This is a genomic window from Streptomyces sp. NPDC024698 (assembly GCF_055559015.1).
Genome location: NZ_JBVHLK010000008.1, coordinates 167,717 through 225,387 on the forward strand (window position 1 = coordinate 167,717; position 57,671 = coordinate 225,387).

48 protein-coding genes and 2 tRNA genes (2 of these 50 running past the window's edge) are annotated in these 57,671 nt (G+C 68.9%); 29 read left to right on the forward strand and 21 right to left on the reverse strand.

Annotation, left to right across the window (positions count from 1 at the left end; all coding sequences use genetic code 11):
- Nucleotides 1-708 carry the 5' portion of a replicative DNA helicase gene (gene dnaB / locus ACZ4AA_RS20505; protein ID WP_467603834.1) on the reverse strand. It extends 762 nt beyond the left edge of the window, so 708 of the gene's 1,470 nt are visible here — the first part of the coding sequence; its start codon is at nt 706-708; the stop codon falls past the left edge of the window.
- Between the two features lie 459 nt (nt 709-1,167).
- Between dnaB and ACZ4AA_RS20510 the strand changes: the two genes are divergently transcribed.
- Nucleotides 1,168-2,505: an MATE family efflux transporter gene (locus tag ACZ4AA_RS20510; RefSeq protein WP_467603840.1), complete on the forward strand. Its 1,338-nt coding sequence runs from the start codon at nt 1,168-1,170 to the stop codon at nt 2,503-2,505.
- Nucleotides 2,506-2,734: 229 nt separating this feature from the next.
- On the opposite strand, the gene rplI is transcribed toward ACZ4AA_RS20510, so the two are convergent.
- The 4 genes from rplI to rpsF form a co-directional block, all read right to left on the reverse strand.
- Nucleotides 2,735-3,181: a 50S ribosomal protein L9 gene (gene rplI, locus ACZ4AA_RS20515; protein WP_328450525.1), complete on the reverse strand. Its 447-nt coding sequence runs from the start codon at nt 3,179-3,181 to the stop codon at nt 2,735-2,737.
- A gap of 18 nt (nt 3,182-3,199) precedes the next feature.
- Nucleotides 3,200-3,436: a 30S ribosomal protein S18 gene (rpsR, locus tag ACZ4AA_RS20520; protein WP_003949403.1), complete on the reverse strand. Its 237-nt coding sequence runs from the start codon at nt 3,434-3,436 to the stop codon at nt 3,200-3,202.
- 58 nt (nt 3,437-3,494) lie between these two features.
- Nucleotides 3,495-4,100, reverse strand: a complete 606-nt coding sequence (locus ACZ4AA_RS20525) for a single-stranded DNA-binding protein (RefSeq protein WP_467603848.1) — start codon at nt 4,098-4,100, stop codon at nt 3,495-3,497.
- A 74-nt stretch (nt 4,101-4,174) separates the two neighbouring features.
- Nucleotides 4,175-4,465 (reverse strand): 30S ribosomal protein S6, encoded by a 291-nt coding sequence (gene rpsF / locus ACZ4AA_RS20530; protein ID WP_037615007.1) that lies wholly within the window; start codon nt 4,463-4,465, stop codon nt 4,175-4,177.
- A 287-nt stretch (nt 4,466-4,752) separates the two neighbouring features.
- Between rpsF and ACZ4AA_RS20535 the strand changes: the two genes are divergently transcribed.
- The 3 genes from ACZ4AA_RS20535 (at nt 4,753) to ACZ4AA_RS20545 (ending at nt 7,539) form a co-directional block, all read left to right on the forward strand.
- Nucleotides 4,753-5,064: a hypothetical protein gene (locus ACZ4AA_RS20535; RefSeq protein ID WP_467603857.1), complete on the forward strand. Its 312-nt coding sequence runs from the start codon at nt 4,753-4,755 to the stop codon at nt 5,062-5,064.
- 163 nt (nt 5,065-5,227) lie between these two features.
- Nucleotides 5,228-6,349 (forward strand): lipid II:glycine glycyltransferase FemX, encoded by a 1,122-nt coding sequence (locus ACZ4AA_RS20540; RefSeq protein WP_467603862.1) that lies wholly within the window; start codon nt 5,228-5,230, stop codon nt 6,347-6,349.
- 158 nt (nt 6,350-6,507) lie between these two features.
- A complete protein-coding gene (locus ACZ4AA_RS20545; protein WP_467603867.1) occupies nt 6,508-7,539 on the forward strand; it encodes an alanine racemase in 1,032 nt (343 codons plus the stop codon).
- Between the two features lie 90 nt (nt 7,540-7,629).
- On the opposite strand, the gene ACZ4AA_RS20550 is transcribed toward ACZ4AA_RS20545, so the two are convergent.
- Both ACZ4AA_RS20550 and ACZ4AA_RS20555 read right to left on the reverse strand, forming a co-directional pair.
- Nucleotides 7,630-9,144, reverse strand: coding sequence for a glycosyltransferase family 87 protein (locus tag ACZ4AA_RS20550; RefSeq protein ID WP_467603871.1), 1,515 nt, complete (start codon nt 9,142-9,144; stop codon nt 7,630-7,632).
- Between the two features lie 99 nt (nt 9,145-9,243).
- Nucleotides 9,244-11,997 (reverse strand): transglycosylase domain-containing protein, encoded by a 2,754-nt coding sequence (locus tag ACZ4AA_RS20555; RefSeq protein WP_467603874.1) that lies wholly within the window; start codon nt 11,995-11,997, stop codon nt 9,244-9,246.
- Nucleotides 11,998-12,372: 375 nt separating this feature from the next.
- On the opposite strand from ACZ4AA_RS20555, the gene ACZ4AA_RS20560 reads away from it, so the two are divergent.
- From ACZ4AA_RS20560 to ACZ4AA_RS20575, 4 genes are all read left to right on the forward strand, one after another.
- Nucleotides 12,373-13,056: a PadR family transcriptional regulator gene (locus ACZ4AA_RS20560; RefSeq protein WP_467603879.1), complete on the forward strand. Its 684-nt coding sequence runs from the start codon at nt 12,373-12,375 to the stop codon at nt 13,054-13,056.
- 43 nt (nt 13,057-13,099) lie between these two features.
- A complete protein-coding gene (locus tag ACZ4AA_RS20565; RefSeq protein WP_467603882.1) occupies nt 13,100-14,182 on the forward strand; it encodes an inositol-3-phosphate synthase in 1,083 nt (360 codons plus the stop codon).
- Nucleotides 14,183-14,262: 80 nt separating this feature from the next.
- Complete coding sequence (locus ACZ4AA_RS20570) at nt 14,263-15,525, forward strand: MFS transporter (RefSeq protein ID WP_467603886.1); 1,263 nt, start codon at nt 14,263-14,265, stop codon at nt 15,523-15,525.
- Nucleotides 15,526-15,638: 113 nt separating this feature from the next.
- The gene (locus ACZ4AA_RS20575) at nt 15,639-16,136 is read left to right on the forward strand and encodes an LppU/SCO3897 family protein (protein ID WP_467603888.1); all 498 of its coding nucleotides are present in this window, start codon (nt 15,639-15,641) and stop codon (nt 16,134-16,136) included.
- 102 nt (nt 16,137-16,238) lie between these two features.
- Here the strand turns inward: ACZ4AA_RS20575 and ACZ4AA_RS20580 are convergent, their stop codons facing one another.
- On the reverse strand, nt 16,239-17,705 hold the full coding sequence (locus ACZ4AA_RS20580) for a CCA tRNA nucleotidyltransferase (RefSeq protein WP_467603894.1): 1,467 nt from the start codon (nt 17,703-17,705) through the stop codon (nt 16,239-16,241).
- A gap of 223 nt (nt 17,706-17,928) precedes the next feature.
- Between ACZ4AA_RS20580 and ACZ4AA_RS20585 the strand changes: the two genes are divergently transcribed.
- The 7 genes from ACZ4AA_RS20585 (at nt 17,929) to trxA (ending at nt 27,744) form a co-directional block, all read left to right on the forward strand.
- Nucleotides 17,929-20,349 (forward strand): DUF6049 family protein, encoded by a 2,421-nt coding sequence (locus ACZ4AA_RS20585; RefSeq protein ID WP_467603899.1) that lies wholly within the window; start codon nt 17,929-17,931, stop codon nt 20,347-20,349.
- Nucleotides 20,350-20,395: 46 nt separating this feature from the next.
- Nucleotides 20,396-22,636, forward strand: a complete 2,241-nt coding sequence (gene murJ / locus ACZ4AA_RS20590) for a murein biosynthesis integral membrane protein MurJ (RefSeq protein WP_467603903.1) — start codon at nt 20,396-20,398, stop codon at nt 22,634-22,636.
- Nucleotides 22,637-22,754: 118 nt separating this feature from the next.
- The gene (locus tag ACZ4AA_RS20595) at nt 22,755-24,473 is read left to right on the forward strand and encodes a protein kinase family protein (RefSeq protein WP_467603907.1); all 1,719 of its coding nucleotides are present in this window, start codon (nt 22,755-22,757) and stop codon (nt 24,471-24,473) included.
- Between the two features lie 28 nt (nt 24,474-24,501).
- The gene (sigM, locus tag ACZ4AA_RS20600; RefSeq protein WP_467603912.1) at nt 24,502-25,233 is read left to right on the forward strand and encodes an RNA polymerase sigma factor SigM; all 732 of its coding nucleotides are present in this window, start codon (nt 24,502-24,504) and stop codon (nt 25,231-25,233) included.
- Nucleotides 25,230-26,162: an anti-sigma factor family protein gene (locus tag ACZ4AA_RS20605; protein WP_467603915.1), complete on the forward strand. Its 933-nt coding sequence runs from the start codon at nt 25,230-25,232 to the stop codon at nt 26,160-26,162. The genes sigM and ACZ4AA_RS20605 overlap by 4 nt, the downstream gene beginning before the upstream one ends.
- A 249-nt stretch (nt 26,163-26,411) precedes the next feature.
- Nucleotides 26,412-27,371, forward strand: coding sequence for a thioredoxin-disulfide reductase (trxB, locus tag ACZ4AA_RS20610; protein WP_467603918.1), 960 nt, complete (start codon nt 26,412-26,414; stop codon nt 27,369-27,371).
- Between the two features lie 43 nt (nt 27,372-27,414).
- The gene (trxA, locus tag ACZ4AA_RS20615) at nt 27,415-27,744 is read left to right on the forward strand and encodes a thioredoxin (protein WP_467603921.1); all 330 of its coding nucleotides are present in this window, start codon (nt 27,415-27,417) and stop codon (nt 27,742-27,744) included.
- Between the two features lie 87 nt (nt 27,745-27,831).
- On the opposite strand, the gene ACZ4AA_RS20620 is transcribed toward trxA, so the two are convergent.
- The 9 genes from ACZ4AA_RS20620 to rpmH form a co-directional block, all read right to left on the reverse strand.
- Nucleotides 27,832-28,449, reverse strand: a complete 618-nt coding sequence (locus ACZ4AA_RS20620; protein WP_467603923.1) for a GNAT family N-acetyltransferase — start codon at nt 28,447-28,449, stop codon at nt 27,832-27,834.
- Nucleotides 28,450-28,775: 326 nt separating this feature from the next.
- Nucleotides 28,776-29,870, reverse strand: coding sequence for a ParB/RepB/Spo0J family partition protein (locus tag ACZ4AA_RS20625; RefSeq protein WP_467603926.1), 1,095 nt, complete (start codon nt 29,868-29,870; stop codon nt 28,776-28,778).
- Entirely contained in the window at nt 29,867-30,940 is a 1,074-nt protein-coding gene (locus ACZ4AA_RS20630) for a ParA family protein (RefSeq protein ID WP_339135598.1), read from the reverse strand. Before ACZ4AA_RS20630 ends, ACZ4AA_RS20625 begins: the two co-directional genes overlap by 4 nt.
- 360 nt (nt 30,941-31,300) lie before the next feature.
- Complete coding sequence (gene rsmG, locus ACZ4AA_RS20635) at nt 31,301-32,017, reverse strand: 16S rRNA (guanine(527)-N(7))-methyltransferase RsmG (RefSeq protein ID WP_467603929.1); 717 nt, start codon at nt 32,015-32,017, stop codon at nt 31,301-31,303.
- Nucleotides 32,018-32,135: 118 nt separating this feature from the next.
- Nucleotides 32,136-32,645 (reverse strand): Jag family protein, encoded by a 510-nt coding sequence (locus ACZ4AA_RS20640; protein WP_467603932.1) that lies wholly within the window; start codon nt 32,643-32,645, stop codon nt 32,136-32,138.
- 15 nt (nt 32,646-32,660) lie between these two features.
- On the reverse strand, nt 32,661-33,959 hold the full coding sequence (gene yidC, locus ACZ4AA_RS20645; protein ID WP_467603935.1) for a membrane protein insertase YidC: 1,299 nt from the start codon (nt 33,957-33,959) through the stop codon (nt 32,661-32,663).
- 3 nt (nt 33,960-33,962) lie between these two features.
- A complete protein-coding gene (gene yidD, locus ACZ4AA_RS20650; RefSeq protein WP_261703725.1) occupies nt 33,963-34,316 on the reverse strand; it encodes a membrane protein insertion efficiency factor YidD in 354 nt (117 codons plus the stop codon).
- The gene (gene rnpA / locus ACZ4AA_RS20655; RefSeq protein ID WP_467603940.1) at nt 34,313-34,684 is read right to left on the reverse strand and encodes a ribonuclease P protein component; all 372 of its coding nucleotides are present in this window, start codon (nt 34,682-34,684) and stop codon (nt 34,313-34,315) included. The genes yidD and rnpA overlap by 4 nt, the downstream gene beginning before the upstream one ends.
- Nucleotides 34,685-34,705: 21 nt before the next feature.
- Nucleotides 34,706-34,843 carry a 50S ribosomal protein L34 gene (gene rpmH, locus ACZ4AA_RS20660; protein WP_008741645.1) on the reverse strand — a complete coding sequence of 46 codons (138 nt, stop codon included), beginning with the start codon at nt 34,841-34,843 and terminating at the stop codon, nt 34,706-34,708.
- Nucleotides 34,844-35,241: 398 nt separating this feature from the next.
- On the opposite strand from rpmH, the gene dnaA reads away from it, so the two are divergent.
- The 9 genes from dnaA (at nt 35,242) to ACZ4AA_RS20705 (ending at nt 48,742) form a co-directional block, all read left to right on the forward strand.
- Complete coding sequence (dnaA, locus tag ACZ4AA_RS20665) at nt 35,242-37,248, forward strand: chromosomal replication initiator protein DnaA (protein WP_467603944.1); 2,007 nt, start codon at nt 35,242-35,244, stop codon at nt 37,246-37,248.
- A 1,095-nt stretch (nt 37,249-38,343) separates the two neighbouring features.
- Complete coding sequence (dnaN, locus tag ACZ4AA_RS20670) at nt 38,344-39,474, forward strand: DNA polymerase III subunit beta (protein WP_326786746.1); 1,131 nt, start codon at nt 38,344-38,346, stop codon at nt 39,472-39,474.
- 189 nt (nt 39,475-39,663) lie between these two features.
- Nucleotides 39,664-40,539 carry a phosphogluconate dehydrogenase (NAD(+)-dependent, decarboxylating) gene (gene gnd / locus ACZ4AA_RS20675; RefSeq protein WP_467603947.1) on the forward strand — a complete coding sequence of 292 codons (876 nt, stop codon included), beginning with the start codon at nt 39,664-39,666 and terminating at the stop codon, nt 40,537-40,539.
- A 142-nt stretch (nt 40,540-40,681) separates the two neighbouring features.
- A complete protein-coding gene (recF, locus tag ACZ4AA_RS20680) occupies nt 40,682-41,806 on the forward strand; it encodes a DNA replication/repair protein RecF (RefSeq protein WP_467603950.1) in 1,125 nt (374 codons plus the stop codon).
- Nucleotides 41,803-42,369 carry a DciA family protein gene (locus tag ACZ4AA_RS20685; protein ID WP_467603951.1) on the forward strand — a complete coding sequence of 189 codons (567 nt, stop codon included), beginning with the start codon at nt 41,803-41,805 and terminating at the stop codon, nt 42,367-42,369. Before recF ends, ACZ4AA_RS20685 begins: the two co-directional genes overlap by 4 nt.
- Nucleotides 42,370-43,140: 771 nt before the next feature.
- Entirely contained in the window at nt 43,141-45,204 is a 2,064-nt protein-coding gene (gene gyrB / locus ACZ4AA_RS20690) for a DNA topoisomerase (ATP-hydrolyzing) subunit B (RefSeq protein ID WP_467603955.1), read from the forward strand.
- 42 nt (nt 45,205-45,246) lie between these two features.
- Nucleotides 45,247-47,838 carry a DNA gyrase subunit A gene (gene gyrA, locus ACZ4AA_RS20695; RefSeq protein ID WP_467603958.1) on the forward strand — a complete coding sequence of 864 codons (2,592 nt, stop codon included), beginning with the start codon at nt 45,247-45,249 and terminating at the stop codon, nt 47,836-47,838.
- Nucleotides 47,839-47,856: 18 nt separating this feature from the next.
- Entirely contained in the window at nt 47,857-48,567 is a 711-nt protein-coding gene (locus ACZ4AA_RS20700) for a DUF3566 domain-containing protein (protein ID WP_467603961.1), read from the forward strand.
- 101 nt (nt 48,568-48,668) lie between these two features.
- Nucleotides 48,669-48,742: transfer RNA gene (locus ACZ4AA_RS20705), tRNA-Ile, on the forward strand.
- A gap of 683 nt (nt 48,743-49,425) precedes the next feature.
- Here the strand turns inward: ACZ4AA_RS20705 and ACZ4AA_RS20710 are convergent.
- Complete coding sequence (locus tag ACZ4AA_RS20710) at nt 49,426-49,848, reverse strand: DUF6344 domain-containing protein (protein WP_467603966.1); 423 nt, start codon at nt 49,846-49,848, stop codon at nt 49,426-49,428.
- A 327-nt stretch (nt 49,849-50,175) separates the two neighbouring features.
- Here ACZ4AA_RS20710 and ACZ4AA_RS20715 point away from each other — a divergent pair, with 327 nt between their 5' ends.
- Nucleotides 50,176-50,304 carry a DLW-39 family protein gene (locus ACZ4AA_RS20715; RefSeq protein ID WP_003999697.1) on the forward strand — a complete coding sequence of 43 codons (129 nt, stop codon included), beginning with the start codon at nt 50,176-50,178 and terminating at the stop codon, nt 50,302-50,304.
- A 216-nt stretch (nt 50,305-50,520) separates the two neighbouring features.
- On the forward strand, nt 50,521-52,089 hold the full coding sequence (locus ACZ4AA_RS20720; protein WP_467603969.1) for a hypothetical protein: 1,569 nt from the start codon (nt 50,521-50,523) through the stop codon (nt 52,087-52,089).
- Between the two features lie 25 nt (nt 52,090-52,114).
- Here ACZ4AA_RS20720 and ACZ4AA_RS20725 read toward each other — a convergent pair whose 3' ends face one another.
- Entirely contained in the window at nt 52,115-54,190 is a 2,076-nt protein-coding gene (locus ACZ4AA_RS20725) for a serine/threonine-protein kinase (RefSeq protein ID WP_467603972.1), read from the reverse strand.
- Between the two features lie 126 nt (nt 54,191-54,316).
- The gene (locus ACZ4AA_RS20730) at nt 54,317-54,865 is read right to left on the reverse strand and encodes a helix-turn-helix domain-containing protein (RefSeq protein WP_358816853.1); all 549 of its coding nucleotides are present in this window, start codon (nt 54,863-54,865) and stop codon (nt 54,317-54,319) included.
- 181 nt (nt 54,866-55,046) lie between these two features.
- Here ACZ4AA_RS20730 and ACZ4AA_RS20735 point away from each other — a divergent pair.
- A tRNA-Ala gene (locus tag ACZ4AA_RS20735) sits at nt 55,047-55,119 on the forward strand.
- Between the two features lie 494 nt (nt 55,120-55,613).
- On the opposite strand, the gene ACZ4AA_RS20740 is transcribed toward ACZ4AA_RS20735, so the two are convergent.
- The gene (locus tag ACZ4AA_RS20740) at nt 55,614-56,315 is read right to left on the reverse strand and encodes a DUF5324 family protein (RefSeq protein WP_467603979.1); all 702 of its coding nucleotides are present in this window, start codon (nt 56,313-56,315) and stop codon (nt 55,614-55,616) included.
- 473 nt (nt 56,316-56,788) lie between these two features.
- Here ACZ4AA_RS20740 and ACZ4AA_RS20745 point away from each other — a divergent pair, with 473 nt between their 5' ends.
- The gene (locus ACZ4AA_RS20745) at nt 56,789-57,322 is read left to right on the forward strand and encodes a peptidylprolyl isomerase (protein ID WP_467603981.1); all 534 of its coding nucleotides are present in this window, start codon (nt 56,789-56,791) and stop codon (nt 57,320-57,322) included.
- A gap of 161 nt (nt 57,323-57,483) precedes the next feature.
- Nucleotides 57,484-57,671, forward strand: the 5' portion of a protein-coding gene (locus tag ACZ4AA_RS20750) for a rhomboid family intramembrane serine protease (protein ID WP_467603985.1). The gene runs 724 nt beyond the window's last position; 188 of the gene's 912 nt are visible here — the first part of the coding sequence; it begins with the start codon at nt 57,484-57,486; its stop codon lies off the right edge, out of view.

Genomic DNA, 57,671 nt, shown 5'->3' on the forward strand with positions numbered 1-57,671 from the left:
GGTGAAGCCGGTCGGTACGCCGGTCATCTCCCCCGAACGCGATCCGATCGCCTCGATCTCGTCGAGCGCGCCCTCCATGATGTCGCCGAGCGGCAGATAGTCCTCGGTGGTGCGCTGCTCGGTGACCGCGTAGATCTCGGCCTGGGCGCTGTTGACGATCTCGTCGACGTCGCCGTCGGCCGCGTATCCCATCTGGGTGATGCGTGTGCCGGCCTCGACCAGGCGGCGCAAGACCGCGCGCTCGTGCACGATCTCCGCGTAGTACTCGGCGTTCGCCGCGGTCGGGACCGTCTGGACCAGGGTGTGCAGATACGGCGCGCCACCGACCTTGGTGATCTCGCCGCGCTTGGTGAGCTCGGCCGCGACCGTGATGGGGTCGGCCGGCTCGCCCTTCGCGTACAGGTCGAGGATCGCTCCGTAGATGGTCTCGTGCGCGGGCCGGTAGAAGTCGTGACCCTTGAGCACCTCGACGACATCGGCGATGGCGTCCTTCGACAGGAGCATGCCACCGAGGACGGACTGCTCGGCGTCGAGGTCCTGCGGCGGCACCCGCTCGAACGACGAACCGCCGCTCTCCCAGGAATCGTTGTCCCGGTCGTGCTGCTCGTCGCGGCCGCGGCCTCCGTTCCCACGCCGGCGGGACGGGGGCAGACGATCGCTGGGGCCACTGTCCGCCCAGGGGTCGTCCAAGGGCTCGGAAATAGTCACCGAGCCACCTCCTCCCGTCCGCGGAGCGGACCTAGCAGTGCCTTTAATTTCTACGGCACGGCACTGACAAGTGAGCGGCCCGACTCCGCATCCCACGCGTCGGTTTTGCCTGCTTTCCGAGGCCGGAGAAGAGAACGGGCGCCGCACCACGTTAGGCCCGCGGGCACCGTCAGCCAATCTGGTTATCCACAGGCCATGTGGACGACGGCCCCGATGCTGTGGAGAACTCCTCGAAACCTGTGCACGACCCGGTGGACAGCCCTGTGAACAAGCCCTCAGGCCTTCTGAAGAACAGGCCCTGACCTGGCATTTTCCCATCCACCGGCTGTGCAGAAGAAAAACTTCCGCAACCGGCCCAAGATCGCCTCGAACAGTGCGCCAGAACACACCCCGCACGCGCGAAAGTAAGGGTCCTTCGCACTTTGCATCTCTTACCTGTGGAAGATTAGATTGATGCCCATGACACAGGCTCCCGCGGCACCCAGGGCCGCCCGACAGCGCCACGACCGAGAGATCGTCGCACTGGCCGTTCCGGCGTTCGGCGCGCTCGTGGCCGAGCCTCTCTTCGTGCTGGCCGACAGTGCCATCGTCGGCCATCTCGGCACCGCCCAACTGGCCGGTCTCGGTGTCGCCTCGGCTCTCCTCATGACGGCCGTGGGAGTCTTCGTCTTCCTCGCCTACGCCACGACGGCAGCGGTCGCCCGCAGGGTCGGCGCCGGAGATCTGCGGGCCGCGATCCGCCAGGGCATGGACGGAGTCTGGCTCGCCCTGCTCATCGGCGTGGTCGTGATCCTCCTCGCGCTGCCGACCGCGCCCTCTCTCATGGAGTTGTTCGGCGCCTCCGACGCGGCCGCACCGTACGCGACGACCTATCTGCGGATCTCGGTGCTCGGCATCCCCGCCATGCTCGTCGTGCTGGCCGCCACGGGGATCCTCCGTGGACTCCAGGACACGAGGACTCCGCTGTACGTCGCCGTCGGAGGCTTCGTCGCCAACGCGGTCCTCAACACCGTCCTCGTCTACGGCGCCGGCCTCGGCATCGCCGGCTCCGCCTGGGGCACGGTGATCGCCCAGTGCGGCATGGCCGCCGTCTATCTCCACGTCGTCCTGCGCGGAGCACGGAAACACGGCGCCTCCCTGCGGCCCGACGCCACCGGTATTCGGGCCTGCGCGCAGGCCGGCACCCCTCTGCTCGTCCGGACACTGTCGCTCCGGGCGATCCTGCTCATCGCCACGGCTGTCGCCGCACGGCTCGGGGACGCCGAGATGGCGGCCCACCAGATCATCCTGTCACTGTGGAGTCTGCTCGCCTTCGCGCTCGACGCGATCGCCATCGCAGGCCAAGCCATCATCGGGCGCTACCTCGGAGCGGACGACGCCCGGGGTGCCCGTGAGGCCTGCCGCCGCATGGTGCGGTGGGGACTCGTCACCGGGCTCGTCCTCGGCCTGCTGGTCATCGCGGCCCGGCCCCTGTTCCTCCCGCTCTTCAGCGGTGACCCGGGTGTACAGGACGCGGCACTGCCCGCTCTGGTGGTGGTGGCACTATCCCAGCCGATCTGCGGGATCGTCTTCGTGCTGGACGGCGTGCTCATGGGCGCGGGGGACGGACCGTACCTGGCCCGGGCCATGCTGCTCACCCTGGCGGTGTTCACCCCGGCCGCTCTGCTCGTTCCCGTTCTCGGCGGAGATCTGACCGCTCTGTGGGGCGCGATGACGCTGATGATGGCGATGCGGATGCTGACGCTGTGGCTGCGCTCCCGCTCGGGCCGCTGGATCGTCACCGGCGCGACCCGCTGACGTACATCCCGGCCGGCTCGACCCACGACGTACACCGTTCGTTCCACGGAAACACGGGACGACGGTTCGACGCGCGCCGACTGTTTCACGGGAAACACGGGCGACGGTTTCACGTGAAACGACGGTCTCCGGCATCCCCGTGCATCCGCGTGACGCACCCCAGGAACAAGCAGAAGGGCCGCACCCCGAGGGGTGCGGCCCTTCCTCTCAGCTATGCCGAGTGCTGCACTCAGGCAGCGACAACCTCGATGCTGACCTTCGCGGCAACCTCGGGGTGCAGACGCACGGACGTCTCGTGGGCGCCCAGGGTCTTGATGGGCGAGCCCAGCTCGATGCGGCGCTTGTCGACCTCGGGGCCACCGGAAGCCTTGATCGCCGAAGCGACGTCGGCCGGGGTGACGGAGCCGAAGAGACGACCGGCGTCGCCGGAGCGAACGGCCAGACGGACCTTGACACCTTCGAGGCGGGCCTTGATCTCGTTGGCCTGCTCGATGGTCGCGATCTCGTGGATCTTGCGAGCACGACGGATCTGCTCGACGTCCTTCTCGCCACCCTTGGTCCAGCGGATCGCGAAGTTCCGCGGGATCAGGTAGTTGCGAGCGTAGCCGTCCTTGACGTCGACGACTTCGCCAGCGGCACCGAGGCCGGAGACCTCGTGGGTAAGGATGATCTTCATGTGTCGGTCACCCTTCCTTTATCGCGCGGTGGACGTGTAGGGCAGCAGCGCCATCTCACGGCTGTTCTTCACAGCCGTGGCGACGTCACGCTGGTGCTGCGTGCAGTTGCCGGTCACGCGGCGGGCACGGATCTTGCCGCGGTCGGAAATGAACTTCCGCAGCATGTTCGTGTCCTTGTAGTCCACGTACGTGACCTTGTCCTTGCAGAACGCGCAGACCTTCTTCTTAGGCTTGCGCACAGGCGGCTTCGCCATGGTGTATCTCCTGTGTGATCAAGAAGTGGGAGTAACGGCCCACCCTCGGCCCTGAGGCCTAGAAGGGGGGCTCGTCCGAGTAGCCGCCGCCGGAGCCGCCGGAGCTTCCGCCCCAGCCGCCACCGCCACCGCCGCCGCCCTGGTTGCCACCGGCGGGAGCGCCGGTCGCCCAGGGGTCGTCGGCCGGAGCGCCGCCGCCCTGCGGGGCACCGCCGGAGCTTCCGCCCCAGCCACCGCCCTGCTGGCCGCTGCCCTGCTGGCCGCCGCCACCGCCGCCGTAACCACCCTGACCGCCGCGGCCCGTGGTCTTGGTGACCTTGGCCGTGGCGTTCTTCAGGCTGGCGCCGACTTCCTCTACGTCCAGTTCGTAGACCGTGCGCTTGACGCCCTGGTTGTCCTCGTAGGACCGCTGCTTCAGGCGGCCCTGCACGATGACGCGCATGCCGCGCTGGAGCGACTCGGCGACGTTCTCCGCCGCCTGACGCCAGACCGAGCAGGTCAGGAACAGGCTCTCGCCGTCCTTCCACTCATTGGTCTGACGGTCGAAGGTGCGGGGGGTGGACGCGACACGGAACTTCGCGACCGCCGCACCGGAAGGGGTGAAGCGCAGCTCGGGGTCGTCGACAAGATTGCCGACGACCGTGATGACGGTCTCGCCTGCCATGGGGGAACCTCTCGGCGGGTTTGCTGCTGGCTGCTGGTGCTACTCGATGCCCGAGATCAGCTGAGCTGGGAAGCTCAGTGGGTCTCGGGACGGAGGACCTTGGTCCGGAGGACCGACTCGTTCAGGTTCATCTGGCGGTCGAGCTCCTTGACGACCGCAGGCTCGGCCTGCAGGTCGATGACCGAGTAGATGCCCTCGGGCTTCTTCTTGATCTCGTACGAGAGACGACGACGGCCCCAGGTGTCGACCTTCTCCACCTTTCCGGCGCCCTCACGGACGACGGAGAGGAAGTTCTCGATCAGGGGGGCGACAGCGCGCTCCTCCAGATCGGGGTCGAGGATGACCATCACTTCGTAGTGACGCATGTGGAACCCACCTCCTTTGGACTCAACGGCCACGGTCGTTCCGTGGCAGGAGGGTTGTGATGCGTACGCAACGGTATCGGCCGCCACTGACAACGGGCCCGCCGATCGGTGAACCGAGCGGCAATCCCTGTCGTGACCTGGCGTTGAGCCTGGGCAGACACCGGTGCAGAGGGTACAGACTACCTGCACACCCGCTTCCGGTTGAAATCCGACCGGGTTGGCCGTCAATCTGTACACATCGGGTGTGTATGGCGCTACGATGCGCCGCCTTCCGCAGGAGGTGCCCTATGGCACAGACAATGCGTCCCAGTACCACCGGCTCACTCTTCGCCACGGACGGCAAGCCTCATCCGCTCCAGGACACCCTGCTCGTGGTGACCCTGGTGTGCGGAGTCCTGGCCTTCGTCACGTCGATGTTCCACAGCCTCCATCTGCTCAGCTCATGGGCCGGTCTGGTCGGGATCCTCGCCGGTGCCTACGGCCAGTTCATCTCCGAGACGACCCGGGAACGCTTCGGCCTGATCGTCGGACTCGGTCTCTCGGGCGTCGGTTTCTACCTCGGCCTGGCCCACGGAGGCCTCTTCGGCGGTGTGATCTGAGTCGAACGTCCGTTTTCCCCTGACCCGGGGGCGGCTCGCACCCCGCCCCCGGGTCCCAGGTTCCATACGGCCATTCGGGCCGCTCGCAGGGCGCAGTAGGCTTCGGCGCGAGAGCCGGAGCCCTTGTACCCATGGGGACACACCAGCCCGAGGAGCGCCCCGAATGAGCCTGACCCTGAGGACCATCAGCCGCGAGCAGCATCTGGCATACATCCAGAGCCTGCCCGCGGCCAGCCACATGCAGGTCCCCGCATGGGCGGACGTGAAGGCGGAGTGGCGCTCCGAGAGCCTTGGATGGTTCGACGAGAAGTCCGGCCAGATGGTCGGCGCGGGTCTGGTGCTCTACCGCCAGCTGCCCAAGATCAAGCGTTACCTCGCCTATCTGCCCGAGGGCCCGGTCATCAACTGGTTCGCGCCGAACCTCGACGACTGGCTCCAGCCGATGCTCGCGCACCTCAAGCACCAGGGCGCCTTCTCCGTGAAGATGGGCCCGCCCGTGATCATCCGGCGCTGGGAGGCCACGTCCATCAAGGGCGGCATCCAGAACCCGGACGTCAAGCGCCTGCGTGACATCGAGGCCGACTTCATCGAGCCGCGCGCCTTCGAGGTCGCCGACAAGCTGCGCCGCATGGGCTGGCAGCAGGGCGAGGACGGCGGTGCCGGCTTCGGCGACGTCCAGCCCCGCTACGTCTTCCAGGTGCCGCTGGCCAATCGTTCCCTCGAAGAGGTCCACAGGAACTTCAACCAGCTGTGGCGCCGCAACATCAAGAAGGCCGAGAAGGCCGGCGTCGAGGTCGTCCAGGGCGGTTACCAGGACCTGGAGGAGTGGCAGCGGCTGTACGAGATCACCGCGCTCCGCGACCACTTCCGGCCGCGACCGCTCTCGTACTTCCAGCGCATGTGGACGGCCCTCAACACCGAGGACCCCAACCGCATGCGGCTCTACTTCGCGCGGCACGAGGGAGTGAACCTCTCGGCGGCGACGATGCTCGTCGTCGGCGGACACGTCTGGTACTCCTACGGCGCCTCGGACAACATCGGGCGCGAGGTGCGGCCCTCGAACGCGATGCAGTGGCGCATGCTGCGCGACGCGTACGCGCTGGGCGCCACCGTCTACGACCTGCGCGGCATCTCGGACTCGCTGGACGAGACCGATCACCTCTTCGGTCTGATCCAGTTCAAGGTGGGCACGGGCGGAGAGGCCGCCGAGTACCTCGGCGAGTGGGACTTCCCGCTCAACAAGCTGCTCCACAAGGCTCTCGACATGTACATGTCCCGCCGCTGACCCGTCCGGAGCCGCTTTCCGGGCAGCCGATCGGGCCCTGATCGCATCCCGGGCCGCCGAACCGGCCCGGGACGGCCCCATCGGCCCGGCGAATCGGCGACAATTCCTTTTCATACCTCTGATACACCGCAGCCACGAGAAAGGTTCCGGGACCGGCCATGGCGCTCACGCTCTACGTCGACACCGCGCGCTGGCGGGCACACCACAAGCAGGTGTCCGAGCAGTTTCCGGGGCTCGTCCCCGTCTGCAAGGGCAACGGCTACGGCTTCGGCCACGAACGGCTCGCGGACGAGGCCACCCGCCTGGGTTCGGACATCCTCGCCGTCGGCACCACGTACGAGGCCGCCCGGATCAAGGACTGGTTCGGCGGCGATCTGCTGGTCCTGACGCCGTTCAGGCGCGGCGAGGAGCCCGTTCCGCTGCCCGACCGCGTCATCCGCTCCGTGTCGTCCATCGACGGCGTGTACGGCCTCGTGGGCGCCCGTGTCGTCATCGAGGTGATGTCCTCGATGAAGCGGCACGGCGTGAGCGAGGACGACCTGCCGCATCTGCACTCCGCCATCGAGAACGTCCGCCTGGAGGGCTTCGCGATCCACCTACCGCTGGACCGCACCGACGGCTCGGACGCCGTCGAGGAGGTCATCGGCTGGATGGACCGCCTGCGCGCCGCGCGGCTGCCGCTGCACACGATGTTCGTCAGCCACCTCAAGGCCGAGGAACTCAGGCGGCTTCAGCAGCAGTTCCCGCAGACCCACTTCCGCGCCCGCATCGGCACGCGGCTGTGGCTGGGGGACCACGACGCCACCGAGTACCGCGGGGCCGTCCTGGACGTCACGCGCGTCTCCAAGGGCGACCGCTTCGGCTACCGGCAGCAGAAGGCGGCCTCGGACGGCTGGCTCGTGGTCGTCGCGGGCGGCACCTCGCACGGGGTGGGCCTGGAGGCGCCCAAGGCCCTGCACGGCGTCATGCCGCGCGCCAAGGGCGTCGCGCGCGCCGGCCTCGCGACGGTCAACCGGAACCTTTCTCCGTTCGTCTGGGCGGGCAAGCAGCGCTGGTTCGCCGAGCCCCCGCACATGCAGGTCTCGATCCTCTTCGTGCCCCATGACGCCACGGAGCCGAAGGTCGGCGACGAGCTGGTGGCCCATCTGCGGCACACCACCACGCAGTTCGACCGGGTCGTCGAGCGCTGACCCCGGCTCCGGCCCGCTCCGGAGCAACGAGAAGGCCGTACACGGACACCGTGTACGGCCTTTCGTCTGACGCCTGCCCGCCCTGTTCGCTCAAAGCGAACGCTCTCCGGACGCGGGATCCTCCCGCCGGCCGTCCTGCGGGAACCCGTCGAAGTGGGCCGCGTGCCGCGGCGGATGCGCGGCCGGGCCGAGGACGAAGACGTCCTCCGCGCCGTCGAGGATCCCGCCCGAGGGATCGTCCTCGCCGCCGCGGCGCACCACGTCGTGCTCCGGCAGGAAGATGTCCCGTACGACCAGCGCGCACAGGTACAGCGTCCCCAGCAGGTGGACGGCGATGGCGACCTGGTACCCGTCGGTCGGCAGCCCCTTGTGGGCGTCGCCGCTGGTCGTGTACGCGAGGTACATCCAGATGCCGAGGAAGTACGCGACCTCGCACGCCTGCCAGATCAGGAAGTCCCGCCAGCGCGGCCGGGCCAGCACCGCGAGCGGCACCAGCCAGAGCACGTACTGCGGCGAGTAGACCTTGTTGGTGAGGATGAAGGCCGCGACGATCAGGAAGGCGAGCTGGGCGAAGCGGGGACGGCGGGGGGCGGTCAGCGCGACGGCGCTCAGACCCGCGCAGATGATCACCATCAGGACCAGCGCCCAGGTGTTGGCGGTGTCGGGCGTGATCGCGATCTTCAGCCACTGCGAGACGAACAGGAACACCGAACCGAAGTCGACGCCGCGGTCGTGGCTGAAGCTGTAGAACTTCGCCCAGCCCTCGGGCGCCAGGTACATGACGGGAAGGTTCACGGCCAGCCAGGCGCCGACGGCGCCGAGCAGCGCCGTACCGAACTCACGCCATCTGCCGGTGCGCCAGCACAGCAGGAAGAGCGGCCCGAGAAGCAGGAACGGGTAGAACTTGGCGGCCGTGGCGAGCCCGATCAGCACACCGAAGGCCAGGGGCCGGCCGCGGGACCACATGAGCATCGCGGCGGCCAGCAGGGCCACCGCGAGGAGGTCCCAGTTGATCGTGGCCGTGAGCGCGAAGGCGGGCGCCAGGGCGACCAGGAGGCCGTCCCAGGGACGCCGGCGCTGGGTGCGGGCGGTGCACACGGCGATGACCGCCGCGCACACCATCAGCATCCCCGCGTTGACCATCCAGTAGACCTGCTCCTGGTGCTGGATGCTCCCGCCGCCCGGGGTGAGCCAGGCCGCCACCTCCATGAACACACCGGTCAGCACCGGGTACTCGAGGTAGTCCATGTCGCCGGGGATCTTGTCGAAGTACGGCACGAGGCCGTCGGCGAAACCGCGCCCCTGGTAGAGGTGCGGGATGTCCGAGTAGCAGGCGTGCGTGTACTGCGAGCTGGCTCCGAAGAACCACCCGCCGTCGTAGCAGGGCAGCTTCTGGACCATCCCGAGGGCGAACATGCCGATCATCACCAGGGCGACGACCCGCACGGGCGTCCACCAGGACGTCCCGAGCAGGGCCCGCCTCCCGATGGGCCCGCCGATCAGCTCACTGCCGCCGGCGGCGACCTCGTCATCCCTGGTCGGCCGCACCAGCTCCGGCTCGTGAACGCTCGCTCGCGTCGTCTCTGCACTGGGCATGCCGCACATCCTGCCGTACGTGTCTGGGAACCGAAGCAGGTATGACCCCGCAAACGGCTTCGCGCGTGCTCCCCGGAGGGCGCACGCGCGAAGAGCGGTCGAGGACCGTCAGCCGGAGCCTCCGAAGAGGCCCCCGTTGCCGTTCCCGTTGCCTCTGCTGTTGCCGGTACTGGCCGAGGCCGAGGGCGACGTGGTCACACCGCCGTCCGTACCGCCGGTGTCCGTGCCACCGGTGTCCGTACCGCCGGTGTCCGTACCGCCCGTGGTGGTCCCGCCGTTGTTGTTGCAGTTCCAGTCGAACTTCCGGCACGTCGGGCTCGCCGAGGGCGAGGGAGACGTCAGCGTCGCGCTGGGGGTCGGGCTCGGGCTCTCGGTCACGCTCTCGGAGGCCGAGGGCGTCGGGGACGGGCTCGGCACGTCGTTGAGGACCGTACCGATGTCCTCGGGCACCGGGAAGGACTCCGGCTTCTCGCCCTGGAGCGCCACCATCATGTAGTCCCGCCAGATCTGGGACGGGAACGAGGCACCGTGGATGGTCTTCTCTCCACCCGTGCCGTACATCTGGAGGAACTCGCGGTTCTTGTTGCTCTCGTCGTCGTCCAGGCGGTACATACCGATCGCCGTGGACAGCTGCGGGGTGTACCCGACGAACCAGGCCGACTTGTTGCCGTCGGTGGTACCGGTCTTGCCCGCCACCTCACGGCCCGGCAGCTGGGCGTTGGTGCCGGTGCCCTTCTCGACCACGGTCTTCAGGACGTCGGTGACGTTGTTCGCGACCGCCGGGGTGAAGGCCTCCACGGCCTTCGCGATGCGGTCGTGCTGGAAGACGGTGCCGTCCTTGCTCGTCACCTTCTCGACCGAGTACGGGTCCCGCTGCTGGCCGCTGGCCGCGAAGGTGGCGTACGCCCCGGCCATACGGATCGCGCTCGGGGAGGAGGTGCCCAGGGAGAACGACGGGAACCGGGAACTGGCGAGACTCGACTCCTTGATGCCCGCGCGCAGGACGGAGTCCTTCACCTTGTCCAGGCCCACGTCCATGCCGAGCTGGACATAGGCGGAGTTGACGGACTCGCGCATGGCCTCACGCAGGTCGATCTTGTACGTGGGCGGGTTGAGGGACTGGCCGCCGTCGTTCGTCTGGAGCCACTCCTTGCCCTTGTCGTCCGTCCAGTCGGTTCCGTCGTAGTCCTTGATCTTGAGCTTGTTCTTGCCGCTGTACAGGCTGTTGGGCGAGGCGATGGTGCGTTCGTCCTGCGCCTGCTCCGCGGGTCCCTTGGGATCCCGGACACCCCAGGTCATGGCGGCCGCCAGGACGAAGGGCTTGAAGGTCGAACCCACCTGGGCGCCGGTCTGGTCGGCGTTGTCGGTGAAGTGCTTGGTCGCGTCCACACCGCCGTAGATGGCCGCGATGGCACCGGTCGTCGGGTCGACGGACGCACCGCCGAACTGGACGAACTTGTCGTTGTTCGGGCGCAGCTTGGGCTTGATGTTGGCCTTCTGCACCTTCTTCACCGCGGCCTCGAGCGCGGCGACCTTGCGCTTGTCGAAGGTCGTGTGAATCTGGAAGCCGCCCTTCCGGAGCTTCTCCTCGGTGATCCCGGTCTTGTCGCTGTTCTTGACCAGGTACGTGTTGGCCAGGTCGACCAGGTAACCGACCTGCCCGCCCAGTGCCGCGTTGGAGCGCGGGGACTGGGTCTTGGGGAAGGTGGTGTATTTGGCCCGGACCGCGGCGCTCAGACGGCCGTCCTTGACCTCTTCGTCGAGGATCCAGTGCCAGCGCTCCTCGGCGCGCTTGCGGTTCTTCTCCTGCGTGGCGTTGACCGGGTCGATCCCGGGGGCGCCGGCGGGGTCGTAGTACGTGGCGCCCTTGAGGACGGAGGCCAGGAGCGCACACTGGCTGGGGTCCAGCTTCGTGGCGTCCTTGTTGAAGTAGGCGTGCGCGGCGGCCTGGATACCGTAGGCGTTACGCCCGTAGTACGCGGAGTTCAGGTAGCCGGCCATGATGTCTTCCTTGGGCACCTTGGCCCCGACCTTGATCGAGACGAAGAGCTCCTTGAGCTTGCGGGAGACCGTCTGCGACTGGTCCTCGAGCATCGCGTTCTTCACGTACTGCTGGGTGATGGTGGAGCCACCCTGCGTCTGGCCGCCCTTGGCCATGTTCACGAAGGCGCGGGCGATACCCATCGGGTCGACGCCGCTGTCGCTCTCGAACGTCTTGTTCTCGGCCGACATCACCGCCCAGCGCATCTCCTTGGGGATCTGCGCGTAGCTGATGATCTGACGGTTGGCCTCACCGCCCGTGGCGACCATCTCGGTGCCGTCGGCGTAGTAGTAGACGTTGTTCTGGGCCTGGGCGGTCTTGCCGACGTCCGGGATGCCCACCAGGGCGTACCCGACACCGGCGGCGACGACCAGGCTGCCGGTGAAGCCGATGAACAGGCCCGTCACCAGCTTCCAGGACGGCACCCAGCGCGCGGCGCCGTAGCGGCCCGCGCGCGGGTAGTCGATGATGCGCTTTCTGGCGGGCTCGGGAGCGCGGCCTCGGCCGCGCCCGGGACCACCCGGACCCGGGGGACCACCGCGCCGGCCGCCCCCTCCTCCTCCGGGACCGCCGGGACCCGCGCCGTCGGCGGCTCTGCGCCGGCCGCCGCCGTTTCCGCGCTGCGTGGCGCGCCGGGCCTCGGCACGACTGCCGAACGGGGTCTCTTCACCCCCCGGGCCGTACGCATCGGAAGGGGACCCGGTGGCGTCTCGCGGTGCATCGCGGCGGCCTGCGGACGGGCCTGGCTGCGGCTGGGCACGCCGGGCCGCGGCACGTCCGCCGCCCTGCGGCTGCGGCGGTTTGCGACGGTGCTCGCTCATCGAACGATTACTCCTCGGGCAGGCGCACCTTTGCGCGCCTGGAAACGGCGGCTGGTTTCCGGTCCCCCCGAAGTACGGATGCGGTCGATTACGCATTCACCCGTACTGCACCAAAGACGTTGACGTACTCAGACGTCACTCGGTTCCCGGTGGTTGTCCATCCCGCACAGAGTACGCACCGTCAAAACACACCTAGGGCCGAAGTTCACCCCAAATCAGGCAACTTGCTTCGTATGAATCGGTGATGTGACGCCGTTCACTCTGCTCCCTCTTGTCGCATGCGCAGCGTCGTTCTATCGTGCTGATGTATCGAGTCGATACATCAGCACGGCATAAAGGCCGAGCGGACGAGACAGCGACAGAGAGGAGGCGACGATGAGCCGGCGTGCCGGGATCCTCGAGTTCGCCGTCCTCGGCCTGCTCCGCGAATCTCCGATGCACGGCTATGAGCTGCGCAAACGACTCAATACGTCACTGGGTGTGTTCCGTGCCTTCAGCTACGGAACGCTGTACCCGTGCCTCAAGACGCTGGTCGCCAACGGCTGGTTGATCGAGGAAGCAGGATCCACACCCGAAGACGCCCTGACGGCAACGCTGGCGGGACGTCGAGCCAAGATCGTCTACCGATTGACGGCGGAAGGTAAGGATCACTTCGAGGAGCTTCTCGCGCAGACGGGTCCCGACGCGTACGAGGACGAGCACTTCGCGGCTCGCTTCGCGTTCTTCGGGCAGACGTCACGCGATGTACGCATGCGCGTACTGGAAGGTCGCCGCAGCCGTCTGGAGGAGCGCCTCGAGAAGATGCGCGCCTCGCTGGCGCGCACCCGGGAGCGCCTCGACGACTACACGCTTGAGCTCCAGCGCCACGGAATGGAGTCCGTGGAGCGCGAAGTGCGCTGGCTGAACGAGCTCATCGAGAGCGAGCGGGCCGGACGGGACGTCCAACGTCCCGGATTCGAAGGCTCCGCTCAGCAGGACAATTCATCTGGAGAGACGGGCGGCCTGCCCCGGCACCGGGACAGCCCCCGGCCGGATCCGTCCGACGACACCGCCACGTGAGACCCGTTCGGGGTTTCACCGATAGACACAGGGAGCAACCGGAATGGGTTCGGTTCGCGTAGCCATCGTCGGCGTGGGCAACTGCGCCGCCTCGCTGGTTCAGGGCGTCGAGTACTACAAGGACGCCGATCCGGCGGCCAAGGTGCCCGGCCTGATGCACGTCCAGTTCGGCGACTACCACGTCGGTGACGTCGAGTTCGTCGCCGCGTTCGACGTCGACGCGAAGAAGGTCGGCCTCGACCTCTCCGACGCCATCGGTGCCAGCGAGAACAACACCATCAAGATCTGCGACGTCCCGAACAAGGACGTCACGGTCCAGCGCGGTCACACCCTGGACGGTCTCGGTAAGTACTACCGCCTGACCATCGAGGAGTCCGCCGAGGCGCCGGTCGACGTCGTCCAGGTCCTCAAGGACAAGCAGGTCGACGTCCTCGTCTGCTACCTGCCCGTCGGTTCCGAGGCCGCGGCGAAGTTCTACGCCCAGTGCGCCATCGACGCCAAGGTCGCCTTCGTCAACGCCCTCCCGGTCTTCATCGCCGGCACCAAGGAGTGGGCGGACAAGTTCACCGAGGCCGGCGTCCCGATCGTCGGCGACGACATCAAGTCGCAGGTCGGCGCGACCATCACGCACCGCGTGATGGCCAAGCTGTTCGAAGACCGCGGTGTCCGTCTCGAGCGCACCATGCAGCTCAACGTCGGCGGCAACATGGACTTCAAGAACATGCTCGAGCGTGACCGCCTCGAGTCGAAGAAGATCTCGAAGACGCAGGCCGTCACCTCGCAGATCCCCGACCGCGAGCTGGGCGAGAAGAACGTCCACATCGGTCCCTCGGACTACGTGGCGTGGCTCGACGACCGCAAGTGGGCGTACGTCCGCCTCGAAGGCCGTGCCTTCGGCGACGTCCCGCTGAACCTGGAGTACAAGCTCGAGGTCTGGGACTCCCCGAACTCGGCCGGTGTCATCATCGACGCCGTGCGCGCCGCGAAGATCGCCAAGGACCGCGGTATCGGCGGCCCGATCCTCTCCGCGTCGAGCTACTTCATGAAGTCCCCGCCGGTCCAGTACTTCGACGACGAGGCCTTCGCCAACGTCGAGAAGTTCATCAAGGGCGAGGTCGAGCGCTAAGCACGATCACGTGCTCGCTGCTGAGGAGGGTCCCCGGGCTTACTGCCCGGGGACCCTCCTCGTATGTGAGGGTGTGACCCATGGCCGTCGTGCGTGACCTGCGCGTCCTCCTGCGCTTCCAGGGATTCAGACGCCTGCTCGGCGTACGGCTGCTGTCCCAGGGCGCCGACGGCGTGTATCAGATCGCGCTGGCCACCTACGTGGTCTTCTCCCCGGAGAAGCAGACCTCGGCGGCCTCCATCGCCTCCGCGATGGCGGTGCTGCTCCTCCCGTACTCCCTGATCGGCCCCTTCGCGGGCGTCCTGCTGGACCGATGGCGACGCCGGCAGGTTTTCCTGTACGGCAATCTGCTGCGCTCGGCGCTGGCGTGCGGGACGGCCGTCCTGATCCTGAGCAGGACGCCCGACTGGCTCTTCTACACCTCCGCGCTCTGTGTCACCGCCGTCAACCGCTTCGTCCTGGCGGGCCTGTCGGCCGCGCTGCCCCGTGTCGTCGACACGGACCGGCTGGTGCTGGCGAACTCGCTCTCACCGACGGCCGGAACGCTGGCGGCCACCGCCGGCGCGGCTCTCGCGTTCGTCGTACGGCTGACCGTCGCGGACTCCGACGCGGCGGTGGTCCTCGTGGGGGCGGCGCTGTATCTGTGCGCGGCCCTCGCCTCGCTACGGATCGCCCCGGATATCCTCGGGCCCGATCGGGACCTCGTCCGCCCGTACGTGGGCAGGGCCCTCGCCGGCACCGCGCGCGGGCTGGCCGGGGGCGTGCGCCATCTGGCGGAGCTCCCGCGGCGGGAGGCGGCCTGGTCACTGATGGCGATGACCCTGATGCGCTTCTGCTACGGCGCCCTGACGGTCATGGTGCTGATGCTCTGCCGCTACGCATGGGCGTCGGGCCCTGACGCCGGGCTCGCTCTCCTGGGGCTGGCCGTGGGCGTCTCGGGAGCCGGCTTCTTCGTCGCGGCCGTGGTGACGCCGTGGGCGGTGGGACGGCTGGGTCCCGGCCGCTGGATCGCGGTCTGCGCCGGCGCCGCCGCGGTCCTGGTCCCCGCGCTCTGTCTCGCGTTCGCTCCCACGCCCACGCTGGGCGCCGCCTTCCTGTTGGGCGTGACCACACAGGGCGCGAAGATCGCCACGGACACCATCGTGCAGTCCACCGTGGACGACGGCTTCCGCGGCCGGATCTTCTCCCTCTACGACGTCCTGTTCAACGTCGCCTTCGTCGGAGCGGCCGCAGTGGCCGCGCTGATGCTGCCGTCTGACGGACGCTCTGTCGCACTCGTTCTCACCGTGGCGGCGGTGTACGCATCAATTGCGGTTGCTATGGCCCGCTTTGAGTCTCAGTAAGTGTCACATCAGTGCCACAGAGCCTCTCTTGGCCACTGCGTTGTCACAGGGTCCCGATAACTTACGTGCGTCTTACGTTCGACAGACGTATCTACGTTCCAGGGGGAACCCCAGTGACAACTCCGCCGCCCCAGGGCCAGAACCCGTTCGCCCAGGGCCAGCCGCCCTACGGTCAGCCGCCTCAGGGCCAGGCGCCGTTCGGCCAGCAGCCCCCGCAGGGTTACCCGCAGCAGCCGGGCCAGCCCGGGTTTCCCCAGCAGCCGCCCGCCGGCTTCGCCCCGCTCCAGCCCCAACGCCCGAAGCGGGGCTTCAAGCAGTACCTTCGCGGCGGCATCGCGGTCGTCGTCGTCATAGCCGCCGCCGTGGGCTGGTTCGCGAGCCGGCACGACCCGGACACCGCCAAGGTCGGCGACTGCATGAGCATCAGCAACCCGGAGAGCAGCACGCACCCCGGCCTGAAGGTCGTGGACTGCGGTGACTCGAAGGCGAAGTTCAAGGTCGCACAGAAGAAGACGGACAACTCCGGCTGCGACCGCACCAAGTACGCCGAGTACACCCAGACAGGCGGTGGCGACTTCACGCTCTGCCTGGAAGAGGTCTCCGCCAAGTAGGACCATGCACAGACGCGAAAGGGGCGGTGTTTCACGTGAAACACCGCCCCTTCGCGTTGCCGGCCGTCATGTTTCACGTGAAACATGACGGCCCTCCGCTTCTCAGCCCTGCTCGGCCCACCACTCCTTGAGTGCCGCCACCGCGGCGTCATGCTCCATCGGTCCGTTCTCCAGCCTCAGCTCCATCAGGAACTTGTAGGCCTGGCCGATCGCGGGGCCGGGGGCGATGCCCAGAATCTCCATGATCTGGTTGCCGTCGAGATCGGGGCGGATCGCGTCGAGCTCTTCCTGCTCCTTGAGCTGGGCGATGCGCTCCTCCAGCCCGTCGTAGGCGCGGGAGAGGGCGGTCGCCCTGCGCTTGTTGCGCGTGGTGCAGTCGGAACGGGTCAGCTTGTGGAGACGGTCCAGCAGCGGACCCGCGTCGCGCACGTAGCGGCGGACAGCGGAGTCCGTCCATTCACCGGTTCCGTACCCGTGGAAGCGCAGATGCAGTTCGACCAGACGTGAGACGTCCTTGACGAGGTCGTTCGAGTATTTGAGCGCCGTCATCCGCTTCTTGGTCATCTTGGCGCCCACCATCTCGTGGTGGTGGAAGGAGACCCGCCCGTCCTGCTCGAAGCGTCGCGTCCGCGGCTTGCCGATGTCATGGAGCAGCGCGGCGAGCCTGAGGGTCAGGTCGGGCCCGTTCTCCTCCAGCGCCATCGCCTGTTCCAGCACGATCAGCGTGTGCTCGTAGACGTCCTTGTGCCGGTGGTGCTCGTCCCGCTCCAGTCGCAGCGCGGGGAGCTCGGGCAGGACGTGCTCGGCGAGCCCGGTGTCCACGAGCAGCGTCAGGCCCTTGCGCGGGTGGGCGGACCGGATCAGCTTGTTCAGTTCGTCCCGGACCCGCTCCGCGGAGACGATCTCGACCCGCCCCGCCATGTCCGTCATGGCGGCGACGACCTCGGGGGCCACCTCGAAGTCGAGCTGCGCGGCGAACCGCGCGGCCCGCATCATCCGCAGCGGATCGTCGGAGAAGGACGCCTCAGGAGTGCCCGGGGTCCGCAGAACGCGGGCGGCGAGGTCCTCCAGACCGCCGTACGGGTCGATGAACTCCTTCTGCGGCAGCGCGACGGCCATCGCGTTCACCGTGAAGTCCCGGCGCACGAGATCTTCCTCGATGGAGTCGCCGTAGGAGACCTCCGGCTTGCGCGAGGTCCGGTCGTACGCCTCGGAGCGGTACGTCGTGATCTCGATCTGGAACGACTGCTCCACGTCGCCCACGCGGGCGTCCTTCTGGGCCCCGACGGTGCCGAAGGCGATCCCGACCTCCCACAGCGCGTCCGCCCAGGGCCGGACGATCTTGAGTACGTCCTCGGGACGGGCGTCCGTGGTGAAGTCCAGGTCGTTGCCGAGCCGACCGAGGAGCGCGTCCCGGACCGAGCCGCCGACCAGGGCGAGCGAGAACCCAGCCTCCTGGAAACGGCGGGCGAGCTCGTCGGCGACAGGAGACACCCGCAGCAGTTCACTCACCGCGCGGTGCTGCACCTGGCTCAGGGCACTGGAATTGTCTTCGTTGGCGTTCGGCACAACAGAAAAGGGTACGTGGCCGCGGCGACCGGGAGCGCATGGATAAATCCCACACGCGTGCTCCCCAATCTTTTCCCGGCAGAATAGGCGTACATACAGGACAGTCGCCCGTGATCCCTGATCTTGTGGACCACTCCGCGGCACTTACTCTCAGCGCACCTCGTTACCATGCGTGGACGCACATTCCGACGACCACTGACGACGACGAGGGACGGGCGAGCGCGTGGCCGAGGCGGCAGACTTCCAAGGGACGAGTCCCTCACCTGCCCGCCGGTGGCTCCGGCGCAGCGGTGCACTGCTGGCCGGGGCGCCGCTGCTGGCCGGGCTGCTCCAGCTGCCCTTGAGCACGCCCTCCCAGGCCGCGGAGAAGGCCTCCGCCCCCGCCGCGGCGGGGGCGTCGGGACCGGTGGACGTCAGCCTCGACTCGCTGAGCCCCAGCACCCCCACCGACGGCGACACCGTCACGGTCTCGGGCTCGGTCACCAACACGGGCAAGCAGGCGGTCACGGACGCCCATGTGGGCATCCGCGTGGGACCGTCCCTGAACACCCGCTCCGCGATCGACACCGTGGCGAGGGGCACCAGCTTCCAGCCGGGCCTCGACCCGCTGGAGGTCGGGGGCAAGTACGTCGCCCAGGTCGCCAAGCTCGCCGCGGGCAGCTCTCAGCACTTCAGCATCTCGGTGCCCGTCAAGGACCTCGATCTCGGCGCCGACGGGGTCTACCAGCTCGGGGTGTCGCTGACGGGCCGGACCACCGCGCAGCCGTGGGACCAGGTCCTGGGGATCAAGCGGACGTTCCTGCCCTGGCAGCCCGACGGGGCGGACTCGAAGACGAGGACGACGTACCTCTGGCCGCTGATCTCCACCGTCCACCTCACGGCGGAGACCGGTTCCGACGCGCAGCAGACGCCCGTCTTCAAGAACGACGACCTGGCCAAGGAGATCTCCCCCGGCGGCCGCCTGGACCAGCTCCTGTCGCTCGGCAGCCAGCTCGACGTCACCTGGGTCCTGGACCCGGATCTGCTGGCCTCCGTGGACGCGATGCGCGGCGGCTACCGGATCCAGCAGGAGAACGGCACGACCGTCGCCGGCCGGAACCAGGCGGTGGCCAATGCCTGGCTCGACAAGCTGGAGAAGACGGTCCAGGGCCAGAGCGTCGTCGCCCTCCCCTTCGCCGACCCCGACCTCGCGTCGCTCGCCCACCACGGCAAGGACGTCACCGGTTCCCTGAGCCACCTCAAGGACGCCACCGATGTGGCGGCCAACACGGTGGAGACGATCGTCCATGTGAAGCCGAGCACGGACTTCGCCTGGCCCGCGGACGGCGCGGTGGACCCCTCGATCATCAAGGTGGCCACGTCGGCCGGCGCCGACAAGGTGATCGCCCGCAGCGACAGCCTGCGCGAGACGGGCGGGCTCCCCTACACGCCGAGCGCCGCCCGCCCGATCGGCGGCGGAACCACGGCGGTGGTCGCGGACGAGCGGCTGTCGACCGCGTTCCAGGGCGACATGATGAAGGCGGACGATTCCACGCTCGCCGTCCAGAAGTTCCTCGCGCAGAGCCTGATGATCAATCTTCAGGAATCGAAGAACGAACGCAGCATCGTCGTCGCTCCGCAGCGCATGCCCACGGCGAGCCAGGCCCAGTCCATGGCCGAGGCCCTGCGCGCGCTCCAGCAGGGGAACTGGTCGCAGTCCCAGACACTGACCGAGGCCGCCAAGGCCAAGCCGGACCCCGGCGCCACCACGACGGTGCCGTCCGCGTCCGTGTACCCCTCGTCGCTGCGCCACCGGGAGCTGCCGCGCTCGGCGTTCGAGCGGATCCAGGCGACCCAGGCCAAGCTCGACAAGTTCCGGATGATCCTGAGCGACGAGTCCCGCGTGGTCACGCCGTTCGGACGGGCCATAGACCGGGGGATGTCGTCGTCCTGGCGCGGCCGGACCGGTGAGGCGGCGGACTTCCGGCAGCGCGTGGAGACGTACCTCGACGGGCTCACGGGCCTGGTCCATCTCATCCAGAAGTCGGACGCCAAGCTCTCCGGACGCAGCGCCACGATCCCCGTGACCGTCCAGAACAACCTCGTGCAGGGCGTCGGCCATCTGGTGCTGCGCCTCACCTCGCAGCAGCCCACTCGTCTCAAGATCGGCAATGGCCCGTACGACGAGCAGAAGATCGCGGTCGCGGGCGAGCACAGCCAGTCGGTCAAGTTCACGACGTCCACCCAGGCCAACGGCCCGGTGCAGGTCGTCGCCCAGCTCTACACGGAGGACGGGCAGCCGTACGGCGACCCGGTTCCCTTCGAGGTGAAGGTCACCGAGATCACCTCCACCGTGATGCTCGTCATCGGTGGCGGTGTCCTGCTGCTCGTGCTCGCCGGTTTCCGGATGTACACGCAGCGTAAGCGCGCCGCGGCCCGTCAGGCCGAGGAGGACGCGGAGACCGGTCCCGAGGAAGGGGGCGGGAGCGCGGACGCGGACGGCACCGTGGACACTGACTCCACCGAGGACTCCGCGGCCGGACCCGAACGGGCTTCCGACCCGGAGTCCGGGGCGGACGACCCGGAGCAGCCGAGTGACCCGACACCGGACACCGCACCGGAAAGCGCCGACCCGTCGGACACGGGTGAGAGAGTGGACCGTTGAACGATGTCGTGGCCGGTGGGCCCGGGGACGATGAGGTGGGGTAACCATGAACGCGCCGTACGACGGTGACCGCGGTCAGGGCGCGGGATCCTCGGGCTACCCCGAGGATCACCCGGGCCGGGACGCGGGCCGCTCCGGCCACCCCGAGGGCATGCCGGAGAACGCCCGGATGCCGCAGGGATCTCCCGCCGACATGTACCTCCAGGACGCCTACGACCAGGATCCGTACCGGGCCCAGGACCTCTCGGCCCAGGACCCGGTCGCGGAGGCGCTCTACGACCGTGCCGCGCACCCTCCGCCGGCGCCCGGGTCGTACGCCCCGCAGCAGCCGCTGTACGCGCAGCCGCCCGCCGCGCAGTACGCGCCCGACCCCCGGCTGTGGGCCCAGACTCCGCCTCCGGAGCCGTCGGGGCCGACACGGCACCTGCCGTACGGCGACGACGCCCGGACCACGCAGTACGTGGGCGTGGACGATCTCGTCACCCAGGCCGGGGAGCAGCAGCAGGAGCCCGACGCCTTCGCTCATCTCTTCCGCGACCAGCAGCAGGGCGGCGTCCGGCACGCCTACGCCGCCGCTTCCCCCGCGGTCCCGGCGCCCGCCCCGGAGCCCGCTCCGGCCGCTGTGCAGCCGCCCGCGGCCGCTGCGGCGAAGTCGGGCGGCCGTGCCTCCGGCTTGCTGAAGTCGAGCGCCGTGATGGCGGCGGGCACGCTGGTGTCCCGTCTCACCGGCTTCGTACGGACCATGATCATCACCGCGGCTCTGGGCGCGGCGACACTCGGCGACGCCTGGACCGTCGCCTACACCCTGCCGACGATGATCTACATCCTGACCGTCGGCGGCGGGCTCAACTCGGTCTTCGTGCCCCAGCTGGTGCGCTCCATGAAGGAGGACGACGACGGGGGCGAGGCATACGCCAACCGTCTGCTGACGCTCGTCATGGTCGCCCTCGGTGTGATCGTCACCGCCGCGGTCTTCATCGCGCCGCTGCTGATCCAGCTGATGTCGAACTCCATCGCGAGCGACCCGGCGTCCAACAACGTGGCCGTCACCTTCGCCCGGTACTGCCTGCCCACGATCTTCTTCATGGGCGTCCACGTGGTCATGGGCCAGATCCTCAACGCCCGCGGGAAGTTCGGCGCGATGATGTGGACCCCGGTCCTGAACAACATCGTCATGATCTTCACGTTCGGCATGTTCCTCTGGGTCTACGGAACCTCCCGGCACTCCGGCATGACGGTGAACAACATCCCGCCGGACGGACTCCGTCTGCTGGGCATCGGCACCCTGCTCGGCCTGGTCGTCCAGGCCACGGCGATGGTGCCGTATCTGCGCGAGGCCGGCTTCCGGTTCCGTCCGCGCTTCGACTGGCGGGGCCACGGCCTCGGCAAGGCCGTCAAGCTCGCCAAGTGGACCGTGCTCTTCGTCCTCGCCAACCAGGCCGGCGTCCTCGTCGTCACCCAGCTGGCAACCGCCGCGGGCAAGGCCTCGGGCAAGGACGGAGCGGGCATCCTGGCCTACGCCAACGCCCAGCTGATCTGGGGCATGCCGCAGGCGATCATCACGGTCTCCGTCATGGCGGCCATGCTCCCGCGGATCTCGCGAGCCGCCCACGACGGAGACCCGGGAGCCGTCCGTGACGACATCTCGCAGGGTCTGCGGACCTCGGCGGTCGCGATCGTCCCGGTGGCCTTCATGTTCGTCGCCCTGGGCATCCCCATGTGCACCCTGCTCTTCGGCTCCAGCGGCATCGCGGCCGCCGAGTCCCAGGGCTACGTCCTCATGGCCTTCGCGCTCGGGCTGATCCCCTTCTCGGTGCAGTACGTGGTCCTGCGTGGCTTCTACGCCTACGAAGACACCCGCACCCCCTTCTACAACACGGTCATCGTGGCCGGCGTCAACGCGGCGGCCTCGGCCATCTGTTACGTGATCCTGCCCGCGCAGTGGGCGGTCGTCGGTATGGCCGGCGCCTATGGACTGGCGTACGCCGTGGGCGTCGGAGTGGCCTGGCAGCGGCTGCGCAAGCGGCTGGGCGGCGACCTGGACGGCACCCGCGTGCTGCGCACGTACGCGCGCCTGTGCCTGGCCTCCGTCCCTGGCGCCGTGGTGGGCGGCGCCGTAGGCTTCGCGATCACCCGGGTGCTCGGGCACGGCGCGATCGGTTCGATCGCGGCGCTCGTCATCGGATCGATCGCTCTGCTCGGTGTCTTCTACGTCGCCGCGCGCAAGATGCGCATCGAAGAACTCAACTCAATGGTCGGGATGGTCCGCGGGCGTCTGGGGCGCTGAGGCGGGGGTACGCGCACAACCATCGTCCGCCGCCGTGTGTCGTGCATAGCGCCGGACTGTGGGCACAATTGGTTTCTGCGTCGGACAGCGCGCACTGGATGGGGAGGCAGGGACGACGGTGGCGGAACGGAGCACGGCTGCCGTCGACGTGGCAGACAACAGCGGTGACGAACCGCTGACCGCCAAGGCGGACCAAACCACGTCCGACGGGGTGGCCCTCAACGGGGAGCGGGACACGGACAGCAAAGAGGCACAGGGGAGTGGCGGGACGGAGGGTCCCGGAAAGGCCTCACCGCCCGAACTGCACAGCGGTCACAAACTCGCCAGGCGTTATCGCCTCGAAGAGTGCGTCACCCGACTGGACGGTTTCAGCAGTTGGCGGGCGATGGACGAGAAGCTCCGCCGCGCCGTCGGGGTGCATCTGCTGCCCGCCGATCATCCGCGTGCCCGCTCGGTACTGGCGGCGGCCCGTTCCTCCGCCCTGCTGGGCGATCCCCGGTTCGTCCAGGTGCTGGACGCGGTCGAGGAGAACGACCTCGTCTACGTGGTGCACGAGTGGCTGCCTGACGCCACGGAACTCACCGCCCTGCTCGCCTCGGGCCCCCTCGAGGTGCACGAGGCCTACCAGATGGTCAGTCAGATGTCGGGGGCCATGGCCGCCGCGCACCGCGAGGGTCTCGCCCATCTCAAGCTGACCCCGGGCGCCGTGCTGCGCACGTCGACCGGCCAGTGGCGCATCCGCGGGCTCGCCGTGAACGCGGCGCTGCGCGGTATCAGTTCGGACACCCCGCAGCGCACCGACACCGAGGCGATCGGCGCGCTCCTGTACGCCGCCCTCACCCAGCGCTGGCCGTACGAGAACGACGCCTACGGCCTGTCGGGGCTGCCCAAGGGCGTCGGCCTCATCGCACCCGACCAGGTGCGCGCCGGTGTCCACCGGGGCCTGTCGGAGCTCGCCATGCGCGCGCTCGCCAACGACGGTGCGACCGCCTCCCGCCACGAATCCCCGTGCACCACGCCGGAGGAGCTGGTGAAGGCGATCAGCGAGATGCCCCGCATCCGCCCGCCGGAGCCGGCGTTCACCGCGCCCCCGGAGTACCAGCGCACGACGTACCAGCAGGGCACGTACGGCCGTCAGGCGCCGCGTCCGGGTGTCACGCAGCCCCTGCCGACCCCGCCGCCCCCGCTACAGAGCCGTACCGGCACCGCCCTGAAGTGGGCCGTCTCGGCACTTCTCATCGCCGCGCTGGGCCTGGGCAGCTGGCAGCTCGCTGACGCCCTGATGGACCACGGCAAGCCCGACGACACCAAGAAGACCCAGACGACGGACGGCAACGAAAAGGGCGGCGACAAGACCGCGCCGGCGAAGCCGATCACGATCAAGGGCGCGCAGGAGTACGTCGCGAAGGGCGACGCCCAGGCACCCGAGGACGTGGGCAACACCTTCGACAACGACAGCTCCACGTACTGGCGGAGCAGGAGCTTCCTGGACGGCCCGGAGATGAAGCCGTCCTTCAAGCCCGGCGTCGGCATCGTCTACGACCTCGGCTCGAAGCAGACCGTTTCCGCGGCGTCGATAGGACTCCGCTACGTCGGCGATCACACCACGATCACCCTGTACGCGACGGACTCCGCGAGTTCCTCGACGCCGGTGGATTCGATGACGAAGATCGGGACCATCACGACGACGGGTACCTCGGCGAAGATCACGATCGCCAAGAAGGTGCCGACCCAGTACGTGCTGCTCTGGATCACCGCGATGCCCTACGCCTCCGGTGATCAGTACAGCGGCGCCGGCTACAAGCAGGGCATCACGGATGTGAAGTTCGCCGGCTGAAGCTCGGGGACGGAGGGGAGGGGGTTCGATGGCCGATGAGACCGCATGCGGCGAGACAAGCGATCAGGACCTCCTCACCCGTCATGTCGAGGGCGATCCAGAGGCCTTCGGTGAGCTTGTACGGCGTCATCGCGACCGCCTGTGGGCGGTAGCCCTCCGTACGCTGGGAGACCGCGAGGAGGCCGCTGACGCGGTCCAGGACGCTCTTGTCTCCGCCTACCGGGCCGCCCACACCTTCCGGGGCCAGTCGGCCGTCACTACCTGGCTGCACCGCATCACGGTGAACGCCTGCCTGGACCGAGCCCGTAAGGCAGCCTCCAGGAAGACCTCCCCCGTCGATGACACCCAGCGCCTGGAACAGCTCCTCGAACCCCATGAGTCCGCCGCCGCGCCGGCCGAGCGCAAGGATCTCCACCGTGAGCTCATCGGCGCGCTCGGCACCCTCCCCGCGGACCAGCGCGCCGCCCTCGTCCTGGTGGACATGCAGGGCTACCCCGTCGCGGAGGCCGCCCGCATCCTCGATGTGCCGACCGGCACGGTGAAGAGCCGCTGCGCACGCGGCAGAGCCAGACTGCTTCCCCTGCTCGCCCATCTCCGTCCGGAGAAGCGGGACGACGAGAAGACGAAGAAGTCGGGCGGCGGGCGGAACCGGACGCAGGGGACATCCGTCCCACCCGCAGCGGGGCCTCACGCGTCGGGTCCCCGCGACCCGGGTCCGAGCGATTCAGCTGCTGTGAAGGGCGGAGGTGGGCGGGCGTGACATCCACGACGGACAAGGCCGGACACCCGGACGTCGCGGAGATCTCCGACCTCACCGAAGGTCTGCTCCCGCCTTCGCGTACCGAGGACGTTCGACAGCACCTCGAGGAATGCACCCTCTGCTCCGACGTGTACGACTCCCTGGAGGAGATCCGCGGTCTTCTCGGCACCCTGCCGGGCCCCCCGCGCATGCCGGACGATGTCGCCGAACGCATCGACGCCGCGCTCGCCGCGGAAGCCCTGCTGGGTGCCACGGCTCCCGACGAGACAGACGACATCGGCAGTGCGGCCGACGCTGACACCGGCACCAGCCGTGCTCATGTTTCACGTGAAACGTCGACCGCCGGCGGTCCGTCCGGGCATCCCCAGGGAGCCACCGGCCCCGGTCGCTCGCATCGAGCGCGTCGTGGGCGCCGCAGGACGGTCCTCCTCGCCACCGCCTTCGCGGCCGCGGCTCTGGGGCTGGGCGCGATCCTGGTCCAGTCCCTGGGCGGCGACAGTTCCGGCAAGACCGCGCAGACGGCCACCCGGAACGAGTCGGCGTCGCAGAACGCCTTCTCCGAGAAGACACTGCACACCGATGTCTCGGCCCTTCTCGCGAAGACCAAGGAATCCAGTCCCAGCTCGACCGGCCCCAAGCCCTGGGGTGTCCAGTCGCAGGACGCCGGAACGGACTCGGGCGACGTGAAGACCTTGATCACCCCCACACCCGCCGTTCCCCAGTGTGTCGAGCAGGGAACCGGAGACCCCGGGGTGCTCCTCGCCGCCAGGGGAGGTTCGTTCCAGGGGAAGAGCGTCTATCTGCTCGTGGTCTCCGACGCCTCCGACAAGGCGAAGGTCACCGCGTACATCGTCGACGCCGCCTGTGCGAATGAGGCGTCACCGTCACCCGGCAAGCTGCTCCTGACGCGGTCGTACGCGCGTTCCTGAAGCCACCTGCCACCGGCTTGCCGACCCATCGACGGCTGCCGTCCCGCACGCCTCATCGGCACGTCCTGACGCCTCACGGCTCAGAGCTGTGCCACCCCGGCGCCACTGGGCATCGCCTTCCGGCATCCGGTGACCGTGTGCCCTGACACAGCGGGAATTGAAGCCCCTTAGGATCCGTTGGGTGGGGTGAGAGTACTGAGAGATGCTCCCACCGGTACGCAGCAGTCTCCAGAGACGAGGAATCAAGCCGTGAGCGACGTCCGTAACGTGATCATCATCGGGTCTGGGCCCGCCGGCTACACGGCGGCGCTCTACACCGCGCGCGCGTCGCTGAAGCCGCTGGTCTTCGAAGGCGCCGTCACCGCGGGCGGTGCGCTGATGAACACCACCGAGGTCGAGAACTTCCCCGGCTTCCAGGACGGCATCATGGGCCCGGAGCTGATGGACAACATGCGCGCCCAGGCTGAGCGCTTCGGCGCCGAGCTGGTCCCGGACGATGTCGTCGCCGTCGACCTGACGGGCGAGATCAAGACCGTCACGGACACCGCCGGCACGGTTCACCGCGCCAAGGCCGTAATCGTCACGACCGGCTCGCAGCACCGGAAGCTCGGTCTGCCCAACGAGGACACGCTCTCCGGGCGTGGCGTCTCCTGGTGCGCGACCTGTGACGGCTTCTTCTTCAAGGACCACGACATCGCCGTGATCGGCGGTGGCGACACCGCGATGGAGGAGGCCACCTTCCTCTCGCGCTTCGCCAAGTCCGTCACCATCGTCCACCGCCGGGACAGCCTCCGCGCCTCCAAGGCGATGCAGGAGCGTGCTTTCGCCGACCCGAAGATCAAGTTCATCTGGGACAGCGAGATCGCCGAGATCAAGGGCGACCCGAAGCTGGCCGGTCTGACGCTGCGCAACCTGAAGACCGGCGAGACCTCGGAGCTGCCGGTGACCGGTCTGTTCATCGCGATCGGTCACGACCCGCGCACCGAGCTCTTCAAGGGCCAGCTCGACCTGGACGAGGAGGGCTACCTGAAGGTCGCCGCTCCCTCGACCCGTACCAACGTGACGGGCGTCTTCGGTGCCGGTGACGTCGTGGACCACACCTACCGCCAGGCGATCACCGCGGCCGGTACGGGCTGCTCCGCCGCCCTCGACGCCGAGCGCTACCTCGCCGCCCTTGCGGACAGCGAGACCGCGGCCGCCACCGTCTGATCACCCCGTCTTTCCCACGCAACAACAGATTAAGGAGCCCGCCGTGGCCGGCACCCTCAAGAACGTGACCGACGACTCCTTCGACCAGGATGTCCTCAAGAGCGACAAGCCCGTACTGGTGGACTTCTGGGCTGCCTGGTGCGGTCCGTGCCGCCAGATCGCGCCGTCGCTCGAGGCCATCGCCGCGGAGCACGGCGACAAGATCGAGATCGTCAAGCTCAACATCGACGAGAACCCGGCGACGGCCGCCAAGTACGGAGTCATGTCGATCCCGACCCTGAACGTCTACCAGGGAGGCGAGGTCGCCAAGACCATCGTCGGCGCCAAGCCGAAGGCCGCGATCCTGCGCGACCTTGACGAATTCATCGCCTAGTAGTCATCGAGGGCCGCACACGCGGCGTGTGTTTCACGTGAAACACAGATGGGCCGACCCGAGAGGGCCGGCCCATTTCCTTTGCCCTCACAGGGGACGCAGCGCGGGCTCTTTCTGTACCGCTCCGAGGAGCCGGTCCAGCGCCAATTCCATGTCCTCTTTCCAGGACAGGGCGGTCCGCAGCTCCAGCCGGAGCCGGGGGTACCGGACGTGCGGGCGCACGGTCTTGAAGCCCACCGCGACCAGATGGTCGGCGGGGAGCACGCAGGCGGGTTCCTTCCACCGTGCGTCCCCGAAGGCCTCGATCGCCCTGAACCCCCGGCGCAGCAGGTCCTTGGCCACCGTCTGGACCATCACCCGGCCCAGCCCCTGTCCCTGATAGCTCGGCATGATGAACGAGGTCATGAGCTGAACCGCGTCCGGTGCGACGGGGCTTGTGGGGAAGGCCGTGGAGCGAGGGACGTAGGCGGGCGGCGCGTAGAGCACGTATCCCACCGGCACATCATCCACGTAGGCGACCCGGCCGCAGGATCCCCAATCCAGGAGAACCGAGGAGATCCACGCTTCCTTCTCCGGGGCGCTCGTGCCCGCGTTCAGCGCGGCTTCACCGCGGACGGGATCCAGTTCCCAGAAGACGCACGCACGACAGCGGTTGGGAAGGTCCGGAAGGTTGTCCAGCGTGAGCGGTACGAGCCGGCGCCCCATGACGGATCTTCCTCGCTTCGTTCGCCCGCGGCGTCACGGGCGGCTGTCAGATGGCTCCGCTCTCTGAGCAGGCTGCCGACGAACCCGCCGACCGCTCCCAGGCCCAGACCTACGGTCACCAGTCCGGTACGGCTCACGGTCTGCATGACCCCCGCCTCCCCGATGAAGGTGCTGCCAGGTGGATCGCCATACCCATCGCATCGTATCCACGATGCGATTCCATCGATACCGCCGAAAAGCAAAGAGCGGGCCGTTTTCCGGCACACACCGGACACGGCCCGCTCTTCTGGTGGACCGACGAGACATCGGTCCACCAGAACTCCGGCTCAGCCTTCCGCGTCGTCGGAGTCGTCGTCCAGAAGGCTCTTCTGAAGGACCGGCCCCTCACCCGGGGCGAGAGAGCCGAGGATGCGTTCAAGGTCTTCCATCGAAGCGAACTCGACAGTGATCTTGCCCTTCTTCTGCCCCAGATCGACCTTCACCCGGGTCTCGAAGCGGTCCGAGAGCCGCGTCGCCAGATCGCTCAGCGCCGGAGAGACCCGGCTGCCGGCTCGCGGGCCCTTGGAGCGCTGCGCCGACTGCGGACGCGACCCCATGAGCGTCACGATCTCCTCGACGGCCCGCACCGAGAGCCCCTCGGCGACGATGCGGTGCGCCAGGCGGTCCTGCTCCTCCGAGTCGTCGACCGCGAGAAGGGCACGAGCGTGTCCCGCGGAGAGAACCCCCGCGGCCACACGACGCTGAACCGACGGGGAGAGCTTCAGCAGACGCAGCGTATTGGAGACCTGCGGGCGCGACCGCCCGATCCGGTCCGCCAACTGATCATGGGTGCAGTTGAAGTCCTTGAGCAGCTGGTCGTAGGCCGCCGCCTCTTCCAGCGGGTTCAGCTGAGCGCGGTGGAGGTTCTCCAGGAGCGCGTCCAGGAGGAGCTTCTCGTCCTCCGTGGCGCGCACGATGGCGGGAATGGCCTCGAGTCCCGCCTCACGGCAGGCGCGGAAGCGGCGCTCGCCCATGATGAGCTCGTAGCGCCCGGACCCCACCTGGCGGACCACGACGGGCTGGAGGAGTCCGACCTCCTTGATGGAGGTCACCAGCTCGGCAAGAGCGTCCTCGTCGAAGATCTCACGCGGCTGGCGCGGGTTCGGCGTGATGGCCTCGAGGGGCAGCTCGGCGAAGTGCGCACCGACGGGAGCCGGAAACGTCTCCAGCGATCCGTTGGACAGCCCCTCCTCCGTTTCACGTGAAACAGAGGGCAGCGTGGTCACCTTCGCCACCGCCACCCCGCGCTCCGCCGTGAGAACGGGGCCGGCGGTCGACGCGGAGGGAGCCCCGCTCGCCGCGCCACCCGGACGCTCACCTGTCGGAGCCGCGGGGATCAGTGCGCCAAGGCCCCGCCCCAGACCCCGTCGTCGGTCGCTCACTGGATCCCCTCCACCATGTTCTGATCGTTCTGTCCGCCCACATGGGCATGTTGCGCGTCGTACGCCACGCCGACTCCTCGCAGGGCGATTTCGCGCGCGGCCTCAAGATACGAGAGAGCACCGCTCGAACCCGGATCGTAAGTCAGAACCGTCTGCCCGTAGCTCGGGGCCTCCGAAATGCGTACCGAGCGCGGGATGCTCGTGCGCAGCACCTCCTTGCCGAAGTGGCTGCGCACCTCCTCCGCGACCTGGGACGCGAGCCGGGTCCGGCCGTCGTACATGGTGAGCAGGATCGTCGAGACGTGAAGGTCGGGGTTGAGGTGCCCCCGCACCAGGTCCACGTTGCGCAGCAGCTGCCCCAGTCCTTCGAGTGCGTAGTACTCGCACTGGATGGGGATGAGCACCTCCGCGCCGGCGACCAGGGCGTTGACCGTCAGCAGACCCAGCGACGGCGGGCAGTCGATGAGGACATAGTCCAGCGGCTGCTCGTACGCGAGGATCGCCCGGTCCAGTCGGCTCTCCCGAGCCACCAGCGACACCAGTTCGATCTCCGCACCGGCGAGATCGATGGTGGCCGGGGCGCAGAAAAGGCCCTCGACGTCGGGGACCGGCTGAACGACTTCGGAGAGCGGCTTGCTGTCGATCAGCACGTCATAGATCGAGGGGACCTCGGCGTGGTGATCGATGCCCAGAGCCGTGGACGCATTGCCCTGAGGGTCGAGGTCGATCACCAGGACCCGGCCACCGTGCAGGGCCAGCGAGGCGGCAAGGTTGACCGTGGTCGTGGTCTTACCCACCCCACCCTTCTGGTTGGCGACCACGATGACTCGGGTCTGTTCGGGCCGTGGCAGGCCCTCACCGGCGCGACCTAGCGCCTCCACAGCCAGCTGGGCAGCACGACCGATAGGAGTGTCGTCCATCGGGGGCGGTGTTTCACGTGAAACATCCTCCCCCATCGATTCGGTACGGGGACCGGGGACCGGGTCGGTCATCGGTCCCGCGATGTTGGCGTCGGACCGCAAGGATTCACTCTCCTCGACTTCAGGCTCGCAATGAACAGAGCCTCCCATGCCATTGGGGTCGTGAACCAGCGAGGCCCGTTCTTCTGTGGAGAAATCCACCTCTGTGGACAACTTCGCAGCCCCTCCGAGTGACCCGAGGGGCTTCCGATCGCGGGGTTCGGCCGCAGCTCGGCCGCGACTGATGATGCCGTGCAACAGTGAGCGACGTTTCACGTGAAACACGATGCCGAGCTACGCAGGTCAGTGCGGCGCGACACTCCGATATGCGCAGGTTTGCCAGCTTTTGCGCAATAGGTCGCATCATCGGGATCGGAGCACCCGGCGTGAGAAACAACTCCTGGATCGCACAAAGAAACTCCCGGCCCCTGAATGAAGGACCGGGAGTAGCGATGCTCACATCGTCCGGGGTCAGCGGCGGCGCCGCGTCCGACCCGTCCTGGCGGCCTTGGCCCGCTTCGCCGCGAAGCGCACCCCTCCGGGGCTCTCGCCCACCTCCACCCGCACCACGGTGGACAACGGGTCCACGATGCCCTCGCCGACCTGGAGGACGGAGGTGGCCACGGCTCCGAGCTTGCTCAGCGCCGTGGCGGAAGCCTTCAGCTCCTCCTCGGCCGTGTCGCCCTTCAGGGCCAGCATCTCGCCGTACGGGCGCAGCAGCGGAATGCCCCACGTCGCCAGCCGGTCCAGCGGGGCCACCGCCCTGGCGGTCACCACATGAACCGGCTGAAGCTTCCCCATGACCTCCTCGGCACGGCCGCGCACGACGGTCACATGGTCGAGCCCGAGCAGCTCGACGACCTCCGTGAGGAAGTTGGTCCGGCGCAGCAGCGGCTCAAGGAGCGTGATCTTGAGGTCCTCGCGGACGAGAGCCAGGGGAATGCCGGGCAGCCCCGCACCGGAACCCACGTCGCACACGGTCACGCCCTCCGGCACGACCTCGGAGAGCACCGCACAGTTCAGCAGGTGCCGCTCCCAGAGCCGGGGCACCTCGCGGGGGCCGATGAGCCCACGCTGTACTCCTGCCTCGGCCAGCAGTTCCGCGTACCGGACCGCGTCCGCGAAGCGATCACCGAATACCTCGCGCGCCTGCTCGGGCGCGGGGGGAAGCTCCGCTGCCTCCGTCACGGGGGACCGTCCTTCCGTACCGCTTGAGCGCACTGAGCGCTGATCACCAGGACTATCAGGCTGACAAAATTCGGCCCCGCCTGCTCAACAGACGGGGCCGAAGGAACGCATGTACCGATCAGGCGGGAAGCACGACGACGAAGCGCTGCGGCTCCTCGCCCTCGGACTCGCTGCGCAGGCCCGCGGCCTTGACCGCGTCGTGCACGACCTTGCGCTCGAAGGGCGTCATCGGGTCCATCTTGACCGGCTCACCGGAGCTCTTGACCTCGGCGGCGGCCTTGGCACCCAGCTCGGAGAGCTCTTCGCGCTTCTTGGCCCGGAATCCCGCGATGTCCAGCATCAGCCGGCTGCGGTCCCCGGTCTCCCGGTGCACGGCCAGGCGCGTGAGCTCCTGGAGTGCCTCCAGCACCTCGCCGTCGCGGCCGACCAGCTTCTGGAGGTCTCGGCCACTCGAGTCGCTGATGATCGAGACAGCGGCGCGATCGGCCTCGACGTCCATGTCGATGTCACCGTCGAGATCGGCGATGTCGAGCAGACCCTCGAGGTAGTCCGCCGCGATCTCGCCTTCCTGCTCCAGGCGGGTCAGGGTGTCGCCCTCAGCGGCGGCGGAGGTGGTGCCTTCCGTCACGGGATGGACTCCTTCTTACTTCTTGGACGGGGACTTGGGCCGCTGCGGGCCCTTGCGCTGTCCGGACTGGGCCTTGCTGCGGGTACCGGTGCCGGGCTTGTTGCCGGTACCGGCGGCCGGCTTCGCGGCGGAGGGCGTGGTGTCCTGCTGCTCGTCGGACTTGCTCAGCGACGTCTTCGGCTCGGACTCGTCCGCCTGCGCACCGCCGACGGCCGCGCCCGACTGCCGCTGGGCCTTGGACTGGCGCTTCGGCTGCTGACGCTTGGGAGCGGCGGGCGCGGTGGTCGTCGTGGTGCCGTCCTCGGACTCGACGACGACCGCGTTGTCACTGGTCACCACCAGGCCGTCGGGCTGGGCCACGAGGCCCGCCTTGGTCAGGCTGTTGATGAACTTGCGCTCGAACTCGTTGCGGTCGCGGCCCTTGGAGACGATGGCCTTGACGATGGCCTTCTCACCACGTCCGCGCGTCTTGCCGTGCTGCGTGACGTTCTTCTCGAGGCGCTCGAGGTAAGCGGCCTGAGCCTTCGAACCCGGGGTCGGGTTGTTGCGGATGACGTACATCTGCTGGCCCATGGTCCACACGTTGGTGGTCAGCCAGTAGACGAGGACACCGACCGGGAAGTTGATGCCGAAGACGGCGAACATGACCGGGAAGACGTACATCAGCATCTTCTGCTGCTGCATGAAGGGCGTCTTCACCGTGGTGTCGACGTTCTTCGTCATCAGCTGACGCTGGGTGTAGAACTGCGAGGCCGACATCATCACGATCATGATCGCGGTGACGACACGGACGTCCATCAGCGTGGCGCCGAGCTGGTGGACCGTCTCGGCGCTGTCGGTGAACTTCGCCGCGAGCGGGGCACCGAAGATGTGGGCCTTACGAGCGCTGGCGAGCAGCTGGTCGTCGATGACGCCGATCGTCGTGCCCGTCGCGATGCCGTTGAGCACGTGGTAGAGGGCGAAGAAGAACGGCGACTGGGCCAGGATGGGAAGGCACGAGGAGAGCGGGTTGGTACCCGTCTCCTTGTACAGCTTCATCATCTCTTCGGACTGGCGCTGCTTGTCGTTCTTGTAGCGCTCCTGGATCTTCTTCATCTCGGGCTGCAACGTCTGCATCGCCCGAGTGGCCTTGATCTGCTTCACGAAGAGCGGGATCAGGCAGATACGGATCAGGACCACCAGGGACACGATGGACAAGCCCCAGGCCCATCCGGTGTCGGGACCGAAGATCTGCCCGTACACGGCGTGGAACTGGACGATGACCCAGGAAACAGGTGTCGTGATGAAGCTGAAAAGACTGGCAATCGTGTCCACTAATCAAGCTCCTTGAGCATGGGACGGGGTCTCGGCGGCCGGGCCCGGGGCAGTGGTGTCCCCGGTGGCCGGTTCGGCGGCGGAGGTCCCGCCCTTGCGTGCACGCCAGGCGTTACGCAGCAATTCGTGCCACCGCGGACGCTTGCGCTGCGGAACATGGTCCACACCGCCCAGCGACCACGGATTGCACCGGAGGATGCGCCAGGCGGTGAGTGCCGTTCCCTTGATCGCACCGTGCCGGTCGATGGCCGTGTAGCCGTATCGGGAGCACGACGGGTAGTACTTGCAGACCGGCCCGAGCAACGGGCTGATCGTCCACTGGTACAGCTTGATGAGAGCAAGCAGTGGGTACTTCATCGCGCGCCCCCTCCCAGTAGCCGCTGGAGAGCGGCGTCCAGGTCTCGGGCCAGCTGTTCATGGTCGGCGTCACCCGCACCGGGCAGCGCTCGTACGACTACCAGGCTACCGGGGGGCAACTGAGCCACTCGGTCGCGCATCAGATGGCGAAGTCTGCGCTTCACTTTGTTGCGCACGACGGCTCCGCCCACGGCTTTGCTCACGACGAAACCCGCACGCGTCGAGGGAGCGCTCTCCCCAGGCGCGTGCGGGTCCGTTGCACCGCTACGTAGATGGACGACGAGAAGCGGGCGTCCGGCCCGGCGTCCTCGGCGTACCGCGGTCGCGAAGTCTTCGCGCCGCCTCAGCCGATGCTCGGTAGGCAGCACGAGATCATGACCTGTGAGTAATCAGGCGGACAGGGCGGCGCGACCCTTGCCACGGCGGTTCGCGAGAATCGCGCGGCCGGCACGGGTGCGCATCCGCAGGCGGAAGCCGTGGGTCTTGGCGCGACGACGGTTGTTCGGCTGGAAGGTGCGCTTGCTCACTCGGGGGCTCCAGAAAGAATCGGTGGTGGCGGGGTGCCGTCCTGGCTGTCACCGTGCGCCCACGAGGAAACTCGCATTACGCCCGAGTGCACCGCTTCCCGATCACTCTTCGTGATCTGTGCCCATCGGAGGCAGGCGGCAGCAGCCATCGACAACTCGACCTGGTTACGGTACGCGCGGCTACGCCATCCGGTCAAACCCACCCCCGGCGGGGGACACTGTCCACAGGCTGGGGACAACAACTTGAACCGTACCCGTCGCCCTGACTACCGTGGCTGAACTCCGATTCGTTCCCTTCCCGCCGCCCCAGCGGCTTTGTTCCCCCCGCCCCAAGCGACTGACTTCCCAACCTGTTCCCAGAACCACACGTTCGTGGGACCCGTGAGAGAGCGTGCCCCGTGGCTGACGTACCTGCCGATCTTGCCGCAGTGTGGCCACGCGTACTGGAACAACTCCTGGGCGAGGGCCGCGGGCAGGGTGTCGAGGTGAAGGACGAGCACTGGATCAAGCGCTGCCAGCCCCTGGCGCTGGTCGCGGACACCGCTCTGCTCGCCGTCCCCAACGAGTTCGCCAAGAACGTGCTGGAAGGCCGTCTCGCTCCGATCGTGAGCGAGACGCTGAGCCGCGAGTGCGGCCGCCCCATCCGGATCGCCATCACCGTCGACGACTCCGCGGGCGAGCCTCCCATGCCCGCCCCGCCCCGCTACGAGGAGCCGGAGCTCCCCGCCGGACCCGGCCAGGGCCGTGACCCCTACGAGAACAAGGGCCGCGACGAGCGGGGCGGCTACGACGGCGGCTCGTACGAGGGCGCGCCGTCCCGGGACGACCGCGGCGGCTACGAGAGCCAGGCACGGGACGACCGCGGCTACGACGGCGGCCAGGGCCGCGACGACCGCGGGGCGTACGAGCCGCAGGGCCGCGACGACCGCTCCCCGTACGACTCCCGCCGCGACGGGTACGAGGGCTACGGCCGCCACCGCGCCGACGACCACCGCGGCGGCCGTGCCGAGCCCCTGCCCGGCGCCCCGGGCGACCAGCTGCCGACCGCCCGTCCCGCGTACCCGGACTACCAGCGTCCGGAGCCGGGCGCCTGGCCGCGCCACTCCCAGGACGACTACGGCTGGCAGCAGCAGCGCCTCGGCTTCCCCGAGCGGGACCCGTACGCCTCGCCGCCGCAGGACTACCGGCCCCAGCCGGTGGAGCGCTCGCCCTACGAGCAGCAGCGCCAGGACTACGAGCGCCCCGACCGCCGCGATCAGAACGACCCCTCCGACAGCGGTCAGGGACGCAGGGGCGGTCCCGCGCTGTCGTCGGCGGGCGGCCCCGGCTCGAAGCCGGCGCCGCCCGCGCCGGCGCAGGGTCCGGGTGAGCCCACCGCGCGGCTGAACCCGAAGTACCTCTTCGACACGTTCGTCATCGGTGCCTCGAACCGCTTCGCGCACGCCGCCGCGGTGGCCGTCGCCGAGGCGCCGGCGAAGGCGTACAACCCGCTCTTCATCTACGGGGAGTCGGGCCTCGGCAAGACCCACCTGCTGCACGCGATCGGGCACTACGCCCGCAGCCTCTACCCGGGGACCCGGGTGCGGTACGTGAGCTCGGAGGAGTTCACCAACGAGTTCATCAACTCCATCCGCGACGGCAAGGGCGACAGCTTCCGCAAGCGGTACCGGGAGATGGACATCCTGCTCGTCGACGACATCCAGTTCCTCGCGGACAAGGAGTCGACGCAGGAGGAGTTCTTCCACACCTTCAACACCCTGCACAACGCGAACAAGCAGATCGTTCTGTCCAGCGACCGGCCGCCCAAGCAGCTGGTCACGCTGGAGGACCGGCTGCGCAACCGCTTCGAGTGGGGTCTGATCACCGACGTCCAGCCGCCCGAGCTGGAGACCCGTATCGCCATCCTGCGCAAGAAGGCGGTCCAGGAGCAGCTCAACGCCCCGCCGGAGGTCCTCGAGTTCATCGCGTCCCGGATCTCGCGCAACATCCGCGAGCTGGAGGGCGCCCTGATCCGGGTGACGGCGTTCGCGTCGCTCAACCGGCAGCCGGTGGACCTCGGTCTGACGGAGATCGTCCTCAAGGACCTGATCCCCGGCGGTGAGGACTCGGCCCCCGAGATCACCGCGACCGCGATCATGGCGGCGACCGCCGACTACTTCGGGCTCACGGTGGACGATCTGTGCGGGTCCTCGCGCAGCCGTGTCCTGGTGACGGCACGGCAGATCGCCATGTATCTGTGCCGTGAGCTGACGGATCTGTCGCTGCCGAAGATCGGCGCGCAGTTCGGCGGCCGCGACCACACGACCGTGATGCACGCCGACCGCAAGATCCGCGCGCTGATGGCCGAGCGCCGTTCCATCTACAACCAGGTCACCGAACTCACGAACCGCATCAAGAACGGCTGACGGGGGCCGGCCTGCGGCCGCATCCGTCCAAGGGCGCTCCGGGACCTCGTCCCGGGGCGCCCTTCGCCGTTCCCGCCCCTTCCTGGATGCCTCCGGCGAGGTCCGAAGACGCTCTCCGGCGACCTCGGACACGCGTCCCGGGGACTTCGGGGACGGCGTTCCGGCGACCTCCCACACGCGTACTGAAGGCTTCGAAACGGCGTCCTCAAGGCTTCGAAACGGCGTTCAGAGGGCTTCGGGACGGCGTTCAGAGGGCCGCGGAGCCGCGTTCCGAGGGTTCGCGCCCCGTTTTCGGCGCTACCAACCCGACACCTGCTGTTCGAATCGGGGCGAGGTTACGGCCACTCTCCACAGATGTGGTGACTTTCTTCCGTCCACATCCTGGGGACTGAGAAGTTGTCCAGATCCTGTCCACAGGCAGCACTGTTGAAAGACCATCAGACCAGGTCAGCCGCCTGTGGATTCGTGGAAAAAGTCTCTCCACAGGCTGTGGACGAAGAAGGGATCCACAGCCTGTGCGCAAGGTTGTCCACCGGCGACCCACAGGTCCGAGCCGGTTGTCCCCAGCGATCTCCCGCTTCTCCACATCTCTGTCCACTGTTCGGCAACCCGCTGAGCCATCTCACCGCGTCGAGTGAAAGGCGTCACACCAAGGTGCCGGATTGGCCTGTGGGGAACCGGGGTAAAGCTGGGGACGACGCTGGGGAGAACTCGCCCCTAGCTGTGGACCGAGTGTGCAGAACTTTTCGTCGTCCACAGATACCCCGGGTTGTCCACCGCCTTCACCCACAGGCTCGGTGGACAAAAAATCGCCTCTGAGCTGCGAAAACGGGGTTATCCACGGTTTCCACAGGCCCTACTACTAAGACCAACTAGAGAGAGCCTGAGAATCGTTTCGAAGTGGGGGCTGTGCACAACTTGCCCTCGGACGCTCGACTCCCGCTCGGCACGACTTGACCCCGAGGGGCAACGACTGTCAGCGCCGTGCGTCAGACTGGTCCCCGGTGTCCTTCCCCTCAGCGGTCGAAGCGACACCGAGTCAGACGACGAAGGCCAGCAGGGCGAGAGCGCCGGCAACAGACGGAGGCGGCAACGGTGAAGATCCGGGTGGAACGCGACGTACTCGCGGAGGCAGTGGCCTGGGCGGCACGCAGCCTCCCGGCCCGTCCGCCGGCTCCTGTCCTTGCCGGCCTCCTTCTGAAGGCCGAGGAGGGCGCACTGAGCCTCTCCAGCTTCGACTACGAGGTCTCGGCCCGGGTCTCCGTGGACGCGGAGATCGACGAGGAGGGCACGGTCCTCGTGTCCGGCCGCCTCCTCGCGGACATCTGCCGCGCGCTCCCCAACCGGCCGGTGGAGATTTCCACAGACGGTGTACGGGCGACCGTGGTCTGCGGTTCCTCGCGGTTCACCCTCCACACCCTGCCTGTGGAGGAGTACCCGGCACTGCCCCAGATGCCGTCGGCGACCGGCACCGTCCCCGGTGAGGTCTTCGCCTCCGCCGCCGCCCAGGTGGCCATCGCCGCCGGGCGCGACGACACGCTTCCCGTGCTCACCGGTGTGCGCATCGAGATCGAGGGCGACAAGGTCACCCTGGCCTCCACCGACCGCTACCGCTTCGCGGTCCGCGAGTTCCTGTGGAAGCCGGAGAACCCCGAGGCGTCCGCGGTCGCCCTGGTGCCCGCCAAGACGCTCCTGGACACCGCCAAGGCCCTCACGGGCGGCGACAGCGTGATCCTGGCGCTGTCCGGCTCCGGCGCGGGCGAGGGCCTGATCGGCTTCGAGGGCGCCGGACGCCGGACGACCACCCGTCTGCTCGAAGGCGACCTCCCGAAGTACCGCTCGCTGTTCCCGACCGAGTTCAACTCGATCGCCGTCATCGAGACCGCCCCCTTCGTGGAGGCCGTCAAGCGTGTGGCCCTGGTCGCCGAGCGCAACACCCCCGTGCGGCTGAGCTTCGAGCAGGGCGTGCTGATCCTGGAGGCCGGCTCCAGCGACGACGCACAGGCTGTGGAGAGGGTCGACGCCCAGCTGGAGGGCGACGACGTCTCGATCGCCTTCAACCCGACCTTCCTGCTCGACGGGCTCAGCGCCATCGACTCGCCGGTCGCCCAGCTCTCCTTCACGACCTCCACGAAGCCGGCGCTGCTCAGCGGCAAGCCCGCCGTGGACGCCGAGGCGGACGAGGCCTACAAGTACCTGATCATGCCGGTGCGCCTGTCCGGCTGACCCCGAAGCCCGCCGGTCCGGGAGACCGGCGGGCGCACCGAGGGCTGGGCATACGTCTGAGCGGATATGCCCACAGATGTGCGTGAGTTCCGCCGGTGCCCGAAAGGCGTGGGTGGTACCCCCCGGTTTAGGCTCGGACCAGGTACGAGAGTGCCCTCACGCCACGTCGCAACCCCTAAGGAACAACTGATGGAGCTCGGTCTCGTCGGCCTCGGCAAGATGGGCGGCAACATGCGCGAGCGGATCCGCCGCGCAGGTCACACCGTCATCGGATACGACCGCAACCCGGACCTCGCCGATGTCCACAGCCTGGAAGAACTTGTGGGCAGGCTCAAGGGTCCGCGCGTGGTGTGGGTGATGGTCCCGGCGGGCGCCGCGACCCAGTCCACCATCGACGAACTGGCCGCCCTGCTGGAGCCGGGCGACGTCGTCGTGGACGGCGGCAACTCGCGCTGGACGGACGACGAGAAGCACGCCGTCGAGCTGGGCATCAAGGGCATCGGCTTCGTCGACTGCGGTGTCTCCGGCGGCGTCTGGGGCCTGGAGAACGGCTACGCGCTCATGTACGGCGGCCACGTCGAGCATGTCGCCGCGGTGCAGCCGATCTTCGACGCGCTCAAGCCCGAGGGCGACTTCGGAGCGGTGCACGCCGGCAAGGTCGGCGCGGGCCACTTCGCGAAGATGGTCCACAACGGCATCGAGTACGCCATGATGCAGGCCTACGCCGAGGGCTGGGAGCTCCTGGAGAAGGCCGACTCCGTCACGGACGTGCGCGAGGTCTTCCGTTCCTGGCAGGAAGGCACGGTCATCCGCTCCTGGCTGCTGGACCTCGCCGTCAACGCGCTGGACGAGGACGAGCACCTGGAGAAGCTCAAGGGCTTCGCGCAGGACTCCGGCGAGGGCCGGTGGACCGTGGAGGCCGCCATCGACCACGCGGTGCCGCTGCCCGCGATCACCGCGTCGCTCTTCGCCCGCTTCGCCTCGCGGCAGGACGACTCGCCGCAGATGAAGATGATCGCCGCGCTGCGCAACCAGTTCGGCGGTCACGCCGTCGAGAAGGCCTGATCGACGCCCCGGGAGCTGCACACCCCGGGGTGACCCGGTTGTCCACAGCCGGGGGAAGAACCTGAGGACCGGGGTCCGCGAGGACCCCGGGAAGAACCCGCAACACCCGAAACACCACGCTGGGGGAGGTCGGCGAACGACCATGCACGTCACGCATCTGTCGCTGGCCGACTACCGCTCGTACGCCCGGGTCGAGGTCCCGCTCGACCCGGGCGTCACCGCGTTCGTGGGGCCCAACGGACAGGGCAAGACGAACCTGGTCGAGGCCGTGGGCTATCTCGCGACCCTCGGCAGCCACCGCGTCTCCTCGGACGCGCCGCTGGTGCGCATGGGCGCCGACCGGGCGATCATCCGGGCCAACGTCCGCCAGGGCGAGCGTCAGCAGCTCATCGAGCTCGAGCTGAACCCCGGGAAGGCGAACCGCGCCCGGATCAACAGGTCCTCCCAGGTCAGGCCCCGTGACGTCCTCGGCATCGTGCGTTCGGTCCTGTTCGCGCCCGAGGACCTCGCCCTGATCAAGGGCGACCCCGGGGAACGCCGCCGCTTCATCGACGAACTGATCACCGCCCGCTCACCGCGCATGGCGGGCGTCCGGTCCGACTACGACCGGGTGCTCAAACAGCGCAACACCCTCCTGAAATCGGCCGCGCTGGCCCGCCGGCACGGCGGCCGCACCATGGACCTGTCCACACTCGACGTGTGGGACCAGCACCTCGCGCGCGTCGGAGCCGAGCTGATGGCCCACCGGCTCGACCTGGTCGCCGCGATCCAGCCGCTGGCCGACAAGGCCTACGAGCAGCTGGCGCCCGGCGGCGGGCCCCTCGCCCTGGAGTACAAGGCGTCCTCGCCCGGTGTCGTGGGCCACGCCCGCGAGGAGCTCCACGCACAGCTGATGGCCGCCATGGAGGAGGCCCGCAAGCCGGAGATCGAACGCGGGGTGACCCTGGTGGGCCCCCATCGGGACGATCTGGTCCTCAAGCTGGGCCAGCTGCCCGCCAAGGGATACGCCTCGCACGGAGAGTCCTGGTCGTACGCGCTCGCGCTGCGCCTCGCCTCGTACGACCTGCTCAGGGCCGAGGGCAACGAGCCGGTGCTGGTCCTCGACGACGTCTTCGCGGAGCTGGACAGCCGCAGACGGGAACGCCTCGCGGAACTCGTCGCCCCCGGCGAGCAGGTCCTCGTGACGGCGGCCGTGGACGACGACGTGCCGGGCGTCCTGACCGGGACGCGGTACGCCGTGTCCGAAGGCACGGTGGAGCGTCTATGACGGAGAACACATCGGGAGCGGGCCCGGAGGGTGCCGCGTCCGGCAGGAAGACCCCGGAGCCGTCCGGTGTCGACCTCGCGCGCGTGGCACTGCGCGCCGCGAAGGAGCAGGCACGCGCGCGCGGGGACGCGGCCCAGCAGAAGAAGCAGGCGCGGCGCGGCGGCGGTCTGCGCTCCGGGTCGGGCGCCGACGGACGCGACCCCATGGCGCTCGGCTCCGCCATCAACCGGCTGCTCACCGAGCGCGGATGGGAGACCCCGGCCGCGGTGGGCGGCGTGATGGGACGGTGGCCGCAGATCGTCGGCGACGACCTGGCCAAGCACTGCGTTCCGCTGCGCTACGACGACGACCCGGACGAGCGGGTGCTGACGGTGCAGTGCGACTCGACCGCCTGGGCGACCCAGCTGCGCCTGCTGGCACCGCAGCTGGTCGCGCGGCTGAACCAGGACCTCGGCCACGGCACGGTGCGCCTCATCAAGGTCCAGGGGCCGACGGGCCCCCCGCGCCGGTACGGGCCGCTGCGCGCACCGGGCAGCACGGGCCCCGGCGACACCTACGGGTGACCGGCTCCGCGGACGGCGCACCCGCGCGGACATCCCGCGGTCGGCGCCGACCGCCCTCGCGTCCCCGGCGTAGGGCCGGCGCCGTGACTTCCCCGGGACGACCGGTGCCGCAGACGTCTCCCCGCGACCGGGTCCGCCCGGAATCGAGGGGCTGATTCAAGCCGTCGTCCACGGCCGGACCGGAGCGCGTCCGGTCCGGGTCCGGGGTGGGTTCCGACGGCTTCCGGCACGCACGGCGGCCGATCGCCGCGCCTCACGGCCCTCGACCGATCCCGCCCGCACGTGACCCCCTGTTCCCCACGCCCCTCGACGTCCGTCGTCCACCAGGTGCGCCGCCCCGTGCCACCCCCTGCCCCGTGCCTCGGTGGACCATCGATATCCGCTGGTCAGAGGCCTGTCGGGGGATATTCGAAGCCGGCCTCGGCCGCCCGTCCGAAGCCCGCTCGACGGGCTTTCGCCGACCGTCTCGGGTGACCGCGAGCGACTGTGGACGGCGCCGCGGTGGACCGGTGGCCGAGGGTTGACACCCGGAAGGGCTGAGTGCCGCTGTAAGCCTCTTTGGGCCCGGGTCCGCATATGGGGAGTCGGGCGAGACCGGTTCAGGGCGGCACATGCGGACTCAGGCACCGGCAAACCCCCATCACTGTCAGCGCTACCGGTAGACTGGAAGCTAATCCCGCCCCACTAGTGGGACGCACCGAGCAACGCTGACCAAGGCTTACCACCGCAACACGCCGCAGCCGCTCCGGCCACCCGCCGGGAGTTCGGCTTGTGCTGTGCCAGAAAGGGCGCTTCGTGGCCGATTCCGGCAACCCCAACGAGAACATCCCGTCCACCGACGCCGGCGCGAACGGCGAGGTCACATCCTCGTACGACGCCAGTGCCATCACCGTCCTCGAGGGTCTGGACGCGGTCCGCAAGCGACCTGGCATGTACATCGGCTCGACCGGTGAGCGTGGACTGCACCACCTCGTGTACGAGGTGGTGGACAACTCGGTCGACGAGGCGCTGGCAGGCCACGCGGACACGATCGAGATCACGATCCTCCCGGACGGCGGCGTGCGCGTCGTCGACAACGGCCGCGGAATCCCGGTGGGCATCGTCGCCTCCGAGGGCAAGCCGGCCCTCGAGGTCGTGCTGACCGTGCTGCACGCGGGCGGCAAGTTCGGCGGCGGCGGCTACGCGGTCTCCGGCGGTCTGCACGGCGTCGGCGTCTCCGTCGTCAACGCCCTGTCCAGCAAGATCTCCGTCGAGGTCAAGACGGACGGCCACCGGTGGACGCAGGACTACAAGCTGGGCGTCCCCACGGCCCCTCTCTCTCAGCACGAGGCCACGGACGAGACCGGCACGTCGGTCACCTTCTGGGCCGACGGGGACATCTTCGAGACCACGGAGTACTCCTTCGAGACGCTCTCGCGGCGCTTCCAGGAGATGGCGTTCCTCAACAAGGGCCTGACGATCAAGCTCACGGACGAGCGCGACTCCGCGAAGGCCACCGCCGGCGCGGACGAGGCGGGCGCCGACGAGAAGGACGAGGTCAAGACCGTCACGTACCACTACGAAGGCGGCATCGTCGACTTCGTGAAGTACCTGAACTCCCGCAAGGGAGAGGCGGTCCACCCCACCGTCATCGACCTGGAGGCCGAGGACAGGGACAAGAGCCTGTCCCTCGAGGTCGCGATGCAGTGGAACAGCGGCTACAGCGAGGGCGTGTACTCCTTCGCCAACATCATCCACACCCACGAGGGCGGTACGCACGAGGAGGGCTTCCGTGCGGCGCTGACCTCGCTCATCAACAAGTACGCGCGCGACAAGAAGCTGCTCCGCGAGAAGGACGACAACCTCACGGGCGACGACATCCGCGAGGGTCTGACCGCGATCATCTCGGTCAAGCTGAGCGAGCCGCAGTTCGAGGGCCAGACCAAGACCAAGCTGGGCAACACGGAGGCCAAGACCTTCGTCCAGAAGGCGGTCTACGAACACCTGAACGACTGGCTGGACCGCAACCCGGTCGAGGCCGCGGACATCATCCGCAAGTCGATCCAGGCGGCCACCGCGCGCGTGGCGGCCCGCAAGGCGCGTGACCTCACCCGCCGCAAGGGCCTCCTGGAGTCGGCTTCCCTGCCGGGCAAGCTCTCCGACTGTCAGTCGAACGACCCCACCAAGTGCGAGATCTTCATCGTCGAGGGTGACTCCGCCGGCGGCTCCGCCAAGTCCGGACGCAACCCGCAGTACCAGGCGATCCTCCCGATCCGGGGAAAGATCCTCAACGTCGAGAAGGCGCGGATCGACAAGATCCTTCAGAACCAGGAGATCCAGGCACTGATCTCCGCCTTCGGCACCGGAGTCCACGAGGACTTCGACATCGCGAAGCTCCGGTATCACAAGATCATTCTGATGGCGGACGCCGACGTCGACGGCCAGCACATCAACACCCTGCTGCTGACCTTCCTGTTCCGCTTCATGCGGCCCCTGGTCGAGGCCGGGCACGTGTTCCTGTCGCGCCCGCCGCTCTACAAGATCAAGTGGGGCCGGGACGACTTCGAGTACGCGTACTCGGACCGTGAGCGCGACGCGCTCATCGAGCTCGGCCGCCAGGCCGGCAAGCGCGTCCGCGAGGACTCGATCCAGCGCTTCAAGGGTCTCGGTGAGATGAACGCCGAGGAACTGCGCATCACGACCATGGACCAGGAGCACCGCGTGCTCGGCCAGGTCACGCTCGACGACGCCGCCCAGGCCGACGACCTGTTCTCGGTCCTCATGGGCGAGGACGTCGAGGCGCGCCGCGCGTTCATCCAGCGCAATGCCAAGGACGTCCGCTTCCTCGACATCTGAGTCGGTCTCAGCTGACCGCGTCAGAAAGGATCTTCACCAGCAATGACCGACGAGAACACTCCGAGCACTCCTGAAGAGGGCGATTCCGTCCTGCGGATCGAGCCCGTCGGGCTCGAGACCGAGATGCAGCGCTCGTACCTCGACTACGCGATGTCCGTCATCGTCTCGCGCGCCCTGCCCGACGTGCGGGACGGCCTCAAGCCCGTGCACCGCCGCGTCCTGTACGCGATGTACGACGGCGGCTACCGGCCCGAGAAGGGCTTCTACAAGTGCGCCCGCGTCGTCGGCGACGTCATGGGCACCTACCACCCGCACGGCGACTCCTCGATCTACGACGCGCTGGTCCGCCTCGCGCAGCCGTGGTCGATGCGCATGCCGCTGGTGGACTCCAACGGCAACTTCGGATCTCCCGGCAACGACCCGGCCGCCGCCATGCGGTACACCGAGTGCAAGCTGAAGCCGCTGTCCATGGAGATGGTCCGTGACATCGACGAGGAGACCGTCGACTTCACGGACAACTACGACGGCCGTAACCAGGAGCCGACGGTCCTGCCGGCCCGGTTCCCGAACCTGCTGATCAACGGCTCCGCCGGTATCGCCGTGGGTATGGCCACCAACATCCCGCCGCACAACCTGCGCGAGGTCGCGGCCGGCGCCCAGTGGTACCTGGAGAACCCGGAGGCCTCGCACGAGGAGCTCCTGGACGCCCTCATCGAGCGCATCAAGGGCCCGGACTTCCCGAGCGGCGCGCTCGTGGTGGGCCGCAAGGGCATCGAGGAGGCGTACCGCACGGGCCGTGGCTCCATCACGATGCGCGCGGTCGTCGACGTCGAGGAGATCCAGAACCGCCAGTGCCTGGTGGTCACCGAACTCCCCTACCAGACCAACCCCGACAACCTCGCCCAGAAGATCGCCGACCTGGTCAAGGACGGCAAGGTCGGCGGCATCGCGGACGTGCGGGACGAGACCAGCTCCCGTACCGGCCAGCGGCTCGTGATCGTCCTGAAGAGGGACGCCGTCGCCAAGGTCGTCCTGAACAACCTGTACAAGCACACCGACCTCCAGACGAACTTCGGCGCGAACATGCTGGCGCTCGTCGACGGCGTGCCGCGCACCCTCTCCCTGGACGCGTTCATCCGCCACTGGGTGACGCACCAGATCGAGGTCATCGTCCGGCGGACGAAGTTCCGGCTGCGCAAGGCCGAGGAGCGCGCGCACATCCTGCGCGGCCTCCTGAAGGCCCTGGACGCCATCGACGAGGTCATCGCGCTCATCCGGCGCAGTGACACCGTGGAGATCGCGCGCGAGGGCCTCATGGGCCTCCTGGAGATCGACGAGATCCAGGCGAACGCGATCCTCGAGATGCAGCTGCGCCGGCTGGCCGCCCTGGAGCGTCAGAAGATCATCCAGGAGCACGACGAGCTCCAGGCCAAGATCCGCGAGTACAACGAGATCCTCGCCTCGCCGGTGCGCCAGCGCGGCATCATCAGCGAGGAGCTCGCCGCGATCGTCGAGAAGTTCGGCGACGACCGCCGTTCCAAGCTGGTGCCGTTCGACGGTGACATGTCCATCGAGGACCTGATCGCCGAAGAGGACATCGTCGTCACCATCACGCGCGGCGGCTACATCAAGCGCACCAAGACCGAGGACTACCGCTCGCAGAAGCGGGGCGGCAAGGGTGTGCGCGGCACGAAGCTGAAGCAGGACGACATCGTCGACCACTTCTTCGTGTCGACGACGCACCACTGGCTGCTGTTCTTCACGAACAAGGGCCGGGTCTACCGCGCGAAGGCCTACGAGCTCCCCGACGCCGGCCGTGACGCGCGTGGCCAGCACGTCGCCAACCTGCTGGCCTTCCAGCCGGACGAGGCGATCGCCGAGATCCTCGCGATCCGCGACTACGAGGCGGCGCCCTACCTGGTGCTCGCCACCAAGGGCGGACTGGTCAAGAAGACACCGCTCAAGGATTACGATTCGCCCCGTTCCGGGGGTGTCATCGCGATCAATCTGCGCGAGACGGAGGACGGATCCGACGACGAACTGATCGGAGCCGAACTTGTCTCCGCAGAGGATGATCTGCTTCTGATCAGCAAGAAGGCGCAGTCGATCAGGTTCACCGCGACGGATGACGCGTTGCGACCGATGGGCCGTGCGACCTCGGGCGTCAAGGGCATGAGCTTCCGCGAGAGCGACGAACTCCTCTCGATGAATGTTGTTCGACCCGGTACGTTCGTGTTCACTGCCACAGACGGCGGGTACGCGAAGCGGACCGCCGTCGACGAGTACCGCGTCCAGGGTCGCGGTGGCCTCGGTATCAAGGCCGCCAAGATCGTCGAGGACCGTGGTTCTCTCGTCGGCGCGCTGGTGGTCGAGGAGACCGACGAGATCCTCGCCATCACGCTGTCCGGCGGTGTGATTCGTACGCGAGTCAACGAGGTCAGGGAGACGGGCCGTGACACCATGGGCGTCCAACTGATCAACCTGGGCAAGCGCGATGCCGTGGTCGGCATCGCTCGAAACGCCGAGGCCGGCCGTGAGGCGGAGGAGGTCGACGGCGACGATGCCGTGGACGAGACCGCCGAGGGCGTCGAGGCCGTCGGTACGGAAGAGGGCGAGCCGTCCTCGGCCGAGTAGCGCGAGGAGCGAATCGTCGTGAGTGGAGCCACGGGCGCCGGATCGACCGGTACGGAAACGGACGGCGGCCGTGGCACCGCCATGGACGGGAAAGACTCCCATGACTCTCATGGATCCCAGGGGGGAACTGTGACGGACACCCGGGGCCAGCAGGCCCAGCAGCACGCGGGCGGGCCGGCGGCGGCTCCGGTCGCTCCGGGCGGCCCGCAGGCGGCACCCACGGCGGCGCCGTCGCCGCTGCCGGGCGAGCGGCCTGGGCAGCAGCCTTCGCAGCCGTATCACCCGCCGCAGGCGTACCCGGCGCAGCCGCCCGCGGGCGGCGTCCGCCGTCCGCGCACCGGTGCGCGGACGACCCCGCGGGTGCGCAAGGCGCGGCTGCGGGTGGCCAAGGCCGACCCGTGGTCGGTGATGAAGGTCAGCTTCCTGCTCTCCATCGCGCTCGGCATCTGCACGATCGTGGCGGCCGCGGTGCTGTGGATGGTCATGGACGCGATGGGCGTCTTCTCGACGGTCGGCGGCACGATCTCCGAGGCGACCGGGTCGAACGAGTCCAACGGCTTCGACCTCCAGTCGTTCCTCTCGCTCCCGCACGTCCTGATGTTCACGTCCGTCATCGCGGTCATCGACGTGGTCCTCGCGACCGCTCTGGCGACCCTCGGCGCGTTCATCTACAACCTCTCCGCCGGCTTCGTCGGCGGTGTGGAACTGACCCTCGCCGAGGATGAGTGAGGGCGCGTCCAAACGCCCTCCGAGTATCGATTTTGGGACTGGCCGCGTCGTGCGCTAATCTTCAGAGGTCAGCGCGCGGGACACACACCGCAAAGCGCGGCGGGGCTATAGCTCAGTTGGTTAGAGCGCATCCCTGATAAGGATGAGGCCACAGGTTCAAATCCTGTTAGCCCCACGAGTTCGAAGGCCCCCGACCATCACGGTCGGGGGCCTTCGGCGTTCCTGGCCGGGGGCGTGCCGCACGGTCAGGGGCGCGTGAACGGCTCCGCGCCGGTGGTCATGTCTGAGGCCCGGCGACTCTTCCGAGTCGCCGGGCCTCTGCCCTGGGTGCTTTGTACGCAAGTTCGCCGCTACTTCAGGGAGTCTGTGAGGGGTTGCGGGCCACGCGTCACGGAACGCGCGACGGGCATGGGGGCCAAGGAGGGGCTGAGGGCCGCGGGTTCAGGACGGTCCGGGCCGTGGACTCACGGGGGGAGTCGGGGCCGCGGTTCAAGAGGGGGTCGAGGACTCCGGGTGCGAGGGCCGCCGGGGCCGTGGCGCCGTGGGGGGCAGTGCCGGGGACGCTGGGTCCCGTGCTGTCCGTCCGTCGCCCGTACCGGCATCTCGTACGTGCTTCCCGCCTGCCGCGGCGTCCGCCGCGGTGCGTGTCCTCGCGTCCGTTCCTCGCGTCCGTCGGACGACTTCCGGGATCGGCCCTAGGTCCGGTCTCGACGGCGGCCCGTGTCCGGGTCCGAGGTCGGTCCGGTGCCGGTGCCGGTGCCGCGTCCGGCCGGTGCCTGTCCTGGTGCTGAGGATCGGTGTCTGTCCTGGTGCAGGAGGATCGGCGCCTGTCGTGGCGCCCGGAGGAGCGGTGCCCGCTCAGCGCTGGAGCTGTGCCACGGGTGTGAGGGCCCCCAGGGGCTCTGTGCCGGGCGCCACGAGGGTCTCGGGCACGGAACAGGCGTCGGGTTCCGCGAGGCCTTCCGGGCTGCCGGGTACGGCGGCGTCCGCCGTACCGTCTTCAGCCGGCGCGCGGTGGCGGCAGCTGGGCGAGGAGCCGTGCGCCTCGGCGCGGATGCGTTGCTTCATCGTGGGGGGCAGGGCCCTGTTGTAGGACCAGGTCCAGGAGGCCGGGGCCGGCACGATCGCCGAGGCGGCCACCGAGGACTCGGTGTTGCGGGCCGGGCCGGCCTGCGGTACCGCGGCGGCCGCGGTGGTGGTGACGAGTCCGAGCGTCGTGCACAGCGCCAGGAAGGCGGTGACGATCGCGCTCCACAGCTTCATGACCTTGTTCTGGGTCACGGCCCCTCACTTTCGGGTCGGGCGATTTGCGTACTTTCCTCATGATGTGTATGCGGGCCGGAAAGTGGTGGACCTGCATCCGTGGCGCGTTGATGTTCAGATGAACACCACCCGGATGGTCGCAAGTGATCAGGGAAGTCCGTATATGCATGGAAAAGTCACAGCCTGTGTCGTGTGATCACCGTGAGATCGGAGCGGCGGGATCCCGGGCTACCGCTGGGCGCGGGGCCGTAGTTGAGGGCCCATCCAGGTCACCGATCGATATCGGTCGGTGTGTATAGTCGGGCGCCAGAAGTCCCCTACGTCAACGAAGGACGAGGTCGCGCGGTGAAGAAGCTTCTCCTGGTCGCACTGGCCGCCATCGGCGGGCTCCTCGTGTACCGCCAGATCCAGGCGGATCGCGCCGAGCAGGATCTGTGGACGGAGGCGACCGACTCCGTGCCCACGGGTTCGTGAGGATCGACAACAGTCTCGGAGCAGACCCCGGCCGCCTCGCGGTCGGGGTTTTGTGTTTCCCGGACCCTGTCGATTCACGAAAGCAAGCGAATCCGTTGCACAGGCAAAAATGATCGGAGTCCGGCCGCTTCCTTTCGGACGCTCCCTCCGATTGCCCGGGTGCCGCGGTGGCCGACGAGGCAGGATGGGCCGCCAGGGCGACGACGGGGGTGGCGCGTGACGGGGCGGCGCAGCGGTGGCCGGTGGGCGGGACCGTGGCACGGCCGGATGATCGCGGCCGCGGCCGCCGCGGCGGCGCTGTGCGTGACCCTCGTCCCCGCGAGCCCGGCCGCCGCCCTTCCAGGAGCCGGCGGCAGCCCGCGGACCGTCGCCACCGCCGTGGGGACGGCGGCCATCGCCGCGAGGACGGCGGCCGACGGTAAGCCCGGGCCGTACGCCTTCGCCGCGGACGACGTCGGCGTCGCGGGTGCCGCCGACACGACCGACGCCCTACTCCTCCGGCCGGGCCGGACGTACAAGAGCTCCGTCGGAGTGGCGGGAAGGGACGGCAGGCGGTATTACCGGCTGGAGCTCGACGCGGTCTCCGACGCCTACGTCTCCGCCACCGCCGTCCCCCGGTCCGGTGCGACGGTCTCCTACGCGGACGGCCTCAAGGTCTCCCTCCAGGACGCCAACGGCCGCAACTGCTCCTTCACCGGCACCGTCCACTTCGGCGCCACCCAGAGTCCGCACCCCATCACCTCCTGGGCGGCCCGCGAGACGAGCGGCGAGCAGTACGCCTGCCAGGCGGCGGGAACGTACTACGCGGTCGTCGAACGCACCGGGGCGGGCGGGACGACCACCGGGACGAGGGATACGTCCGGTGCGGAGCCTTCCGCGTCCTGGCCCTGGGACCTGGAACTCGGCTATGTGTCGGAGCCCGCGCTCAAGAAGGCGTCCGGCCCGACGAGCGCGCCGGAGGTCTGGAACTCGGCGTCGCCCGAGGCGCTCGTGGGAGAGGCGAGGCAGCGCGGCGGCGGCGCGGGATTCAGCGATGCGGCCCGGCTCGGACAGGGAGTCTGGAAGGACGGCATCAGCCCGGGGCAGACCCGTTTCTACAAGGTGCCGGTCGACTGGGGACAGCAGGTCTACGCGACCGCGGACCTGGGCAGTGCGAGCGGCGGGCAGGGCTCGGTCGGCACCGCCCTCGTCATGTCCCTCTACAACCCGGTACGAGGCTTCGTCGACGACGTCGGCTCGGGGTACGACGGCCGACAGCGCTCCGCCGCGCTCGGCCCGCTGCCTCCCGTCGCCTACGAGAACCGGTACGCGCTCAACGACCGGGTGAGCGGGATGCGGTTCGCCGGTTCCTACTACCTCGTGGTCCATCTCGCCGAGCAGGTCGCCGACCGGTTCGGCCAGGGACCGTTCGGGCTGACCCTGCGGGCGGGGGTGACCGGAGCGGCGCGGACGGGACCCGCCTACGCGGGGACGCCGGCACCCCGTGACGTGTTCGCCGTTCCGGCGGGCGGCTCCGACGACGTCGCCGGTGACCGGGCGCCCGACGCCTCGGGGGGCACCGGGAACGGCGGGGGCGACACCGGCCGCGGCTGGGTCATGAAGCTGGTCGCCGCGGGTGGTATCGGCGCAGGGACCCTGCTGACGCTGACACTCGCCACCTGGACCGTGATCGCGCGGCGCCGCGCGGCGCGGACGGCCAGGTCCCGACCGGAGGACGCGGACACGGCCTCGGCCTCGCTGCCGCTGGCGGCTCCCTGGGAGCACGACGTGACACGGGGCCGGTAGCACCCGGCTCCGTCCCCTTCCGGGCTCAGACCTGGGTCAGTGCCCAGAACCCCACGGCGAAACAGGCCAGGGCCAGCAGCAGCACCGGCACCGCGACCACGGCGGGCGGCCCCGGACGCGGCCGTGCCCGCCTTCTCCGGTGTCTTGGGACGGCCGCGGTCCCGGGCGGAACCTGAACGGACCGGGCGGTGTACGTGGCGGTGGGGGCGTAGGTGTGCTGCGGCATCGCGGCAGGCGGGTGCGGGGACCGCTGGACGGAGGACGCGTACACGGGAAGGGGCGCCGTCGGGGGAGTCGGGGTCGGTGTCGGCGTCGGGTCGAAGGGCGGCGGGCCGAACGGAGCGGACGCCTGCGGGGAGAGGGGGAGTGCGGTGGGGGGAGTGGAGGGCTGCGGGTCGGACCAGGGCTCCTGCGGTGGCGGGCCTCCCGGGGACGCGGTCCGGTCGCCGGAAGGCCACGGCTGCGGCTGCCGTCGGGGGTCGGCGGCCGCCGGCCGCGGCGGAGGCAGATGGAAACTTCCGGTGTCCGACATCGAGGACGGCCGGGGGGCGATCCCGGGAGAGGGGTTCCGGGGGGTGCTGTCGGGTGCGACGGGAGACCGGAGGTCCTCGGGTAGGGGCCGGGCCGGAACGTCGTCGGGCACGGGCCGGGCCGGTGCGTCCTCGGATATGGGCCGAGCCGGTACCTCGTCGGGCACGGGCCGAGCCAGTACGTGGTCGGGGGCGGCCGGCGGTCGTAGGTGCTGGCGACCGGGATCGACCACCGCCTTCGCGTGGCCCGAGGGAGCCGGTGGGCCGGCGCCGGGGGGCGCCTGCCCTGCCGTGTCCTGGGCGGAACCCGGCTCCGCTCCGGAGGCAGGGGGCACCGGGACCGCGTTTCCGGTCACGGGGCCGCGATATGCGTCCCCGTTGTCGTCCCCCGTACCGGCTCCGGCGGCGCCCGGAGCATGCTGCAACTCGCTTTGCGGGCGCGGCTCGTTCGGACCCGGAACGGGCTCGGAGCCGGTTCCCTCGTCCGGCCCGGACGAGGAAGCCGATGCGGGGAGCACGCCCGCGCCAATGGAGCCAATGGAGCCAATGGAACCGCTGAAGCCGGAGGAATTACTGAAGCCGTCGGACCCGGAGCTCGGGTCGGCGCCCATCCCGGGGGCCGCGGCCGTCGTGTCAGGAAGTCCCCGGGACGACAGGGTCCGCGCACCCCCCGACGAGTCGGCTCCGGCTCCCAGGGGTCCTCTGGGGCCGAACCCCTCGGGCAGTGGACCGAGTTGGTCGAAAACCTCGATCAGCTCGTCGTCGGGGCCGGGCTCGGGCAGCAGCTCGACCGCCGCGGCGAGGGCCTTGCGCGCCCCGGTGGCGGTCCGGAAGCGCGCGTGCGGATCCGGCTGGAGCAGCATCGCCAGGACCTGCCACAGAGGCGCGGGTATGCCCACGGGCGCGGACGGCGTGCCGTGTTCGGCGAAGTACTCGATCAGCGCCTTGGCGTCGGGCTTGGAGCCTTCCAGCAGGTACAGGGCGACCAGACCGACGGCGAACAGGTCGGCGGGAAAATCGGGCTCGGAGCCCAGCATCTGCTCGGGCGCGAAGTAACCCGGCGTCCCCACCACGTAGTTGGTCTCGGTGAGCCGTGGTTCGCCCAGCCGCATGGCGATGCCGAAGTCGGACAGACGCAGCCGGGGCCGCCCCGTGCCCGTCGCTTCGAGCAGCACGTTGGCGGGCTTGATGTCCCGGTGGACCACCCCCTCCGCGTGCACGGCGGCCAGACCCGCGAGGAGCTGGTCGGTCAGGGTGCAGACGAACGAAGGGGGCAACGGGCCGTAGTCGTTGACCAGATGGACCAGGGAGCCCCCGGCGACCAGGTCCATCGTGAACAGGACCTTGTCGTCGTCGGCGGCCCAGCTGGCGGGAGCGAGCACATGGGGATGGTCGATCCGCAGCGCCTGTTCCCGCACGAACCGCAGCAGGGCGTGCGCGTCGCTCTGCTGGAGCACCTTGGCGGCCACATAGCGGCGCCGCCGGTGGTCCCAGGCGCGCCACACCGCACCGACTCCCCCGCGCCCGATCGGGTCGACCAGCTCGTACCGGCCTGCGAAGACCTCACCCATGGTCGTACGTCGCTCCCCTTCGGCGGTCGGTCCGGAGACCTCTTCCGAGGTGCCCGGCTGCATGACGTGCGGCGGCTGGAAGGTGTCCTTTCCTCCAGCGCCGGGCGGTCGGCGGCCGGGCTCGGCTCAGCTCTGGTGGGACTGGTAGTGCGCGACCGCGTCGGACGTACGGCCGGCACCGTAGACCCGGAGGAACTCTGCCAGTTCCGGGTGGGTCGGGGCGAGGGTGTCCGCCGCGTCGATGATGTCCCCGGCGGCCGCCACCGAACGCAGCAGGGACTGGATCTCGCGGACCACCCGCTTGACCGTGGGAGCTCCCGAACTGGTCGTGGACTGCGTGGTGTTGTTGAGCACCGATCCCCCCTGGGACTTCTTGATCTCGTCCATCCGCTCGGTCGCCTCGGCGGCGCTGACGCTTCCGTCGGCGACCTGGCCCGCCAGGTCCTGAAGAAGCTGGACGCGCTGGACCACGGCGGGATTGCCGATCTTGGCACGCTGACCGCTCATCAGCTGCGACAACATGGGCGCGGACAGACCCAGTACCCCGGCAAGACGCGCCTGGTTGAGCCCCAGGTCCTCTATGAGCCTACGAAAGAGCGCCCCCAGCGGCTCCCCGTACCAGTTCCGCTGAAGCTCCCGGGCTCTCGCGGTTGCTTCCTGCTGTGCGGCGTCCATTGCGTCTCCCCATCGCTTCCCCAAGTACCGCGGTTCGCGACAGCGAACCACGTCGAGCATCTTACGGAGAGTGGTCGTCCACGGGGACCCCCAATATTTTGCGAGATCCCCTGGGTGACCCGGTACTCTGGTCTGCGGCGCCCGTCGACAGATGGTTCCTGTGGTCGGACGCTCCTCTTACGGGGCCTTAGCTCAGTTGGTAGAGCGCTGTCTTTGCATGGCAGATGTCAGGGGTTCGACTCCCCTAGGCTCCACACCACGGAACCGGCCGGACGCCCATAGCGGCGACCGGCCGGTTTTCTCATGCCCTCACATCTGCGTGCGCTCCCCGGTTCCCCAGGCGGGGCGCCCCTCGGGCCGCACGGGACGAGTGCCGGGACATTCCGGTGACGTGAGTCACAGAGTCTGCTTTGCGGTCGTTGCAGTTCTTTGCGCAAATGGTGCGGCGGGCGCGCGTCCCCCGGGTGCGCTACGCCGGCGGCCGACGCGGTGCCGGAGCCGCGCCGGTGCTGCCAGGACCCTTGTCCGGGCTGCCACGCGGGCTGCCGGGTGACCGGTTCGACGCATTCCGTCAACAACATCTCCATGGATGCTGCACACGGCAACCGTTGCAAACGTCATCGCGAGCCGTGCGGGTAAATCCTCCGTCGAACGCTCGCGGTCCCGTGAAACGTTGTTCCACGTGAAACATCGCCGCGGGGCAGGAGACCCTCAAGTCTCCTGCCCCGCGGCGATGTTGAGTACCGGTTCAGCGGCGGTCGTCGTGCTCCGCCGCGCTCTCCTCGGCTTCCTTGACCTGGACCTCGGGGTCCAGATCGGGACGGCCGCTGCCGTCGACCGACGACAGGCGTCCTGCCTCGGGCACCTCGGTCGCGGCCGGGGGCTCGACGAGCCAGTCGGGGTTGGCCTGCTTGTCCCACCACTTCCAGGCGGCGAAAGCACCGCCCGCCAGGATCCCCAGGACGGCCAGCCCCTTCACGAGGCGGCCGGCCCTCGCCCGCCGCTCGTGCTTGCGGAGCAGCTTCTGGATCTCCCGCGGTGTGACCTGGCCGCGCAGGGCGGCGATGGCGGCCACACCGCGCGCGGCCGCCTCGTCCCGAACGGGCTGGGCCGCGGCCACGGCCTGCTCGATTCTCGGCCTGGAGTAGTCGGCGGCCTGGCGGGCGGCCTTGCGGGTGCGGATGGCCGTCTCCTGGGCGACCTCCTCGACCTTCGGCGGCACATGGGTACGGGCCTGCTCAAGGCGCGGCGCGAGATGGGCTTCGTACTGGACGCGGGCCTGTTCGGCGGCCTGCGACACCTTCGGCGCGAGCCGGACACGTGCTTCGGTCGCGTAGTACGAGGCCCTGTCCTTGGCCGTGTCGGCGTAAGGCGCCACCACTTCCGCGGCGTGCAGCACGCTGTCCTTCGCCGAGCCGGTCGCGGCGCGCACGCTGTCGATGCGGGTCACGGGTCTCCTCCTCCTCGGTGGCGTACGTCGGGGATACCAGGTACCCCCAAAGACACACAGTTCACCTTTCCACCCCTAGGGGGATCATGCCCGCCCAAGGGGTCCGGGGCATGTGAGGGCGGGCATCCGTGTCACGGGTGCCGACTCCCGGAGACTCCCGGGACGGAGCCGGTCAGGTGTCGATCAAGTGAGATAGCGGATCAATACGGGGCAACGGGAGCTTGCCGTCGACAATGCCACGGATCGCCCCTGCCCGCTCCCGTCCGACGCGACTCGATCGGATTTCCTTACGCACGGGGTTTCCTGCGTACGAGGTTCCGTACGTCCGGCCTTTCGCGCGCACAAGGTTCCGGACGGACGGCGATCTTTCCGGGCTGTCGTCCGTACGTGCGTCCGGAGGTGGCGCTCGGGGGTCGAGCGGTCCGGTCCGTGCGAGGATCAGGCCGTCAAGAGAAGGCAACGGAAGGCAGATCGTGGCCGAGCAGCTGTACGCCACCCTGAAGACCAACCAAGGCGACATCGAGATCCGGCTCCTGCCGAACCACGCGCCGAAGACGGTCCGGAACTTCGTCGAACTCGCCACGGGTGAGCGTGAGTGGGTCAACCCGGAGACGGGTGTGACGTCCATGGACAAGCTGTACGACGGCACGGTCTTCCACCGGGTGATCAGCGGCTTCATGATCCAGGGCGGTGACCCGCTGGGGAACGGCACCGGGGGCCCCGGCTACCAGTTCGAGGACGAGTTCCACCCGGACCTTCGCTTCGACAAGCCCTATCTGCTGGCCATGGCGAACGCCGGCCCGGCCACCAACGGCTCGCAGTTCTTCATCACCGTCGCCCCGACGGCCTGGCTGACCCGCAAGCACACCATCTTCGGTGAGATCACGGACGCGGCCGGCCAGAAGGTCGTGGACGCCATCGCCGGCGCCCCGACCAACCCGCGCACGGACCGCCCGGTCGACGACATCGTGATCGAGTCGGTCGTGGTCGAGACCCGCGAGCGCTGAGTCCGCGCCGGGATTTCGACGGACTCCGCTTCTCCGGGTCCGAAAGCATCCCGCAGGGAACCAAACGCCCCGTTCATCCGTAAGGATGGACGGGGCGGTGCGTTGCACCCGGACCCGCCGTGACCGCGTGCGAGCCGCCGTACGGAGATTGAGGGGACCCCATGGACCAGCAGCCGCCCGGCAGCCCGCAGGGACCGAGGGATCAGGGACCGCAGGACGCCCGGAGCCTGCCCGGCTGCTACCGGCACCCGGACCGCGAGGCAGGCGTGCGCTGCACCCGCTGCGAGCGTCCGATCTGCCCCGAGTGCATGGTCAGCGCCTCCGTCGGCTTCCAGTGCCCCGACTGCGT

What these genes read in the sequence shown, in the direction of transcription:
- sigM (WP_467603912.1), top strand. Translation starts at nt 24,502, where the DNA reads ATGGCCGATGAGACCGCATGCGGCGAGACAAGCGATCAGGACCTCCTC.
- recF (WP_467603950.1), top strand. Translation starts at nt 40,682, where the DNA reads ATGCACGTCACGCATCTGTCGCTGGCCGACTACCGCTCGTACGCCCGG.
- ACZ4AA_RS20685 (WP_467603951.1), top strand. Translation starts at nt 41,803, where the DNA reads ATGACGGAGAACACATCGGGAGCGGGCCCGGAGGGTGCCGCGTCCGGC.
- rpsF (WP_037615007.1), bottom strand. Translation starts at nt 4,465, where the DNA reads ATGCGTCACTACGAAGTGATGGTCATCCTCGACCCCGATCTGGAGGAG.
- ACZ4AA_RS20730 (WP_358816853.1), bottom strand. Translation starts at nt 54,865, where the DNA reads ATGGACGCCGCACAGCAGGAAGCAACCGCGAGAGCCCGGGAGCTTCAG.
- ACZ4AA_RS20550 (WP_467603871.1), bottom strand. Translation starts at nt 9,144, where the DNA reads ATGTGCGGCATGCCCAGTGCAGAGACGACGCGAGCGAGCGTTCACGAG.
- murJ (WP_467603903.1), top strand. Translation starts at nt 20,396, where the DNA reads ATGAACGCGCCGTACGACGGTGACCGCGGTCAGGGCGCGGGATCCTCG.
- ACZ4AA_RS20630 (WP_339135598.1), bottom strand. Translation starts at nt 30,940, where the DNA reads ATGGGAGGCTCTGTTCATTGCGAGCCTGAAGTCGAGGAGAGTGAATCC.
- ACZ4AA_RS20620 (WP_467603923.1), bottom strand. Translation starts at nt 28,449, where the DNA reads ATGGGGCGCCGGCTCGTACCGCTCACGCTGGACAACCTTCCGGACCTT.
- ACZ4AA_RS20525 (WP_467603848.1), bottom strand. Translation starts at nt 4,100, where the DNA reads ATGGCAGGCGAGACCGTCATCACGGTCGTCGGCAATCTTGTCGACGAC.
- ACZ4AA_RS20725 (WP_467603972.1), bottom strand. Translation starts at nt 54,190, where the DNA reads ATGGGTGAGGTCTTCGCAGGCCGGTACGAGCTGGTCGACCCGATCGGG.
- rpsR (WP_003949403.1), bottom strand. Translation starts at nt 3,436, where the DNA reads ATGGCGAAGCCGCCTGTGCGCAAGCCTAAGAAGAAGGTCTGCGCGTTC.
- ACZ4AA_RS20510 (WP_467603840.1), top strand. Translation starts at nt 1,168, where the DNA reads ATGACACAGGCTCCCGCGGCACCCAGGGCCGCCCGACAGCGCCACGAC.
- gyrA (WP_467603958.1), top strand. Translation starts at nt 45,247, where the DNA reads ATGACCGACGAGAACACTCCGAGCACTCCTGAAGAGGGCGATTCCGTC.
- ACZ4AA_RS20565 (WP_467603882.1), top strand. Translation starts at nt 13,100, where the DNA reads ATGGGTTCGGTTCGCGTAGCCATCGTCGGCGTGGGCAACTGCGCCGCC.
- ACZ4AA_RS20560 (WP_467603879.1), top strand. Translation starts at nt 12,373, where the DNA reads ATGAGCCGGCGTGCCGGGATCCTCGAGTTCGCCGTCCTCGGCCTGCTC.
- rplI (WP_328450525.1), bottom strand. Translation starts at nt 3,181, where the DNA reads ATGAAGATCATCCTTACCCACGAGGTCTCCGGCCTCGGTGCCGCTGGC.
- ACZ4AA_RS20555 (WP_467603874.1), bottom strand. Translation starts at nt 11,997, where the DNA reads ATGAGCGAGCACCGTCGCAAACCGCCGCAGCCGCAGGGCGGCGGACGT.
- yidD (WP_261703725.1), bottom strand. Translation starts at nt 34,316, where the DNA reads ATGAAGTACCCACTGCTTGCTCTCATCAAGCTGTACCAGTGGACGATC.
- ACZ4AA_RS20570 (WP_467603886.1), top strand. Translation starts at nt 14,263, where the DNA reads ATGGCCGTCGTGCGTGACCTGCGCGTCCTCCTGCGCTTCCAGGGATTC.
- ACZ4AA_RS20540 (WP_467603862.1), top strand. Translation starts at nt 5,228, where the DNA reads ATGAGCCTGACCCTGAGGACCATCAGCCGCGAGCAGCATCTGGCATAC.
- ACZ4AA_RS20545 (WP_467603867.1), top strand. Translation starts at nt 6,508, where the DNA reads ATGGCGCTCACGCTCTACGTCGACACCGCGCGCTGGCGGGCACACCAC.
- ACZ4AA_RS20535 (WP_467603857.1), top strand. Translation starts at nt 4,753, where the DNA reads ATGGCACAGACAATGCGTCCCAGTACCACCGGCTCACTCTTCGCCACG.
- gnd (WP_467603947.1), top strand. Translation starts at nt 39,664, where the DNA reads ATGGAGCTCGGTCTCGTCGGCCTCGGCAAGATGGGCGGCAACATGCGC.